At 72.3% G+C, this 56,287-nt stretch carries 52 protein-coding genes and 1 riboswitch (2 of these 53 only partly in view); of the genes, 31 read left to right on the forward strand and 21 right to left on the reverse strand.

The genetic code is table 11. The features are described 5' to 3' along the window. On the reverse strand, positions 1-1,350 hold the 5' portion of the coding sequence (locus AC07F3_RS27310) for an AMP-dependent synthetase/ligase (protein WP_479117079.1). It extends 444 nt beyond the left edge of the window; 1,350 of the gene's 1,794 nt are visible here — the first part of the coding sequence; it begins with the start codon at positions 1,348-1,350; the stop codon falls past the left edge of the window. A 275-nt stretch (positions 1,351-1,625) separates the two neighbouring features. On the opposite strand from AC07F3_RS27310, the gene AC07F3_RS27315 reads away from it, so the two are divergent. The 6 genes from AC07F3_RS27315 (at position 1,626) to AC07F3_RS27340 (ending at position 6,504) form a co-directional block, all read left to right on the forward strand. Continuing rightward, a complete protein-coding gene (locus AC07F3_RS27315; protein WP_479117080.1) occupies positions 1,626-2,387 on the forward strand; it encodes a metallophosphoesterase family protein in 762 nt (253 codons plus the stop codon). A gap of 124 nt (positions 2,388-2,511) precedes the next feature. Beyond that, complete coding sequence (locus AC07F3_RS27320) at positions 2,512-2,964, forward strand: SRPBCC family protein (protein WP_479117081.1); 453 nt, start codon at positions 2,512-2,514, stop codon at positions 2,962-2,964. Further along, positions 2,964-4,094 carry an ArsA family ATPase gene (locus tag AC07F3_RS27325; RefSeq protein WP_479117082.1) on the forward strand — a complete coding sequence of 377 codons (1,131 nt, stop codon included), beginning with the start codon at positions 2,964-2,966 and terminating at the stop codon, positions 4,092-4,094. Before AC07F3_RS27320 ends, AC07F3_RS27325 begins: the two co-directional genes overlap by 1 nt. A 70-nt stretch (positions 4,095-4,164) precedes the next feature. Beyond that, complete coding sequence (locus tag AC07F3_RS27330; RefSeq protein WP_479117083.1) at positions 4,165-4,596, forward strand: DUF5304 domain-containing protein; 432 nt, start codon at positions 4,165-4,167, stop codon at positions 4,594-4,596. 137 nt (positions 4,597-4,733) lie between these two features. Continuing rightward, on the forward strand, positions 4,734-5,687 hold the full coding sequence (locus AC07F3_RS27335; protein WP_469833661.1) for an ROK family glucokinase: 954 nt from the start codon (positions 4,734-4,736) through the stop codon (positions 5,685-5,687). Positions 5,688-5,757: 70 nt separating this feature from the next. Further along, positions 5,758-6,504: an endonuclease/exonuclease/phosphatase family protein gene (locus AC07F3_RS27340; RefSeq protein WP_479117084.1), complete on the forward strand. Its 747-nt coding sequence runs from the start codon at positions 5,758-5,760 to the stop codon at positions 6,502-6,504. Between the two features lie 83 nt (positions 6,505-6,587). Here AC07F3_RS27340 and AC07F3_RS27345 read toward each other — a convergent pair whose 3' ends face one another. Next, positions 6,588-7,166: a hypothetical protein gene (locus AC07F3_RS27345; RefSeq protein ID WP_479117085.1), complete on the reverse strand. Its 579-nt coding sequence runs from the start codon at positions 7,164-7,166 to the stop codon at positions 6,588-6,590. Beyond that, positions 7,159-7,938, reverse strand: coding sequence for an alpha/beta hydrolase (locus AC07F3_RS27350; RefSeq protein ID WP_479117086.1), 780 nt, complete (start codon positions 7,936-7,938; stop codon positions 7,159-7,161). The genes AC07F3_RS27345 and AC07F3_RS27350 overlap by 8 nt, the downstream gene beginning before the upstream one ends. Before the next feature lie 154 nt (positions 7,939-8,092). Here AC07F3_RS27350 and AC07F3_RS27355 point away from each other — a divergent pair, with 154 nt between their 5' ends. The 5 genes from AC07F3_RS27355 (at position 8,093) to AC07F3_RS27375 (ending at position 13,081) form a co-directional block, all read left to right on the forward strand. Then, a complete protein-coding gene (locus tag AC07F3_RS27355; protein ID WP_114035687.1) occupies positions 8,093-8,872 on the forward strand; it encodes a lysophospholipid acyltransferase family protein in 780 nt (259 codons plus the stop codon). Positions 8,873-8,897: 25 nt separating this feature from the next. Next, positions 8,898-10,112: a MacS family sensor histidine kinase gene (gene macS / locus AC07F3_RS27360; RefSeq protein ID WP_479117087.1), complete on the forward strand. Its 1,215-nt coding sequence runs from the start codon at positions 8,898-8,900 to the stop codon at positions 10,110-10,112. Continuing rightward, entirely contained in the window at positions 10,109-10,807 is a 699-nt protein-coding gene (locus AC07F3_RS27365; protein WP_479117088.1) for a response regulator, read from the forward strand. The genes macS and AC07F3_RS27365 overlap by 4 nt, the downstream gene beginning before the upstream one ends. A gap of 144 nt (positions 10,808-10,951) precedes the next feature. Then, positions 10,952-11,980 carry a 6-phosphofructokinase gene (locus AC07F3_RS27370; protein WP_479117089.1) on the forward strand — a complete coding sequence of 343 codons (1,029 nt, stop codon included), beginning with the start codon at positions 10,952-10,954 and terminating at the stop codon, positions 11,978-11,980. A gap of 102 nt (positions 11,981-12,082) precedes the next feature. Then, on the forward strand, positions 12,083-13,081 hold the full coding sequence (locus AC07F3_RS27375; RefSeq protein WP_479117090.1) for a 2-hydroxyacid dehydrogenase: 999 nt from the start codon (positions 12,083-12,085) through the stop codon (positions 13,079-13,081). 7 nt (positions 13,082-13,088) lie between these two features. On the opposite strand, the gene AC07F3_RS27380 is transcribed toward AC07F3_RS27375, so the two are convergent. From AC07F3_RS27380 to AC07F3_RS27390, 3 genes are all read right to left on the reverse strand, one after another. Further along, on the reverse strand, positions 13,089-14,993 hold the full coding sequence (locus AC07F3_RS27380) for an anthranilate synthase family protein (protein WP_479117091.1): 1,905 nt from the start codon (positions 14,991-14,993) through the stop codon (positions 13,089-13,091). A gap of 102 nt (positions 14,994-15,095) precedes the next feature. Further along, positions 15,096-15,152, reverse strand: coding sequence for a trp operon leader peptide (locus tag AC07F3_RS27385; RefSeq protein WP_078516689.1), 57 nt, complete (start codon positions 15,150-15,152; stop codon positions 15,096-15,098). A 59-nt stretch (positions 15,153-15,211) separates the two neighbouring features. Then, a complete protein-coding gene (locus AC07F3_RS27390; RefSeq protein WP_479117092.1) occupies positions 15,212-17,989 on the reverse strand; it encodes an N-acetylmuramoyl-L-alanine amidase in 2,778 nt (925 codons plus the stop codon). Between the two features lie 186 nt (positions 17,990-18,175). Here AC07F3_RS27390 and AC07F3_RS27395 point away from each other — a divergent pair, with 186 nt between their 5' ends. Together AC07F3_RS27395 and AC07F3_RS27400 are read left to right on the forward strand one after the other, a co-directional pair. Continuing rightward, a complete protein-coding gene (locus tag AC07F3_RS27395) occupies positions 18,176-19,516 on the forward strand; it encodes a class II 3-deoxy-7-phosphoheptulonate synthase (protein ID WP_114035694.1) in 1,341 nt (446 codons plus the stop codon). A 173-nt stretch (positions 19,517-19,689) separates the two neighbouring features. Next, a complete protein-coding gene (locus AC07F3_RS27400; RefSeq protein WP_479117093.1) occupies positions 19,690-19,947 on the forward strand; it encodes a (2Fe-2S)-binding protein in 258 nt (85 codons plus the stop codon). Between the two features lie 13 nt (positions 19,948-19,960). On the opposite strand, the gene bfr is transcribed toward AC07F3_RS27400, so the two are convergent. Further along, positions 19,961-20,440 (reverse strand): bacterioferritin, encoded by a 480-nt coding sequence (bfr, locus tag AC07F3_RS27405; RefSeq protein WP_053727747.1) that lies wholly within the window; start codon positions 20,438-20,440, stop codon positions 19,961-19,963. A gap of 153 nt (positions 20,441-20,593) precedes the next feature. On the opposite strand from bfr, the gene AC07F3_RS27410 reads away from it, so the two are divergent. Next, positions 20,594-21,226, forward strand: coding sequence for a sulfite oxidase-like oxidoreductase (locus AC07F3_RS27410; RefSeq protein ID WP_114035696.1), 633 nt, complete (start codon positions 20,594-20,596; stop codon positions 21,224-21,226). 10 nt (positions 21,227-21,236) lie between these two features. Here AC07F3_RS27410 and AC07F3_RS27415 read toward each other — a convergent pair whose 3' ends face one another. The 5 genes from AC07F3_RS27415 to thiO form a co-directional block, all read right to left on the reverse strand. Then, positions 21,237-22,088 (reverse strand): deoxyribonuclease IV, encoded by an 852-nt coding sequence (locus AC07F3_RS27415; protein ID WP_479117094.1) that lies wholly within the window; start codon positions 22,086-22,088, stop codon positions 21,237-21,239. 11 nt (positions 22,089-22,099) lie between these two features. Continuing rightward, positions 22,100-24,070, reverse strand: a complete 1,971-nt coding sequence (gene pknB, locus AC07F3_RS27420) for a Stk1 family PASTA domain-containing Ser/Thr kinase (RefSeq protein ID WP_479117095.1) — start codon at positions 24,068-24,070, stop codon at positions 22,100-22,102. An 88-nt stretch (positions 24,071-24,158) separates the two neighbouring features. Then, positions 24,159-24,953: a thiazole synthase gene (locus AC07F3_RS27425; protein WP_479117096.1), complete on the reverse strand. Its 795-nt coding sequence runs from the start codon at positions 24,951-24,953 to the stop codon at positions 24,159-24,161. Between the two features lie 3 nt (positions 24,954-24,956). Continuing rightward, a complete protein-coding gene (gene thiS, locus AC07F3_RS27430; protein ID WP_479117097.1) occupies positions 24,957-25,157 on the reverse strand; it encodes a sulfur carrier protein ThiS in 201 nt (66 codons plus the stop codon). Next, the gene (gene thiO, locus AC07F3_RS27435; RefSeq protein WP_479117098.1) at positions 25,154-26,335 is read right to left on the reverse strand and encodes a glycine oxidase ThiO; all 1,182 of its coding nucleotides are present in this window, start codon (positions 26,333-26,335) and stop codon (positions 25,154-25,156) included. The genes thiS and thiO overlap by 4 nt, the downstream gene beginning before the upstream one ends. Continuing rightward, a riboswitch (TPP riboswitch) is annotated at positions 26,333-26,444 on the reverse strand. Its footprint overlaps the gene before it by 3 nt. A 176-nt stretch (positions 26,445-26,620) precedes the next feature. Between thiO and AC07F3_RS27440 the strand changes: the two genes are divergently transcribed. The 5 genes from AC07F3_RS27440 (at position 26,621) to AC07F3_RS27460 (ending at position 31,116) form a co-directional block, all read left to right on the forward strand. Further along, a complete protein-coding gene (locus AC07F3_RS27440) occupies positions 26,621-27,787 on the forward strand; it encodes an NAD(P)/FAD-dependent oxidoreductase (protein WP_479117372.1) in 1,167 nt (388 codons plus the stop codon). A 250-nt stretch (positions 27,788-28,037) separates the two neighbouring features. Further along, the gene (locus AC07F3_RS27445) at positions 28,038-28,403 is read left to right on the forward strand and encodes an Rv2175c family DNA-binding protein (RefSeq protein ID WP_479117099.1); all 366 of its coding nucleotides are present in this window, start codon (positions 28,038-28,040) and stop codon (positions 28,401-28,403) included. A 110-nt stretch (positions 28,404-28,513) separates the two neighbouring features. Continuing rightward, on the forward strand, positions 28,514-29,176 hold the full coding sequence (gene thiE / locus AC07F3_RS27450; RefSeq protein WP_479117100.1) for a thiamine phosphate synthase: 663 nt from the start codon (positions 28,514-28,516) through the stop codon (positions 29,174-29,176). Between the two features lie 115 nt (positions 29,177-29,291). Beyond that, complete coding sequence (gene metF / locus AC07F3_RS27455; protein WP_479117101.1) at positions 29,292-30,209, forward strand: methylenetetrahydrofolate reductase [NAD(P)H]; 918 nt, start codon at positions 29,292-29,294, stop codon at positions 30,207-30,209. Between the two features lie 61 nt (positions 30,210-30,270). Continuing rightward, entirely contained in the window at positions 30,271-31,116 is an 846-nt protein-coding gene (locus AC07F3_RS27460; RefSeq protein ID WP_479117102.1) for a hypothetical protein, read from the forward strand. Between the two features lie 19 nt (positions 31,117-31,135). Here the strand turns inward: AC07F3_RS27460 and AC07F3_RS27465 are convergent, their stop codons facing one another. The 5 genes from AC07F3_RS27465 to AC07F3_RS27485 all read right to left on the reverse strand — a co-directional run bounded on the left by AC07F3_RS27465 (position 31,136) and on the right by AC07F3_RS27485 (position 37,039). Beyond that, on the reverse strand, positions 31,136-32,647 hold the full coding sequence (locus AC07F3_RS27465; RefSeq protein ID WP_479117103.1) for a phytoene desaturase family protein: 1,512 nt from the start codon (positions 32,645-32,647) through the stop codon (positions 31,136-31,138). Positions 32,648-32,678: 31 nt separating this feature from the next. Then, the gene (locus AC07F3_RS27470) at positions 32,679-33,296 is read right to left on the reverse strand and encodes a DUF4126 domain-containing protein (protein ID WP_479117104.1); all 618 of its coding nucleotides are present in this window, start codon (positions 33,294-33,296) and stop codon (positions 32,679-32,681) included. A 287-nt stretch (positions 33,297-33,583) separates the two neighbouring features. After that, entirely contained in the window at positions 33,584-34,192 is a 609-nt protein-coding gene (locus tag AC07F3_RS27475) for a TetR/AcrR family transcriptional regulator (protein ID WP_479117105.1), read from the reverse strand. Positions 34,193-34,203: 11 nt separating this feature from the next. After that, positions 34,204-36,288, reverse strand: coding sequence for a YhgE/Pip family protein (locus AC07F3_RS27480; protein WP_479117106.1), 2,085 nt, complete (start codon positions 36,286-36,288; stop codon positions 34,204-34,206). Further along, positions 36,260-37,039 (reverse strand): ATP-binding cassette domain-containing protein, encoded by a 780-nt coding sequence (locus AC07F3_RS27485; protein ID WP_479117107.1) that lies wholly within the window; start codon positions 37,037-37,039, stop codon positions 36,260-36,262. The genes AC07F3_RS27480 and AC07F3_RS27485 overlap by 29 nt, the downstream gene beginning before the upstream one ends. 200 nt (positions 37,040-37,239) lie before the next feature. On the opposite strand from AC07F3_RS27485, the gene AC07F3_RS27490 reads away from it, so the two are divergent. The 3 genes from AC07F3_RS27490 to AC07F3_RS27500 all read left to right on the forward strand — a co-directional run bounded on the left by AC07F3_RS27490 (position 37,240) and on the right by AC07F3_RS27500 (position 39,332). Next, positions 37,240-37,779 (forward strand): SAV_6107 family HEPN domain-containing protein, encoded by a 540-nt coding sequence (locus tag AC07F3_RS27490; RefSeq protein WP_479117108.1) that lies wholly within the window; start codon positions 37,240-37,242, stop codon positions 37,777-37,779. Between the two features lie 131 nt (positions 37,780-37,910). Next, a complete protein-coding gene (locus AC07F3_RS27495; protein WP_479117109.1) occupies positions 37,911-38,669 on the forward strand; it encodes a class I SAM-dependent methyltransferase in 759 nt (252 codons plus the stop codon). Between the two features lie 276 nt (positions 38,670-38,945). Then, on the forward strand, positions 38,946-39,332 hold the full coding sequence (locus AC07F3_RS27500) for a DUF3040 domain-containing protein (protein ID WP_479117110.1): 387 nt from the start codon (positions 38,946-38,948) through the stop codon (positions 39,330-39,332). 293 nt (positions 39,333-39,625) lie between these two features. Here the strand turns inward: AC07F3_RS27500 and AC07F3_RS27505 are convergent, their stop codons facing one another. The 4 genes from AC07F3_RS27505 to AC07F3_RS27520 form a co-directional block, all read right to left on the reverse strand. Further along, entirely contained in the window at positions 39,626-42,061 is a 2,436-nt protein-coding gene (locus AC07F3_RS27505) for a transglutaminase TgpA family protein (RefSeq protein WP_479117111.1), read from the reverse strand. Then, positions 42,058-43,416, reverse strand: coding sequence for a DUF58 domain-containing protein (locus AC07F3_RS27510; protein WP_479117112.1), 1,359 nt, complete (start codon positions 43,414-43,416; stop codon positions 42,058-42,060). Before AC07F3_RS27510 ends, AC07F3_RS27505 begins: the two co-directional genes overlap by 4 nt. Further along, positions 43,416-44,462: an AAA family ATPase gene (locus AC07F3_RS27515; protein ID WP_479117113.1), complete on the reverse strand. Its 1,047-nt coding sequence runs from the start codon at positions 44,460-44,462 to the stop codon at positions 43,416-43,418. Before AC07F3_RS27515 ends, AC07F3_RS27510 begins: the two co-directional genes overlap by 1 nt. Before the next feature lie 200 nt (positions 44,463-44,662). Beyond that, complete coding sequence (locus AC07F3_RS27520) at positions 44,663-45,229, reverse strand: beta-class carbonic anhydrase (protein ID WP_479117114.1); 567 nt, start codon at positions 45,227-45,229, stop codon at positions 44,663-44,665. 423 nt (positions 45,230-45,652) lie between these two features. Between AC07F3_RS27520 and rsmH the strand changes: the two genes are divergently transcribed. The 9 genes in view from rsmH to murG are tightly spaced (at most 58 nt apart) and all read left to right on the forward strand, a layout consistent with a single transcriptional unit that may run on beyond the window. Next, entirely contained in the window at positions 45,653-46,603 is a 951-nt protein-coding gene (gene rsmH, locus AC07F3_RS27525; RefSeq protein WP_479117115.1) for a 16S rRNA (cytosine(1402)-N(4))-methyltransferase RsmH, read from the forward strand. Next, positions 46,600-47,106, forward strand: a complete 507-nt coding sequence (gene ftsL, locus AC07F3_RS27530) for a cell division protein FtsL (protein WP_479117116.1) — start codon at positions 46,600-46,602, stop codon at positions 47,104-47,106. The genes rsmH and ftsL overlap by 4 nt, the downstream gene beginning before the upstream one ends. A 4-nt stretch (positions 47,107-47,110) precedes the next feature. Further along, positions 47,111-49,030 carry a peptidoglycan D,D-transpeptidase FtsI family protein gene (locus AC07F3_RS27535; RefSeq protein ID WP_479117117.1) on the forward strand — a complete coding sequence of 640 codons (1,920 nt, stop codon included), beginning with the start codon at positions 47,111-47,113 and terminating at the stop codon, positions 49,028-49,030. A 14-nt stretch (positions 49,031-49,044) separates the two neighbouring features. After that, positions 49,045-50,712 carry a UDP-N-acetylmuramoyl-L-alanyl-D-glutamate--2,6-diaminopimelate ligase gene (locus AC07F3_RS27540; protein WP_479117118.1) on the forward strand — a complete coding sequence of 556 codons (1,668 nt, stop codon included), beginning with the start codon at positions 49,045-49,047 and terminating at the stop codon, positions 50,710-50,712. A gap of 4 nt (positions 50,713-50,716) precedes the next feature. Beyond that, positions 50,717-52,138: a UDP-N-acetylmuramoyl-tripeptide--D-alanyl-D-alanine ligase gene (locus tag AC07F3_RS27545; RefSeq protein WP_479117119.1), complete on the forward strand. Its 1,422-nt coding sequence runs from the start codon at positions 50,717-50,719 to the stop codon at positions 52,136-52,138. Then, positions 52,135-53,205 (forward strand): phospho-N-acetylmuramoyl-pentapeptide-transferase, encoded by a 1,071-nt coding sequence (gene mraY, locus AC07F3_RS27550; RefSeq protein ID WP_114035719.1) that lies wholly within the window; start codon positions 52,135-52,137, stop codon positions 53,203-53,205. Before AC07F3_RS27545 ends, mraY begins: the two co-directional genes overlap by 4 nt. After that, positions 53,187-54,626 carry a UDP-N-acetylmuramoyl-L-alanine--D-glutamate ligase gene (gene murD / locus AC07F3_RS27555; protein ID WP_479117120.1) on the forward strand — a complete coding sequence of 480 codons (1,440 nt, stop codon included), beginning with the start codon at positions 53,187-53,189 and terminating at the stop codon, positions 54,624-54,626. The genes mraY and murD overlap by 19 nt, the downstream gene beginning before the upstream one ends. Before the next feature lie 58 nt (positions 54,627-54,684). Next, positions 54,685-56,064, forward strand: a complete 1,380-nt coding sequence (gene ftsW / locus AC07F3_RS27560) for a putative lipid II flippase FtsW (RefSeq protein WP_479117121.1) — start codon at positions 54,685-54,687, stop codon at positions 56,062-56,064. 6 nt (positions 56,065-56,070) lie between these two features. Further along, a protein-coding gene (gene murG, locus AC07F3_RS27565) for an undecaprenyldiphospho-muramoylpentapeptide beta-N-acetylglucosaminyltransferase (RefSeq protein WP_469833600.1) crosses the window boundary here: on the forward strand, positions 56,071-56,287 show its 5' portion. 869 nt of this gene lie beyond the right edge of the window; 217 of the gene's 1,086 nt are visible here — the first part of the coding sequence; the start codon lies at positions 56,071-56,073; its stop codon lies off the right edge, out of view.

Raw genomic sequence — 56,287 nt, forward strand, 5'->3', positions numbered from 1 at the left:
CTCGTCGAGGGTGCCGATGTCACCGGTGTGGAACCAGCCGTCGGCCAGCGCCTCGGCGGTCGCGCTCTCGTTGTTCCAGTAACCCTGGAACAGGTGCTCGCCGTGCAGCAGCACCTCGCCGTCGTCCGCGATCCGTACGACCGAGCCCGGCAGCGGCTGCCCGACCGTGCCGATCTTCGGGCGGTCCCACGGGTTGAACGCGGTCGCGGCACACGACTCGGTCAGGCCGTAGCCCTCCAGGACCGTGAAGCCGATGCCGCGGAAGAAGTGGCCGAGCCGCTCGCCCAGCGGCGCGCCGCCGGAGATCGCGTACTCGCCGCGCCCGCCGAGCACGGCGCGCAGCTTGCTGAAGACGAGCTTGTCGAAGACCTTGTGCTTGATCCGCAGGCCGACCGAGGGCCCCGCGTCCGAGCTGAGCGCCGTGCTGTAGGCGATCGCGGTGTGCGCGGCCTTGTCGAAGATCTTGCCCTTGCCGTCGGCCTGCGCCTTGGCGCGCGCCGAGTTGTAGACCTTCTCGAAGACCCGCGGCACCCCGAGGATCAACGTCGGCCGGAACGAGGCGAGTTCCTCGGTCAGGTTCTTGATGTCGGGGACGCAGCCGAGCTTGATCGGAGCCATCACCGAGGCCACCTCGACCAGCCGCCCGAAGACGTGGGCCGCGGGCAGGAAGAGCAGGACCGAGCACTCGCCGGTGCGGAAGAGGGGCTTGAGCCGCTCCACCACGTTGCCGCACTCCGCGAAGAAGGCGCGGTGGGTCAGCACACAGCCCTTGGGGCGGCCGGTGGTTCCGGAGGTGTAGACGATCGTCGCCGGGTCGTCGGCGTGCGCGGAGGACATCCGCGCGTCGAGGAGTTCGTCGGAGACGTCCGCGCCGGTCGCGGTGAGCCGGGCGACGGCGTCCGCCTCGACCTCCCAGATGCCCTTGAGGGCGGGCAGAGCGCTCTGGACCGACTCGACGGAGGCCCGGTGCGCCGCGGACTCGACGATGGCGAGCGTCGCGCCGGAGTCGCCGAGGATCCACTGGATCTGCTCGGGCGAGCTGGTCTCGTACACCGGGACGGTGACGGCGCCCGCGCTCCAGATCGCGAAGTCCAGCAGCACCCACTCGTAGCGCGTCCGCGAGAGCAGGGCCACCCGGTCGCCGGCCTCGACGCCGGAGGCGATCAGGCCTTTGGCGACGGCGCGCACCTCGGCGAGGAACTGACGGGCGGTGACGTCGGCCCAGGCGCCCGCGACCTTGCGGCCCATGACCGCGACATCGGGGTGCTGAGCGGCATTGCGGCGGATCAGATCCGTCAGGTTGCCGTCCGAAGGGACCTCGTACAGGGCCGGAAGGCTGAACTCGCGCAAGACTGCTGCTCCTCATCGGGCGCCGGTGCCACGGCTCTGTGTGACGCACCGGCTGCGGTCCAAGATCGGGCAGGTGCCCGGGGGAATCCGTGGGGGGCGGAACTCCGAGCACGACTGGACTGCCCGGACGTTACCCATCGGTAGTGGGTTCCCGATAGGGGGTTCTGGCCAGATGTTCGGTGCGTCACACATGTTTGACACTGCTTCGCGCACAGTAGTCCACACCTTTGAGCACTCGGAAGTAACCGCAGGTCCGACGGCCTAAGGTGGCTCTCATGCGAGTTCATGTGGTCAGTGACGTACACGGGAACGCCGAGGGCCTGGCCAAGGCGGGCAACGGCGCGGACGCCCTCGTCTGCCTCGGTGACCTGGTCCTCTTCCTGGACTACGCCGACCACTCGCGCGGCATCTTCCCCGACCTCTTCGGCGTCGAGAACGCCGACCGCATCGTCGCCCTGCGCACCGCCCGGCGCTTCGAGGAGGCCCGTGAGCTGGGGCGTTCCCTGTGGGCCGGGCTCGACCGGGAGGCCGCCATCGAGGCGGCGGTCAGGCGCCAGTACGCCGAGATGTTCGCCGCCTTCCCCACCCCGACGTACGCCACGTACGGCAACGTCGACATGCCGGACCTCTGGCCGCAGTACGCGGGGCCGGGCACCACCGTCCTGGACGGCCAGCGGGTCGAGATAGCCGGGCGCGTCTTCGGCTTCGTCGGCGGCGGGCTGCGGACCGCGATGCGAACGCCCTATGAAATCTCCGACGAGGAGTACGCCGCCAAGGTCGAGGCGCTCGGCGAGGTCGACGTGCTCTGCTCGCACATCCCGCCCGAGGTCCCCGAGCTCGTGTACGACACCGTCGCCCGCCGCTTCGAGCGCGGCTCGCGCGCCCTGCTGGAGGCGATCCGCAGGACCCGCCCGCGCTACTCCCTGTTCGGCCACGTGCACCAGCCGCTGGCCCGGCGGATGCGGATCGGCCGCACCGAGTGCGTGAACGTCGGCCACTTCGCGGCCACCTCCCGGCCCTTCGCCCTGGAGTGGTGATCCGGCCACTGGAGTGGCGACCGGCCCGTACGCGATAGCCTGCACACACACTTCCCCACCGCTGTCGGCGCCGTCCGCGCGGGGGAGAACCAGACCCGGACCGCGCACTGGAGGAGCCACGACGATGGCGGAACACACCAGCTCGTCTATCACCATCGAGGCGGCCCCGGCCGACGTCATGGGCGTGATCGCGGACTTCGCCCGCTATCCGGAGTGGACCGGCGAGGTGAAGGAGGCCGAGGTGCTCGCCACCGACGCCGCGGGCCACGCCGAGAAGGTGCGGCTGCTGCTCGACGCGGGCGCCATCAAGGACGACCACACCCTCGCCTACACCTGGCAGGGCAACCAGGTCAGCTGGACGCTGGTCAAGTCCCAGATGCTGCGCACCCTGGACGGCTCGTACACCCTGGCCGACGCCCCCGGCGGGCACACCGAGGTCACCTACCAGCTGACCGTCGACGTCAAGATCCCGATGCTCGGCATGATCAAGCGCAAGGCGGAGAAGGTCATCATCGACCGCGCCCTGGCCGGTCTGAAGAAGCGCGTCGAGAGCGGCTCCGCGGGCTCAGCGGCCTGATGCGTACGGTCCTCGTCACCGGTCCCGGCGGCGCGGGCCGCACCACCGTCGCGGCGGCGACCGCACTCGCCGCCGCCCGCCGGGGCACCCGGGTCACCCTGCTGACCTCGGACCGGCTCCCCGGCGAACTCGCCGGAGTCTCCGTCCGGCACATCGATTCGGCCGCCCACTTCCGCACCGAGTTCCTCGCCTTCCAGGACCGTGCGGGCGCCGCCCTCGACCTGCTCGGCGCCTCGCGCCTGGACGCCGAGGAGCTCACCGAACTCCCCGGCGCCGAACAGCTCGCCCTGCTCAGCGCCTTGCGCGAGGCCGCGGCCGACGGCCCCGGCCTGCTCGTCGTCGACCTCCCCCCGGCCGACCGGGCTCTCGCCACCCTGGCCCTGCCCGAGCGACTGCGCCGCTATCTGCGCCGCCTCCTGCCGCCCGAGCGCCAGGCCGCCCGCTCGCTGCGCCCGGTCCTCGCCCAGCTCGCCGGGGTGCCCATGCCCGCGCAGTGGCTGTACGAGACCGCCGCCCGCTGGGACACCGAACTGGCCGCCGTCCAGGCCGTGATCGAGGACCCGGGCACGACCGTACGGCTGGTCGCGGAACCCGGCCCGGCCGCCGCCGACGCGCTGCGCACCGCCCGGCTCGGCCTCGCCGTGCAGCGGCTCGCCCTCGACGCGGTGGTCGCCAACCGGCTGCTGCCCGCCGAGACCCCCGACCCGTGGCTCGCCGGCCTCGTCGCCCAGCAGCGCAAGCACCTGACGGAGCTGGCCGAGGAGTTCCCCGCCGTACGCGAAGTGGCGCACCTCGGCCGCGATCCGCGCGGCGACGACGACCTGGAGCGCCTCGCCGTCGCCCCCGGGCCGGACGGTCCGGGGGCCTGCGCGCCCGAGTGGACCGTCGAGGACCGGCTCGCCGAGGACGACGTCCTGGTGTGGAGCCTGCCGCTGCCCGGCGCCGTCAAGGACGGGCTCGCGCTGGTGCGGCGCGGCGACGAACTCCTGCTCACCGTCGGCCCGTTCCGCCGCATCGTGGCGCTGCCGTCCGCGCTGCGCCGCTGCACCGTCACCGGGGCCGGGCTGCGCGACGGCGTCCTGGACGTCCGCTTCGCGCCCGATCCCGAGCTGTGGCCGCGGGGCCGCTGAACGGGATACCCCCGTTCGGGTAACGTCGAAGGAAACAGACCCGTAGGAACACCAGCCGCTGGAGTCCGCCATGAGCGAAGCCACCGAGCGCCCCGCCCCCGACGCGGATGCCTGGGCCGAGGCCTGCGCCGAGGACCTGGCAGCCGAGAAGGCGCGCCGCCGCGCCCAGTACGGGACCGAGCCGGGGTCGGCCGCCGAGGAGCTGCGCAAGCTGCTCGGAGCGGTCACCGACAAGGTCAGCGGTCTCTTCGAGGGCCCCTCCGGGCTGTCGGGGTTCGCCGCCCAGGGCGCCGTGCAGCAGCTGATCAGCCAGGCGAAGTCCGCCGTCGAGCCGGTCATCGAGCGCAACCCCGAGGTCTTCGACCACCTCGCCGCGGCCGGCAACGAACTGCTCGCCGCCTACCGCTCCGCCGTCGAGGGCCACGAGCGCCGCTGGACCGCCACCGACGACAAGAAGCGCGACGAGGGCACCGGCCCCACCGAGCACATCGACCTCGACTGAGACCCGGCGCCGGGCGGGCGCCGCCGAAGGCCCGGCCCGTCCCTCACACCCGGCGCGAACACGGGATCGGCACGCTGGGTGGCGCCCCGGCTCGGGTACGGTTGGCCGTAGCGGGGCTCGACCGAACTGAGGGATTCATGGGACTCACCATCGGTGTCGATATCGGCGGCACGAAGATCGCGGCGGGCGTGGTCGACGAGGACGGCAACATCCTCTCGACCCACAAGGTGCCGACCCCCGGCACGCCCGATGCCATCGTGGACGCGATCGCCTCGGCCGTCGACGGCGCGCGCGCCGGACACGAGATCGTGGGCGTGGGCATCGGGGCCGCCGGTTACGTCAACCGCCAGCGGTCCACCGTCTACTTCGCGCCCAACATCGACTGGCGCCAGGAACCGCTGAAGGCGAAGGTCGAGCAGCGCACCGGCCTCCCGGTCGTCGTCGAGAACGACGCCAACGCGGCCGCCTGGGGCGAGTACCGCTTCGGAGCGGGCAAGGGCCACCGGAACGTCATCTGCATCACGCTCGGCACCGGCCTCGGCGGCGGCATCATCATCGGCAACGAGCTGCGCCGCGGCCACTTCGGCGTGGCCGCCGAGTTCGGCCACATCCGCATGGTGCCGGACGGCCTGCTGTGCGGCTGCGGCAGCCAGGGCTGCTGGGAGCAGTACGCCTCCGGCCGCGCCCTGGTCCGCTACGCCAAGCAGCGCGCCAACGCCACCCCGGAGAACGCCGAGTTCCTGCTCTCGCTCGGCGACGGCACCCCCGAGGGCATCGAGGGCAAGCACATCTCGATGGCCGCCCGCCAGGGCGACGCGGTCGCGGTCGACTCGTACCGCGAGCTGGCCCGCTGGGCGGGCGCGGGCCTGGCCGACCTGGCCTCGCTCTTCGACCCGTCGGCGTTCATCGTCGGCGGCGGGCTCTCGGACGAGGGCGAGCTGGTGCTCGACCCCATCCGCAAGTCCTACAAGCGCTGGCTGGTCGGCGGGAACTGGCGCCCGGTCGCCGAGGTCATCGCGGCCCAGCTCGGCAACAAGGCCGGTCTGGTCGGCGCGGCCGACCTGGCGAGGCAGCCCGACCCCATCATGTAGCGCCCTGCGGCACCGACGGCGCCCGCCGAGTCCACCCCGGACCGGCGGGCGCTGTCGTACGTTGTGGACCATGACGAGCCCCGCCGACGGCCTGCCCGCGTCCGCGACGCGGGACGGCTCCGCCGTGATCCGTGTCCTCAGCTACAACATCCGCTCGATGCGCGACGACAACGCGGCGCTCACCCGGGTGATCCGTGCCTGTGCGCCCGACCTCGTCCTCGTCCAGGAGGCCCCCCGCTTCTTCCGGTGGCGCAAGGCCGCGGCCCGCCTCGCGGCGGCGACCGACCTGGTGGTCCTGAGCGGCGGCGCCACGGCCGCGGGCCCGATGCTGCTCTGCTCCCTGCGGGCCGCCGTGGAACGCACCGAGGACGTGCTGCTCCCGCTCACCCCCGGCCTGCACCGGCGCGGCTTCGCGACCGCGGTGGTACGGATCGGCGGGGCCAGGGTCGGCGTCCTGAGCGCCCACCTCAGCCTCCAGGAGGCCGAGCGGTACGAACAGGCCGGGGCGCTGCTCGACCGCCTCGCCGGGATGGGAGTGGACCACGCGATCGCGGGCGGCGACCTCAACGAGCGGCCGGACGGGCGGAGCTTCGGCCGGCTGGCCGCCGAGCTCCAGGACTGCCGTCAAGTGGCGCCGTGGGGCGGGGAGTTCACCTCCACGCCCCGGGACCCGCATCAACGGATCGACGCCATCTTCGCGACGCGGGGCGTCCAGGTGCTGGGCTGCGGTGTGCCGTTGGGGCTGGACGCGGCCGATCTCATGGCGGCCACGGACCATCTGCCGGTGCTCGCGGCCCTCCGGGTGCCCACGGGGTGAGCGGCGGCCCCGTGCGGGGCCGCGCCCTCAGGAGTGGGGGCAACCGTCGACCCGCACGGGAAAGTCGCGCGGAACGAACCCGCTCAGACGACCGCGCCGCGCCCCGGATCGTCGTCGTCCTCGTCGTGCTGCATGCGGGCGAACAGGGTGGCGATGCCGCCCAGGAAGCCGCCCACGCCCAGGGTGGTGAGCCACCAGGTCATGTCCCAGCCGAAGATCGCGGCGAGGATCAGCAGCAGCGGCCCGCCCGCCACGCCCAGCCAGGCGAACTTCGCCGTGACGTCGGCCTCCGGCAGGGGCGGCGGCTCCGGCGGCACGAAGTGGCCCTCGTCCGAGTCGTCCAGGTCGTCGTCGGAGGACTCGGCGGGCTGGAAGTCGCGCGGCCCGCCCACGCCCGGCGCGAACACGACCGAGCTGCCGAGCGCGGGCTTGTCGAAGCCCTTGTCGGCGTTCTTGTCCGCGCCCTTGGCGGGCTCGGGCGTCTCGTCGAGCTCGTCGCCCTGGTCGGGTTCGTCCTCGATCAGGGCGAGGTCCTCCACCGATCTGAAGGGTCTGGTGCCCGGCGGGTCGGCCGGCTCCTCGCCGTACCCCGCCACGATCGCCGCCCAGGCAGCCTCTTCGTCGATCGGCTGCGGCTCGCGGTCCGCGTCGTGCTCAGCCACCGGTCGTGCTCCCCTTCGTCCCGACGCCAGGAGCGAGGCGGCCGATGAACGAGTAGCTCTCCTCGAAGATCCGCTCCGCGTCATGGTCCAACGTCGCCACGTGGTAGCTCTGTTCCAGCAGGACCTCGCGGACGTCCGTGGAGGACACCCGGCTGAGGATGCGCGCCGAGTCGGCCGGCGGCACCACGTGGTCCTGCGGGCTGTGCAGGACCAGCAACGGCTGGGTCACCTGCGGCAGTTCACCGTCCACGAGCTTGAAGAAGTTGCGCAGCGAGTGCGCCGCGTGCAGCGGCACCCGGTCGTAGCCGACCTCCTCGGAGCCCTCCTTGGCGATGTCGCTGGCGATGCCCTTCGTGGACCGTACGAAGTGGCGGACCACCGGCAGCGCCCGGGCGGCCGCGCCGTGCACCTTGTTGCCCGGGTTGACGAGCACCAGGCCGCTGATCTCGTCGCCGTGCTTCGCTGCGAGCCGCAGCGCCAGCGCGCCGCCCATCGAGAGCCCGAAGACGAAGACCCGGGTGCAGCGCTCCTGGAGCTCGCGCAGGGCGCGGTCCACCTCCGCGTACCAGTCCTGCCAGCCCGTGAGCTGCATGTCCTGCCAGCGGGTGCCGTGGCCGGGGAGGAGCGGCAGCGAGACCGTGAGGCCGCGCTCGGCGAGGTGGTCGGCCCAGGGGCGCAGCGACTGCGGGGAACCGGTGAAACCGTGACAGAGGAGGACGCCGACCTCTCCGCCCTCGTGGCGGAACGGCTCGGCTCCAGGGAGGACCGGCACCAGGGGTCTCCTGTTCATGAGCAGGGGCGGGGTTGTGCGGGGGAGTCGTACTTCACGGTACGCGACCGGACTGACACCGACCAGAGCCGTCGCGCGGGAGGGCGGTCCCGGTACGGGTTAAGGTCTGTTCGACAAGCACAGGAAGGCATCCGAGTTGATCTACGGCGCAATGAAGTTCTCCATCGGCGGGTCGCTGAAGCTCGCCTTCAGGCCGTGGGTGGAGGGCCTGGAGAACATCCCCGCCGAGGGCCCGGCGATCCTCGCGAGCAACCACCTCTCGTTCTCGGACTCCTTCTTCCTGCCGGCCGTCCTGGACCGCAAGGTCACCTTCATCGCGAAGGCCGAGTACTTCACCTCCCCCGGGGTCAAGGGCAAGCTGACGGCGGCGTTCTTCAAGGGCGTCGGCCAGCTCCCGGTGGACCGCTCGGGCGCCCGCGGGGCGGGCGAGGCCGCGATCAACGCGGGCATCGACGTCATCAAGAGCGGCGGCCTCTTCGGCATCTACCCGGAGGGCACCCGCTCGCCCGACGGCCGCCTCTACCGCGGCAAGCCGGGTGGTCTCGCCCGGGTCGCGCTCGCCACCGGCGCGCCCGTCATCCCGGTCGCGATGATCGACACCGAGAAGATCCAGCCGCCGGGGAAGGTCGTCCCCAAGCTGATGCGCCCCGGCATCCGGATCGGCAAGCCGCTCGACTTCAGCCGCTACCAGGGCATGGAGGGCGACCGCTTCATCCTGCGTTCGGTGACCGACGAGGTCATGTACGAGATCATGAAGCTCTCCGGCCAGGAGTACGTCGACATCTACGCGACGGCCGCCAAGCGCCAGATCGCCGACGAGGCCAAGCGGATCGCCGACGAGCAGAAGGCCGCCGAGAAGGCCGAGCGGGCCCGCGAGCTGGAGCAGGCCAAGCGGGCGGAACGGCCCGGCGACTAGCCGCGTCCGTCCAGGGGTGGGGAAGATGGCGAAACGCGAACGGGTCGTACGGATGTCGGTGGAACTGCCCCTGTGGCGGGCCCTGACCGGCTACCGGGTGCTCACGACGCTCTACGCGGTGGCGATCTTCGTCGGCGGCTACCACAAGTTCGAGCGGCCCTGGGTGGGCATCGGCTACCTGGCGGTGCTCACCGTGTGGAACTTCGCGACGCTGCCCCGGGTGGCGAACGCGGCCGCCTGCACCAAGCGCTTCCTCGCCGTCGACCTCACCGTGGTGCTCACCGGCATCCTGCTCACGCCGCTCGCGGACGTGGACGCGCAGCACGTCGACGGTCCGACGCTGCCCACCATCGCGACGGCCGGAGCGGTCCTCGCCTGCGCCATCAAGGGCGGCTGGCGCTGGGCCGGTTTCGCCTCCTCGCTGGTGGCCGTCGCCAACATCGTGGAGCGCGGCCACCCCACCCGGGACACCTTCCACAACGTGATCCTGGTGTGGATCGCCTCCATCGCGATCGGCTACATCGTCGAGGTGGCCCGGGCCAGTGAGGCGACGCTCGCCCGCGCCCTGGAGATCGAGGCGGCCACCCGCGAACGCGAGCGGCTGGCCCGTGACATCCACGACAGCGTGCTCCAGGTGCTCGCCATGGTGCAGCGCCGCGGCAGCGCGCTGGGCGGCGAGGCCGCCGAGCTCGGCCGGATGGCGGGCGAGCAGGAGGTCGCGCTGCGCACCCTGGTCTCCAGCGGTCTGGTGCCGCCCACCCGCGCCTCCGAGGACGCCGCCAACGGCGCCGTCGTGCGGGCGGTGGAGGTCGACGACGAGGGGGACGGCACGGCCGCCGTGGACCTGCGCTCGCTGCTCGCCCGGCACGCCGGGTCGAAGGTCTCCTTCGCCGAGCCGGGCGCTCCGGTGCCGCTCGCGCCCGCCGCCGCGAGCGAGCTCGCGGCCGCTGTCAGTGCCGCCCTGGACAATGTGCGGATGCACGCGGGGGAGTCCGCCCAGGCCTGGATCCTGGTCGAGGACTGGGGGGACGAAGTGATCGTGACGGTACGGGACGACGGTCCCGGCATCCCGGCGGGCCGGCTGGAGCGGGCCGAGGGGGAGGGGCGCATGGGCGTCGCCCTCTCGATCCGCGGCCGGCTGCGGGACCTGGGCGGCACGGCGGAGCTGATCTCCGTGCCGGGCCAGGGTACGGAAGTTGAACTGAGGGTCCCACGGGGGAAGGCAGGACGGCACGGATGACGGAGCAGCGGACGGTGCGGGCGGACACGGCGGTGAAGGTGATGGTGGTCGACGACCACCCGATGTGGCGCGACGCGGTCGCCCGCGACCTGGCCGCCGCGGGCTTCGACGTGGTCGCCACCGCGGGGGACGGACCGCAGGCGGTGCGCCGGGCGCAGGCCGCGGCGCCCGACGTCCTGGTCCTCGACCTGAACCTGCCGGGCATGCCCGGCGCCCAGGTCTGCAAGGAACTGGTCGCCGCCAACCCGGCGTTGAGGGTGCTGGTCCTGTCCGCGTCCGGCGAGCACGCCGACGTGCTGGAGGCGGTGAAGTCCGGCGCGCTCGGCTACCTCCTCAAGTCGGCCAGCACCGAGGAGCTGACCGACGCGGTGCGCCGCACGGCCGTCGGCGACCCGGTGTTCACGCCGGGCCTGGCCGGCCTCGTCCTGGGCGAGTACCGCAGGCTCGCGACGGACCCGGCGCCCGCCGCCGCGGACGAGCCGAAGGCGCCGCGGCTCACCGAGCGCGAGACCGAGGTGCTGCGCCTGGTCGCCAAGGGCCTGAGCTACAAGCAGATAGCCGAGCGCCTGGTCATCTCGCACCGCACGGTGCAGAACCACGTCCAGAACACCCTGGGCAAGCTCCAGTTGCACAACCGGGTGGAGCTCGTGCGGTACGCGATCGAGCGCGGCCTCGACAGCGTGGACGACGCCTGAGCGGGCCATCCCCCGTACGGGTGAACGGGGGTTCCTCAACTCCCGTACGGATCAAGTGAATTGACCTCCCGCCCCATCCCGGAGTGACCTACGTCACCACTAGCGTGGACCGCGTACGTCACTCCCAGGTGAAGGGACCATTCCATGCGGGTCGGAGTACTGACCGGAGGCGGTGACTGCCCCGGACTCAACGCCGTCATCCGGGGCATCGTCCGCAAGGGTGTGCAGGAGTACGGATACGAGTTCACCGGGTTCAAGGACGGCTGGCGCGGCCCCCTGGAGGGCGACACCGTGCGGCTGGACATCCCGGCGGTGCGCGGCATCCTGCCGCGCGGCGGCACCATCCTCGGCTCCTCGCGCACCAACCCCCTCAAGGCGGAGAACGGCGTCCGCCGCATCAAGGAGAACCTCACCAAGTACGAGATCGACGCGGTGATCGCGATCGGCGGCGAGGACACGCTGGGTGTCGCGGCCCGGCTCAGCGACGAGTACGGCGTGCCGTGCGTCGGCGTGCCCAAGACGATCGACAACGACCTGTCCGCCACCGACTACACCTTCGGGTTCAACACCGCCGTCGGCATCGCGACCGAGGCCATCGACCGGCTGCACACCACCGCCGAGTCCCACATGCGGGTCCTGGTGGTCGAGGTCATGGGGCGGCACGCGGGCTGGATCGCCCTGCACTCGGGCCTCGCGGGCGGCGCCAACGTCATCCTCATCCCCGAGCAGCGCTTCGACGTCGAGCAGGTCTGCGGCTGGATCACCTCGCGCTTCAAGGCCTCGTACGCCCCGATCGTCGTGATCGCCGAGGGGGCCATGCCGAAGGACGGCGAGATGGTGCTCAAGGACGGCACGCTCGACTCGTTCGGGCACGTGCGGCTCTCCGGCGTCGGCGAGTGGCTGGCCAAGGAGATCGAGAAGCGCACCGGCAAGGAGGCCAGGACCACCGTCCTCGGCCACGTCCAGCGCGGCGGCACCCCGAGCGCGTTCGACCGCTGGCTGGCGACCCGCTTCGGGCTGCACGCCATCGAGGCGGTGCGCGACGGCGACTTCGGCAAGATGGTCGCGCTGCGCGGCACCGACATCGTGCGGGTGCCGATCTCGGAGGCCACCTCCAAGCTGAAGACGGTGGACCCCGCGCTCTACGCCGAGGTCGGCGTCTTCTTCGGCTGACCCGGCCGGGCGCATCCGGGCTGTGGGCCGTATATTCGCGATATCCGGCCCATAGCCCTCCTATCTGGCTTCACGGTCAGAAGCGCCCATAAGGGGAGAGTCGTGAAGATCCTGGCATTCGGCGTGCAGGCCGACGAGAAGCCGTTGATCGAGAAGGCCTTCGCGGGACTGCACGACGTGCGCTGTCTGGACGTCTTCCTCACCGAGGACACCGCGCCGATCGCCGCCGGGTACGAGGCGATCTCCACCAGCGTCAACGCGAACCTCAACGCCCAGGTGCTCCAGAGCCTCGCCGCCGGCGGCACGCGGATGATCGCCCAGCGCTCCACCGGCTTCAACAACATCGACCTGGACGTGGCAGCCCGCCTCGGCCTCACCATCGCCCGGGTCTCGTACTACTCGCCGTACTCCGTGGCCGAATTCGCCTGGACGCTGGCGATGGCGGTCAACCGCCGGATCGTGCGGGCCTCCAACCGCACCCGCGACTTCGACTTCCGCCTGGACGGCCTGCTCGGCCGCGATCTGCGGGGCCGCACGGCCGGCGTCCTGGGCACCGGCAAGATCGGCGAGGCGTTCACCCGCATCGCGCACGGCTTCGGCATGAACCTGCTCGGCTGGGACGTGGCCCAGAACCAGGCCTGCGTCGAGCTCGGCATGAAGTACGTCGACAAGGACGAGCTCCTCGCGAGCGCCGACGTGATCAGCCTGCACGTGCCGCTGCTGCCCTCGACCCAGCACATCATCGGGCGCGTCGAACTCGCCGCGATGAAGGACGACGCGATCCTGGTCAACTCCAGCCGGGGCGGTCTCATCGACACGGACGCGCTGGTCGGCGAATTGCGCAAGGGCAGGTTCGCCGGGGTCGGCCTGGACGTGTACGAGGCGGAGGCGGGCCTGTTCTTCCTCGACAAGTCGCTCGAAGCCGTCGAGGACGACACCCTGGCCCGCCTCGTGACCTTCCCCAACGTGGTGGTCACCTCGCACCAGGCGTACTACACGCAGGACGCGGTGGGCCAGATCGTCGCGGCGACGGTGGACAACGTGGCGGCCTACCTGGCAGGCCGCCACACCGAGAACGTCCTCGTCCCGGCCGCGCCGTAGCCGGGCCTCAGCGCACCGCCGCCACCCCCGCGAGCAGGTCCCGCACCACCTCGGGGCCGCGCAGCGTGAGCACCGACTCCGGGTGGAACTGGATGCCCGCGTAGCCCGGGCCGCGCAGCGCGTGCACCTCGTGCGTCACCGGGTCGCGCGCCACCTCCACGCCGGGCAGCCCGCCCTCGCAGCGCGCCGCGAAGCTGTTGTAGAAGCCCACCGTCTCCTCACGGCCGAACAGGTCGATCCGCACCTGCGCGCCCTGGTGCGGCTCCCGCTTGCGCACGATCTCCAGGCCGAGCTCCGCCGCGATCAGCTCGTGGCCCAGGCACACCCCGAGCAGCCCGTACCGGTGCGAGCGCAGGAGTTCCGCGGCCAGCGGGCGGAGCAGCGCCATCTTCGGGTCCGCCGCGTCCGAGGGGTCGCCCGGCCCGGGGCCCAGGATCACCGGGCCTTCGTGGCCGAGCACCCGCGCGCGCAGGTCGGGCACGTCGTAGCGGAGCACCGAGACCGCGAGGCCCGCCGAGCGCAGCACGTGCGCGAGCATCGCCGTGAACGTGTCCTCCCCGTCCACCACCAGCGCCGACCCGCTCGGCTCGGCGGGCCGGTCCTGCATCCGCAGCCAGAACGGCGCGAGGTCGGCCCGCCGGGCGTCCAGCGCGGCCCGCACCCGGGGATCGTCGGCGAGCCGGGGGCGGACGGACTCGGCGCGCGGGCGGCCGGGGCGCACCCCGAGCGCCGTCAGGACCCCGGCCGCCTTGGCGTGCGTCTCGGCGACCTCGCTCGCCGGATCCGAGTGCCGTACGAGGGTGGCGCCGACCGGCACCCGCAGACGGCCCTCGGGGGAGATGTCCGCCGTGCGGATCAGGATGGGGGAGTCGAGGGTCTGGGAGCCGCCCGCGTCCCGGCCGAGCAGCGCGAGGGCGCCCGCGTAGTAGCCGCGCCCGCCGTCCTCGTACCGCTCGATGACCCGGCACGCGTTCTGCACCGGGGAGCCGGTGACCGTCGCCGCGAACATCGTCTCCCTGAGCACCTCGCGGACGTCCAGCGAGGAGCGGCCCCTCAACTCGTACTCGGTGTGCGCGAGATGGGCCATCTCCTTGAGGCGTGGGCCGATCACCACGCCGCCCATGTCGCCGACCGTGCACATCATCTTGAGCTCCTCGTCGACGACCATCGACAGCTCGTCGGTCTCCTTGCGGTCGGCGAGGAAGGCCAGCAGGTCCTCGGGGGTCGGCCCGCCCGCCGGGTAGCGGTAGGTCCCGCTGATCGGGTTCATGACGACCGTGCCGCCGGACATCCGCACGTGCACCTCGGGGCTCGCGCCGACCAGGGTGCGCCCGCCCGTCGCCCGCCGCCGCCCTTCCAAGGAAGGCCCCGCGGGCCCGTTCTCACTTCCGGTGTGCACCACGTACGTCCAGTACGCGCCCTGCTCACCCACCAGCAGGCGGCGGAACAGGGCCAGCGCGTCGGCCCGTCCGAAGCCGGGGATCTCGCCGGTGAAGGTGCGCCGGATCACGAAGTTGGCGCCCTCGCCGCGGCCGATCTCGTCGTCGATGACCCGTCGCACGATGTCCGCGTACTCCTCGTCGCCGACGTCGAAGCCGCCGCCCTCGACGCGCACCTCGTGCGCGGGGAGTTCGGCCAGCACGTCCGCGAGCGGAAGTTCGTGGGTCTCGTCCGCGACGAGCACCGAGAGCGGCGTCCCGTCGTCGCGGACGTCGAAGCCGCGCTCCCTGATCTGCCGGAACGGCACCAGGGCGAGCGCGGGGCGGTCCCCGACGGGCAGGTCGGCGAGGCGCTCGGCCTCGTGGACCTCGCCGATCAACAGCTCGACGGTGTCGTGGTCGCGGCCCGGGGTGCGCCTGCGCAGCAGCGCGAAGGGCGGGCAGTTCTCGTCCAACAGCCTCTGGATGAGCATGGGTTGCGTGGTTCCTTCCGGTGGTGAGCGGGAGGAACAGCCCCGGAAACACTGAAGGCCGCCCCTCGGGGCGGCCTTCGCGAGTCTGTGTACGCGCAGAGATCAGCGGGCCGCCGGATGAGCGGTCCACCACCAGTTCTGGGTCGAGTGCGCGAACATGCCGGGCACTCTACCCGACGGCACCGCGGTCGTGCGGTGCCATCGGGACAATCGGGGGATCAGAGCAGTGCGTCGTAGATGTTCCAGCCCGTGCCGATCTGGCGGCGGTCGCCGAACGGCTGGACCGAGCCGCCGTTGCCCGGGTAGAACCACAGCTTGCCGTCGGCGTCGCGGCCGGTCAGGTCCGGCTTGCCGTCCCCGTTCAGGTCGCCCGAGCTGACGACGGCGTTGTAGATGTTCCAGCCGGTGCCGACCTGGTGGCGGTCGCCGAAGGGCTGCACCGCGCTGCCCGTGCCCGGGTAGAACCACAGCTTCCCGGACGGCTCGCGGGCCACGAAGTCGCCCTTGCCGTCGCCGTCGAGGTCACCGGTGCTCAGGATCTGGTCGTAGATCTGCCAGCTGGTGCCGATCTGCGTGCGGTTGCCGAAGGCGGGGCCGCCCGTGCCCGGGTACAGCCAGAGCCTGCCATCGCCGTCGCGGGCGATCAGGTCGGCCTGGCCGTCACCGGTCAGGTCGCCCGCGCCCACCAGGGAGGTGAAGGCACCCCAGCCCGCGCCGAGCCCGACCCGGTCGCCGAACGGGGCCGCCGGGTTGCCGCTGCCCTTGTAGTACCAGGCCACGCCGGAGGTGTCCCGGGCGATGAGGTCGCCCCGGCCGTCGGCACGGAAGTCCGACAGGTCGGTCATGGCGTTGTAGATGCCCCAGCCGCTGCCGATCTTGAACCGGGTCAGGAACGGCTGCGTGATGTCGCCCGAGCCCTGGTACTGCCACAGGCCGCCGTTCGCGTCCCGCGCGAGCAGGTTGTAGCGGTTGTCGGCGCGCACCGGGCCGGCCGGGGTGACCTGCTGGACGTCGGCCGTCCGCACCCAGGCGATCCGGTGGTTGTACCGGATCGGGTAGAAGGTCTGCGTGCCCTTGACCAGGGTGCCCGGCGTGGTGCCGCCGAGGTAGTAGTCACCCGCGACCGGGGCGCCCGCGGCGACGTAGGCCTGGTCGGCCGGGATGGTGTACTTCGTCAGCGCGGCCGAGTTGTTGTTCTGCACCGGCACCCCGGTGCCCGCGTACGCCGCGTCCTCGGGGTAGGCGCGCCCGTAGACCGCGACCGGCGCGGTGCCCTTGGCCTTCAGGACGACCGGGGCGTCGGGGGCCACCACGGAGGTGTACTGGCCGCCGGGGTTGTAGAACCAGGCCTTGCGGCCGCCGTACCAGACGGCCGTCCAGTCGCCCTGCCAGTCCGCGACGACGTACTGCCCGCCCGCGACGACCTTGTCGCCCCAGTTGGGCCCGTCGCTCCACAGCACGTTGGGCATGTACGGGTCCGCGATGGGCGTCGCCGTCGAGGCCGAGGCGTACAGGTAGCCGAAGTTCGCCGGCCGCGGGGTGACCGTCGTGCCGTTGTACGTCAGCGTGGGCTGGTTCGCCGAGGTGAAGGGCGGCACGACCTTGACGACCTGGCCCGCCCGCAGCGGCTGGCCCGCGCCCCCGGCGCCGGTCGGGGCGCCGAGCAGGGACATGTAGTGGTTCCAGTCCCAGAACGGGCCCGGGTCCCAGTGCATCCCGGCCACATAGCCGTCCAGCACACCGGGCACCTCGTCGTGGCCGATGATGTGCTCGCGGTCCACCGGGATGTTGAACCGGTCCGCCAGGTACTTGACCAGCGTCGCCGACGCCTCGTACAGCGGCTCGCCGTACCAGCTGCCTTCCTTGATGGCGTAGCCCACGTGCTCGATGCCGAGCGCGTGCATGTTCACGGTCTTGTTGCCCGCGTGGTACGACTCGTCCTTCGTCGCCACCATCTGCGTGACGAGGCTGCCGTCGTCCTTGATCAGGTAGTGCGTGCTGGCCGACGTCGTCGGGTCCTGGAAGACCTTGACCGAGCCGTCGTAGCTGCCCTCGGTGTCGTGGATGACGATCTGCCGGATGTCGAACCCGTTGTCCGGCCGGGTCGCCACGTTGTAGTTGTTCACGTCGGCCGGCTTGAAGTCGCACGGCAGGCCCGCGGGGCACTCGGGGGTGCCCGCGGTCGCCGCGGCCGCGCCGGGTGCCGCGGCGGCCAGCGGCATCTTCGCCGGCTTGACGGGCTTCACCGCGGGGTCGGCGGGCAGCGCCAGGCGCTGGCCGTCCGTGGTGAGGCGGCTCTCGCCGGAGCGGACCGAGTCGAAGACGCGCTGCGCGAAGGCGTCGGCGCCCTTGGCGTCGGGGGCCTGGCTGTAGCGGGCCACCGCCGCGTACCAGCCGCCCGGGTCGGCCGGCAGCGAGCCGGTGGCGGCGCGCTGGTAGCGGGCGAGCAGCGCCGCTCCCGCCCGGATGCTCTGCCCGGTGTCGGTGCGCACCGTGTCCACCGGCTTGCCGATGAGCTTCGCGGCCTCGTCCAGGGTGTGCAGCCGCGGGTCGTTGGTGTCGACGGCGGGCGCCGACGACAGCGCCTTCTTGGCGTCCTTGGCGTCGAACTTCTTCATGACCGCCGGGTCGCCGCTCAGATTGAGGTGCGCGAGGCGGTCCTGGTCGCTGGGCTGCTCCACGTCGGCGGGCGTGACCCGGGTCAGGCCCATGACGTTGTACGCGCCCGACGTGCTGGGCTTCCCGTCGTGGTCCTCCCAGAGCGTCTGGCGGTAGGAGACCGCCATCAGCACGCTCTGCGGAACCTTGAACTCCTTGGCCGCCTCGGCGAACTGGGCCTGCAGGGCCGAGCCCGGCCGGGCCCCGCCCCCCTGCGCGGCCCCCGCCCCGCGCGGCGCCGCGACCGCCGCCGTGCCGAGCGCGGTGACGGCTACGGCCCCGGCCACCCCGCAGGCAAGGATCTTCCTCGTCGCATGTCTCTGCTGCCTTCTGCTCACGCTTCGGCTCACACCCACCCCTGGTCACTTGCCCTGTATTCAGTAAGTGGCGTGAGATTAACAGGGGGTGAGACGGACGGGAGAGATGGGGAGGTGCCACGCACTTCCGCCACTTCGGGACATGTCACAGTGGCTGGTGTCTCATTTGGTGGTCGTGGGGGTGGACGCCAGGGCGGACCCCGTAATGTGGGGCAGGTGACCGTGAACGTAAACACCTGGCGTGACCTTCCCGCGGCGCAGCAGCCCGAGTACCCGGATGCCGAGGCCCTGCGCGATGTGATCGCGGACCTCGAGTCGTATCCGCCGCTCGTCTTCGCGGGCGAGTGCGACCAGCTGCGTGCCCGGCTGGGAGCCGTCGCCCAGGGCGAGGCGTTCCTGCTCCAGGGCGGCGACTGCGCGGAGGCCTTCGACGGCGTCTCGGCCGAGCACATCCGGGCCAAGCTCAAGACCCTCCTCCAGATGAGCGCCGTCCTCACCTACGCGGCCTCCGTGCCGGTGGTGAAGGTCGGCCGCATCGCCGGCCAGTACTCCAAGCCCCGCTCCAAGGGCACCGAGACCCGCGACGGCGTGACCCTGCCGACCTACCGGGGCGACTCGGTGAACGGCTTCGCCTTCACGGAGAAGGACCGCGTCCCGGACCCCGAGCGCCTGAAGCGGATGTACAACGCGTCCGCCTCGACGCTCAACCTGGTCCGCGCCTTCACCACCGGTGGCTACGCCGACCTGCGCCAGGTGCACGCCTGGAACCAGGACTTCGTGAAGTCGTCCCCGTCGGGCCAGCGCTACGAGCAGCTCGCCCGCGAGATCGACAACGCGCTGAACTTCATGAAGGCCTGCGGCACCGACCCGGCCGAGTTCAAGGCCGTCGAGTTCTACGCCTCGCACGAGGCCCTGCTGCTTGACTACGAGTCGGCGCTGACCCGCACCGACTCGCGCACCGGCCACCTGTACGACACCTCCGGCCACATGGTCTGGATCGGTGAGCGCACCCGGCAGCTGGACGGGGCGCACATCGAGTTCGCCTCCCGCATCCGCAACCCGATCGGCATCAAGCTCGGCCCGACGACCACCGTCGACGAGGCACTCACCTACGTGGACCGGCTCGACCCGGACCGCGAGCCGGGCCGTCTCACCTTCGTCGTCCGCATGGGCGCCGACAAGGTCAGGGACAAGCTCCCCGAGCTGGTCGAGAAGGTCACCGCCTCCGGCGCGGTCGTCGCCTGGGTCACCGACCCGATGCACGGCAACACCTTCGAGGCGGCCTCCGGGCACAAGACGCGCCGCTTCGACGACGTCCTGGACGAGGTCAAGGGCTTCTTCGAGGTCCACAAGGGCCTCGGCACCCACCCGGGCGGCATCCACGTCGAGCTCACCGGTGACGACGTCACCGAGTGCGTGGGCGGCGGCGACGAGATCTTCGTCGACGACCTGCACCAGCGCTACGAGACGGCCTGCGACCCGCGCCTGAACCGCAGCCAGTCCCTGGACCTGGCGTTCCTGGTCGCCGAGATGTACCGCGACCAGTAGTCCCGTACGCATCAGTGGGGCGCGGATCCATGTGATCCGCGCCCCACTGGCGTATCCGGGGCTTTTGCGTACCCGGGGTGCCGGGTAAGGTTAGGTTAGCCTCACCGACAGTCGGGAACCGATCGATCGGAACGGGCCTTTACCCATCGATCCCGCGTCGATCGCTCCGGGAGGTGAACCGCGTGTACGTATGCAACTGCTTCGGTGTCACCGAGGAGCAGGTCAAGAAGCACGCGGACGGCGGTGCCTGCACCCCGCGCCAGATAGCTTCCGCCTGCAAGGCCGGCACCGACTGCGGTTCGTGCGTGCGCCGCATCCAGGCGCTGCTCGGACGCGGCGCCTGCCCCCGCCGGGAGCTGGTGGACCAGGGCAAGCCCGCGCTCACCGCGGTCGCCCCCGACCGGGCCCCGGCCCTGGACGAGGCCGCCTGACCCTCCGCCCGGCTCAGCTCTCGGGCTGCTCGATCAGCTGGGCGATGTAGAGCGCCTCGCCGAGCTTGTCGACGAGCTCCAGCTGGGTGTCGAGGTAGTCGATGTGGTGCTCCTCGTCGGCCAGGATCGACTCGAAGATGTTCGCGGACGTGATGTCGCCCTTCGCGCGCATCACCTCGATACCGCGCTTGAGGCGGTCGATCGCCTCGACCTCGATCTGCCGGTCCGCCTGGAACATCTCGGTGACCGTCTGCCCGATGCGCACATGGAAGAGGCGCTGGAAGTTCGGCAGTCCGTCCAGGAAGAGGATCCGGTCGGTCAGCACCTCCGCGTGCTTCATCTCGTCGATCGACTCGTGACGCGTGTACTTGGCCAGCTTCGTCCAGCCGAAGTTGGCCTGCATCGCGCTGTGCAGCCAGTACTGGTTGATCGCCGTCAGCTCGGCACTCAGCTGCTCATTCAGGAATTCGATGACCTCGGGGTCGCCCTGCATCGCAGAGGCTCCTTCCAAGCGGTAACTGGGCAGGTTCCGCGCATCCTCGCACCGTGATCAGAACGCGTCCAGTAAGTGCATGCTTAGTAGGAGTTGCCCGAATCGGGACGTCCCTGGTCATCACCACCCCCCGGGGTCTGTCACCATGGAGTCATGGGTCAGCCGGAGAGCCGGGAGCGGCAGGGAGCAGCGCAGACGGAGCTTCCGCCGGGGCAGCGGCTCCAGCGCGGCTGGCCGGTCACCCACTACGGACCGGTGCCCAAGTTCAAGCCGGAGCGCTGGGAGTTCCGGGTCTTCGGGGCCACCGCCGACGGCGACAAGCACTGCTGGAACCACGAGGAGTTCTCGGCGCTGCCGTTCGAGACCGTGGTCGCCGACCTGCACTGCGTCACCAAGTTCTCGATGGTCGGGGCCGAATGGGGCGGGGTGAGCACCCGCACGATCGCCGAACTGGCGCCGCCCGCACCCGATGTCACCCACGTGATGGTGTGGGCCGAGTACGGCTTCAGCTCCAACCTGCGCCTGGCCGACTTCCTCGGCGACCGCACCCTCTTCGCCACCCACAACGGCGGTGAACTGCTCACCGCCGAACACGGCTTCCCGCTGCGCCTGGTGGTGCCGCACCTCTACGCCTGGAAGGGCCCCAAGTGGGTGCGCGGCGTCGAGTACATGACCGCGGACCGCCGGGGCTTCTGGGAGGAGCGGGGTTACCACAACATCGGCGACCCCTGGCGCGAGCAGCGCTACTCCTACCAGGAGGAGCCCGGGGACGGCCCCGAGCTCTAGCTCCCGCCGCTCACGCCCGCAGCGACTTCAGCCGGGCCACGTCCGCCGCGTGCCCCTCCTTGCCGCCCGGGGTCTCGATGACCAGCGGTACGCCCTCGGTGACCGGGTGGGCGAGCAGCTCACGGAACGGCTCCTGGCCGATGTGACCCGAGCCGATGTTCTCGTGCCGGTCCTTGTGCGCGCCCGCCACGTCCTTGGAGTCGTTGGCGTGGATCAGCTTCAGCCGTCCCTCGCCGACGGTCTCCACCAGCAGGTCCAGGGTCTGCTTCATCGCGCCCGGACCGACGAGATCGTGCCCGGCCGCGTAGATGTGGCAGGTGTCCAGGCAGACGCCCAGCCTGGGGTGCGAGTCCAGCGCCTCGAAGTACGGGCCGAAGTCCCAGGTGCGCGAGCACAGGGAGGAGCCCTGGCCCGCGGTCGACTCCAGGAGCAGGAACGGGTCGTCGTCGTGGGTCAGCTCGTCGAGCAGCGGCAGCAGACGCGTACGGACCTGCGCCAGGGCCTCCGCGCGCGGCCGCCCGCCGGTCGCCGAGCCGGTGTGCACGACCACGCCGAGCGCGCCGATCTCACGGCCGCGGCGCAGCGAGTGCCGCAGCGACTCCACCGACCGCTCCGCCGTCGCCTCGGTGTGCGAGCCGAAGTTGATCAGGTACGGGGCGTGCACGTACGCCGGGATCGAGGCCTCGGCGCACTCGGCCCGGAACCGCTCGTCCTGGGCCGGGTTCCCGGTGGGGGTGGCCCAGCCGCGCGGGTTGGCGACGAAGACCTGCACGGTCTCCGCGCCGATCTCGCGCGCGTAGGCGAGGCCGGTCGTGGCGAGGCCGCCGGCCACGGGGACGTGGCCGCCGATGGGGTTGCGCATGGGGTGACTACCTACAGTCCCTTGGTGGTGATGGTGATGGTGGAGCCCTCCGGGGCCTGCGCCCCGGCGGCCACGGACTGGCCCGACACCTCGTCGCTGAGGAACGGGAAGCCGCGGTCGACCTTCACCTTGAAGCCCGCCTTCTCCAGGTCCTTCTGGGCGTCGGCGGCCTTCTCGCCGGTCACCTTCGGCACCGTGATCATCCGGGGGCCCTTGGACACGGTCAGGGTGACGCCGTCGCCCTTGGCGAGCCGGGCGTGCTCGGCGGCGGACTGCGCCGCGACCTTGCCCGCGTCCTGCGCCGAGTTGACCTGGTCCGGGGCGACGGTGACCTTGAGCCCGGCGTCCTGGAGGGCGGTCGTGGCCTCGTCCACCGAGTCGCCGACGACGTTGGGCACGTCCACGGGGGCGCCCTTGCTGACGACCATCGAGACGGCCGTGTCCGTGTGGCGCTTGACGCCTGAGGCCGGGTCGGTGCGGATCACCGAGCCCTGCGGGACGCTGTCGTTGAACTCGCTTGAGGTGTCGCCCGGCGCGAAGCCTGCCTTCTCAAGCTCGCTCTTCGCCTGGTCGAGCGGCATGCCGTCCAGCTTGGGCACCTGCGCCGTCTCCGGACCGCGCGAGACGACCAGCGTCACCGAGCCGTTCCCGCGGATACGGGCGCCGGTGGCCGGGTCGGTCGAGACGACCTGGCCCCGCTCGACGGTGTCGCTGAACTGCCGGTCGACCTTCTTGACGCCCAGCCCGGCGTTCGACAGCTTCTTCTTCGCCGCGTCCTCGCTCTGCCCGATGAGGGCCGGAACGTGGGTGAACTGGCCGGAGTTGATGTACCAGACCCCCGCGCCGACGCCGAAGACCAGGAGCACCGCCGCGACCAGGGCGAGCAGGCCGCGCCGGTTGTTCAGGCGCCCGCGCGGCCCGCGGGGCGCGGGCTCCGGCTCGTCCTCGATGCGCTGCGGCATGATCAGCCGGGTGGTGCGGTTGACGGGCTCGGGGCGGGCCGACTCCGCGGGCAGCGGCCCGGCCGCCGGGGTGACCGGCGTGGCCACCGCCCGCGGGATCACGCTCGTACGGTCCTCGGAGCCGGTCTCCCCGGCCGCCGGGCGGGCGCCCGGCGGGACCGCGTCCAGCTGCTCGTCGCCGAGAGCCGCGCGGGCGGTACGGGTCTGGGCGAGCAGGGCGACCGCGTCGTGCGGGCGGACGTCGGGGTTGCGGGCGGTCGCGGAGGCGACCAGTTCGTCCAGCTCCAGGGCGAGGCCCGGCACGGCCGCGGAGGGCGCGGGCATCCCCTCGTGGAGGTGGGCGTAGAGGATCTGGGCGGGGGTGTCCCCGCTGTGCGGCTTGGCGCCGGTGAGCATCTCGTACAGGACGACACCGCACGCGTACACGTCGGCGCGGGTGTCGGCGGTGCCGTGCTCGATCTGCTCGGGGGCGAGGTAGGAGACGGTGCCGAGGACCGAGCCGGTGGTGCTGGTCACCGAGTCCACGGCCCTGACCAGGCCGAAGTCGGCGACCTTGACCCGGCCGTCGTCGCCGATCAGCACGTTCTCGGGCTTCATGTCCCGGTGGACGAACCCGGCGCGGTGGGCGGCGCCGAGGGCCGCGAGCACCGGCTCCAGGATGTCGAGGGCCGCGCGCGGCTGGAGCGCGCCGCGCTCGCGCAGCACGTCGCGCAGGGTGCAGCCCGCGACGTACTCCATGGCGAGGTAGACGTACTGGCCCTGCGCGCCCTGGTCGAAGACGCCGACCACGTTGGGATGCGCGAGCCGGGCGACCGACTTGGCCTCGCGGATGAAGCGCTCCACGAAGGAGGCGTCGGCGGCGAGGGCGGGGTGCATCACCTTGAGGGCGAGGACCCGGTCGAGGCGGGTGTCGACGGCCCGGTAGACCGTGGCCATACCGCCGACGGCGATACGCGCGTCGACGCGGTAGCGGCCGTCGAGCACCTGCCCGACGAGGGGGTCATGAAGGGTCGTATCCACGGGGGAGAGTTTACGAGCGCCGTCCGGCCCCCTTCACGCCGCGTGCGTTCGGGGGGCCGGACTGAAGCCGAGCTGTGACGCGGACCCGTTAGAAGGCGGGCCGCTCGGGGTCGAACGCGGCCCGTCCCGCCATCGGCGAGGACGCCTCGGCGAAGTGGCGGCGCGGGATGCGGCCCGCGCGGTGGGCGAGGCGGCCCGCCTCCACCGCGTGCCGCATCGCCTCCGCCATCAGGACCGGCTCCTGGGCCCGGGTCACCGCCGAGGCCAGCATCACCGCGGAGCAGCCGAGCTCCATCGCGAGCGAGACGTCGGAGGCGGTGCCCGCGCCCGCGTCGAGGACGACCGGGACGCCTGCCCGGTCCACGATCAGCTCGAAGTTGTGCGGGTTGCGGATGCCGAGACCGGAGCCGATGGGGGAGCCGAGCGGCATGATCGCCGCGCAGCCCACGTCCTCCAGCTTGCGCGCGAGGACCGGGTCGTCGTTGGTGTACGGCAGCACGGTGAACCCGTCGTCCACCAACACCTCGGCGGCGTCGAGCAGTTCGACCGGGTCGGGCAGCAGGGTGCGCTCGTCGGCGACGACCTCCAGCTTCACCCAGTGCGTGCCGAGCGCCTCCCGGGCCAGGCGCGCGGTGAGGACGGCCTCGCCCGCCGTGAAGCAGCCCGCCGTGTTGGGCAGGACGCGGATGCCGAGCCGGTCGAGCACGGACAGGACCGAGCCCTGCACGGTGGGGTCGAGGCGGCGCATCGCGACCGTGGTGAGCTCGGTGCCGGAGGCGGCGAGCGCGCGTTCCAGCGTGTCGAGGCTGGGCGCCCCGCCGGTGCCCATGATCAGGCGCGAGGAGAAGGTGGTGTCGGCGATGGTCAGCGAGTCGTCGGCCATGGGTCAGCCCCCCTGCACGGCGGTGAGGACCTCGACGCGGTCGCCGTCGCCGAGCGTGGTCGTGGGCCAGGCGCCGCGCGGCACGACCGCCTCGTTGACGGCGGCGGCGACCCCGGAGCGGGCGGGGGTGAGGGCGGCGACGAGGGCGTCGAGGGTGGTCCCGGGGGCGAGCGGACGCGGCTCGCCGTTGACGGAGATGGTCATGCGGTCGTCAGCTCCCACGGTGCGGAGGTGAAACGTCGGGGGGTGAACGGGCGTGCCTCGTCGGGCAGTTCACCGGTGGTCAGGGCGTGCGCCATGACGTCGCCGGTCACCGCGGTGAGCAGCACGCCGTTGCGGTAGTGACCGGTGGCGAGCAGCAGCCCGGGCAGCGCGGTCGGGCCGAGCAGGGGCGCGTTGTCGGGGGAGGCGGGGCGCAGCCCGGCCCGGGTCTCGGTGAGCGGAAGCTCGGTGATGCCCGGCACCAACTCGTGCGCGTCGCGCAGCAGTTGGTAGACACCGCCCGCGGTGACCGTGGTGTCCCAGCCGAGCTCCTCGCTGGTGGCGCCGACCACGAGCTCGCCGTTCTCGCGCGGCACGAGATAGACGTCGCTGCCCCGCACCACCGCCCGTACGGTCCTCGACAGGAAGGGCGCGTACGCGGGCGGCACCGTCAGCCGCAGGACCTGGCCCTTCACGGGACGCACCGGTGGGAAGAGGTCCTCCGGCACGCCCTTCAGCCGGCTGCTGAGGCTGCCCGCGGCGAGCACCACCTGGTCGGCCGCGATCTCCGTGCCGTCCGCCAGGACGGCGCCGACGGCCCGGTCCCCGGCGACCGAGAGCCGCTCGGCCCAGCCGTGCGCGAACCGCACCCCCGCCGCCGTGCATGCGGCGACCAGCGCCTTCGCCAGGCGGCGCGGGTCGATCTGATGGTCGCCGCCGACCCGCAGCCCGCCGCGCACACCGGGCGCCAGCATCGGTTCGAGACGGCGGCAGTCGCGCCCGGACAGCCACTCGGACTCCAGGCCGCAGCGGACCTGGAGCGCGTGCAGCTCGCGCAGGTGGGCCCGGTCGTCGGAGTCGAGCGCCACGGCCAGGGTGCCGCAGGCGCGGTAGCCGGTGTCGAGCCCGGTGATCTCCTCCAGCTCGGCCGCGAAGGCCGGGTAGCGGCGGGCGGACTCGACGTTGAGGGCGAGCAGGGTCTGCTCGCCGTAGTGGAGTTCGGTGACGGCGGCGAGCATTCCGGCCGCCACCTGAGCGGCCCCGCCGCCCGGCTCGGGATCGGCGAGCGTGACCCCGAGGCCGCGCTGCGCGGCCCGCCAGGCGGTGGCGAGCCCGATGATCCCGCCCCCGACCACGAGGACGTCGGACCCGCTCCCGGGCCCGTTTCGAGAAGAACGCATGGGCGTCCAGCCCCTCCCTTCGCCGGCATGACCCGGATCAGGTTCGTACGGTCGGAGGCCGCCAGCCTCCCTCTCAGCCCGGTGCGTCCGGGCTCCCGCGAGTGCTTTACGCCTGCCACCATAGCCCGAGCGCTCGGCCCGCAGTAAGGGAGCGTCCGGGCGACAGCGCCGCCTCCGCGTTGACCGGGCCCCTTACCTGACGAATAGTCAGCTGCTTATGGTGATCGGGTGAGCGAACAGCAGACGCATTCCGAAGCGCGGCACGTGGTGGTCGTCGGCGCGGGCATGGCCGGCGTGCAGACCGCGGTGGCCCTGCGCGAACAGGGCTTCGCCGGAGCCATCACCCTCATCGGCGCCGAGCCCCACCAGCCCTACGACCGGCCCCCGCTCTCCAAGGCGGTCCTGCTCGGCAAGGCCGAGGGCTCGGCCTTCGAGGTCGACTTCGAGGCGCTCGGCGTGGAGCTGCGCCTGGGCCTGGAGGTCACCGGGGTGCGGCCCGCCGAGCACCGCGTGGTGACCGAGGCGGGCGAGGTCGGCTACGACACCCTCGTCATCGCCACCGGCGCCGAACCGCTCACCCTGCCCGGCAGCGGGGGAGTCCCAGGCGTCCACCTGCTGCGCACCCTCGACGACGCGCGGCGGCTGCGCCCTGTCCTGGACCAGCGGCACCGGATCGTGGTCGTGGGCGCCGGGTGGATCGGCGCGGAGTTCGCCACCGCCGCACGCGACGCGGGCTGCGAGGTCACCGTCGTGGAGGCCGCCGACCGCCCGCTGGCCGGAGTGCTCCCCGCCGAGGTCGCCGCCCCGATGGCCCACTGGTACGCCGAATCCGGCGCCGAACTCCTCACCGGCGCCCGGGTCCGGGAGGTCGTGCCCGGCGAGGTGCTGCTCGCCGACGGCCGGCGGCTCCCGGCCGACGCGGTGGTCATCGGCATCGGCGCCCGCCCCGCGACCGGCTGGCTGGCCGGTTCCGACATCGCGCTCGGCCCCGAGGGGGCGATCACGGCGGACGCCCGGCTGCGCACCTCGCTCCCCGACGTGTACGCGGTCGGCGACTGCGCCTCCTTCCCCTCGGCCCGGTTCGGCGAGCGCCTGCTCGTCCACCACTGGGACAACGCGCTGCAGGGCCCGCGCACGGTGGCCGCCGACATCGTGGGCGAGGCGCCCGCCGACTACGACCCGGTGCCGTACTTCTGGTCCGAGCAGTTCGGCCGCTTCGTCCAGTACGCGGGCCACCACACCGACACCGACACCCTGGTCTGGCGCGGCGACCCGTCGTCGGCCCCGTGGTCGGTCTGCTGGCTGAGGGACGAGGCCCTGGTGGCGGTCCTGGCGGTGGGCCGCCCCCGAGACCTGGCCCAGGGCCGCAAACTGATCGAGTCAGCCACCCCACTGAACCCGGAATCCCTGGCAGACCCCTCAACCCCCCTGAAGTCAGCAGCCCGGCCATAAACCACCCGCCCCAGCCAATCCGTCCCGGCGAGGGCAGCGCTGCGAAGGGGCGCGGGGAACTGCGCGACAAGCCACGCACGATCCGCAGCCGAAGCTGAAAGCTGAAATGGGGGCCGGGGGCAGAGCCCCCGGCACACGGTCGGCGACCAGAGGCACCTCAGGGGGCCAGGGGGCCCGGGGGGCGCGGGGCACAGCCCCCGAGGGACCACCCCGGTACCGGCTGTCAGTGCGAGGTGGCAGGCTTGTGACCGTGACCGAGATTGACGCGAAGATTGATGCTCTCGTCCCCGCCTGGCTGTACCTCCCCGACATCGCGGAGATGCTGGACGTGGAGGTGACGCGTGTACGGCAGCTGGTCAAGGAGGGCCAGCTCATCGCCGTACGCCGCGGTGAGAACAAGGCCCTTCAGGTGCCGGCCGCCTTCATCGACACCGACAAGGTGGTGAAGGGCCTGGTCGGGACGCTGACGCTGCTGAGGGACGACGGTTTCTCCGACGAGGAGATGCTGGAGTGGCTCTTCACCCCGGACCCGACCCTGCCCGGCACCCCCGCCGAGGCCCTCAGTGAGAATCGCGGCACGGAGGTGAAGCGCCGCGCCCAGGCGCTCGCCCTCTGAGTCGACCGAGCCCACCCACCAGCGCCGCGAGCCGCGGGTGTACGGTCCGGTCCACCCGGCCAGTACACCGCGCGGCCCGGCCGAAGACGAACGACAACGGGGGACCTTCCATGCCCACGGCCCGTGAGCAGCTCGCCGACGCCCGGCTCTACCTGTGCACTGACGCGCGCAAGCGCCAGGGCGATCTGCCCGCGTTCCTGGACGCCGTGCTGGCGTCCGGCGTGGACATCGTGCAGCTGCGGGACAAGGGCATGGAGGCCGCCGAGGAGCTGGACCACCTGGCGGTCTTCGCCGACGCCTGCCGTCGGCACGGCAAGCTGCTCGCGGTCAACGACCGGGCCGACGTGGCGCACGCGACGGGCGCCGACGTGCTGCACCTGGGCCAGGGCGATCTGCCCGTGCCCGCCGCCCGCGCCGTCCTGGGCGACGAGGTGCTGATCGGCCGCTCGACCCACGCGGACGCGGAGGCCGCCGCGGCCGCCGTCGAGCCGGGCGTGGACTACTTCTGCACGGGCCCCTGCTGGCCCACCCCCACCAAGCCGGGCCGGTTCGCGCCGGGCCTCGACCTGGTGCGGTACACCGCCTCGCTCGGCACCGACCGCCCCTGGTTCGCGATCGGCGGCATCGACGCGGGCAACCTGGACGAGGTCCTGGACGCGGGCGCCGACCGGATCGTCGTCGTACGGGCGATCACCGAGGCCGACGACCCGGCCGCGGCCACGGCCGAGCTGGCCGAGCGGGTCCGGGAGCGGCTCGGCCGAAGCGCGGGCTGATCTCCCCGGGCCGAGGAACCCGGTCGCTGTCCGAGGGGTGGACAGAAGTCCGACAATGTGGACATTTGACCCCGGACTTGTTGGGGGACCGGCGACCCCTGGCTAACCTGCGAGTATGGCCCTTGGCACAGCTTCCACCAGGACTGATCGCGCACGAACCGTGCGTGACATGCTCGCGTCCGGCGAGACCACCTACTCCTTCGAGTTCTACGCGCCCAAAACCGAGAAGGGCGAGCGGAACCTCTGGAACGCGCTGCGCCGGGTCGAAGCGGTCGCCCCCGACTTCGTGTCCGTGACGTACGGAGCCGGCGGCTCCACCCGGACCGGAACCGTCGAGGCCACCCAGCAGATCACCGAGGACACCACCCTCACCCCGGTCGCCCACCTCACCGCCGTCGGACACTCCGTCGCCGAGCTGCGCCACACCGTCGGGCAGTACGCCGACGCCGGGATCCGCAACATCCTCGCGGTGCGCGGCGACCCGAAGGGCGACCCGATGGGCGAATGGGTCAAGCACCCCCAGGGCGTGACGTACGCGGCCGAACTGGTCTCGCTCATCCGGGAGTCGGGCGACTTCTGCGTGGGCGTCGCGGCCTTCCCCGAGATGCACCCGCGCTCCACGGACTGGGATTCCGACATCCGGTACTTCGTGGACAAGTGCCGCGCGGGTGCCGACTACGCCATCACCCAGATGTTCTTCGAGCCCGAGAACTATTCGCGGCTGCGTGACCGGGTCGCGGCGGCCGGCTGCGAAACCCCGATCATCCCCGAAGTCATGCCCGTGACCAGCGTGAAGCAGCTGGAACGACTGCCCCAACTCAGCACCGCGGCCTTCCCGGAGGACCTGCGGGACCGGATGCTTGCCGTCAAGGACGATCCAGCCGCTGTACGCTCCATTGGCATCGAGTTCGCCACGGAGTTCTGCTCGCGGCTGCTCGCCGATGGCGTACCCGGGTTGCACTTCATTACCCTCAACAACTCCACGGCGACGCTCGAAATCTACGAGAATCTCGGCCTGCACCAGCAGGCGTAGCCGGAAACCGGTACCCGGGCAGGGGACAGCTGTACCCGGGACAGGAGAATGAGGGACGTACATGGGCTGGACGGTCCTCTACATCGCGTTCGGAATCGTCGCACTGTGGCTGCTCGGCGAGGTGCTGTTGCAGTACAAGGCGCGCCTGCGCTGGCGGTTGCTCGCCTTCACCGGATTCGTGGGTGTGGTCCTGGGCGTCCTCATCCCGTCCGTCTTCGTGATCATTGTGGGCACGATCGCCTTCGGTGTCGGGCAGGTGCAGGTCACGCTCTCCTTCCGGCGCGGCTTCTCCACCGGCTGGGCGCTCGGTGGCCGGCCGGGCGCGAGCCGTCGGCGCAAGGGGAGCCGCGGCAAGGGCGCCCCGGCCCCGGAGCCGGTCCTCGAAGTCTCCGACCTCCAGTACGAGGAGGCCGCCGAGACCGGAGTCCTGGACCTGAACGGCGAGGCGCCGCACGCCGGTTCGGGCCACGCCGACCCGGTCTACGAGCCGCAGCCGATGCCCGACGAGACCGGCCAGTACGGCATCTACAGCCCCGCGCACACCGAGGCCCAGCCCCAGTACCCCGCCTACGACCCGCAGCAGCCGTACGCCGACCCCTACGCCCCGCAGTACGAGGACGCGGGCGCCGGCCAGCAGCAGTACGCCGCCTACTCGGACCCCTACATCGGCAACGGCGGCCAGACCTACGGCACCTACAGCGACTACGACAGCTTCGGCGGGCAGCAGTCCTACGCCGACCCGCTGGCCGCGCAGTACGCGACGGACACCCCGCCGGGCGGCGTCTGGGTGCCCCAGCAGCGCGACGGGGAGTACGTCCCCTACGAGCAGCAGCAGGCCCAGCAGCCGTACGACCCCCACCACCCGGACCTGCCGCACCACCCCGAGCAGCCGCCCTACCGCTACTGACCGATCCCCGGGGCTCGGCTCACTGCGAGCCCCGGAATCCGTCTCCCTCCACGATCAGCCCGGCCACCAGCGCGCCCGACATCCCGGCGTGCGCGAGCCCGCCGCCCGGGTGGGCCCAGCCGCCGGCCAGGTGCAGCCCCGGCAGAGCGGTGGTGTTGGACGGGTACAGCAGCGCGGCCCCGGCCCCGGCCAGCGAGGGCGCGGGCACCGAACCGCCCCCGGCGCCGGTCGCCCGCGCCACGTCCACCGGGGTGCGGACCTCGTGCCACAGCAGCCGCTCGCGCAGCTCGGGCACGGCCCGCGCGGCGGCCTCGATCAGCTCGTCCGCGTACCGCCGCACCAGCGGCTCGTCCGTCCAGTCGACCGGGCCGTGCGGCGCGACCGTCGCCGTCAGCGTCACCGCCTCGTGGTCGTCGTCGGGCCGCACCGCCGGATCGTCGGGGCGCAGCACCGTGACCGTCGGCCGCCCGGTGTGCGGCCCCGCGAAGGCCTCGCGGGCCTCGGCCGCCGCGTCGGGGGAGTGGACCACCGTGCGGTGCGCCGTGTCCGCGGGGCGGGCGCCGCGCAGCGCGAGCAGCACCGTGAACCGGCTCGGCCGCGCCGAGGCGGCGGGCCGGACGGTGTCGGGCCCCCACAACTCGCGGCCGGGCAGCATCCGTTCGAGGCCGCGCGGGTCCGCTCCGCAGACCACTTCGTCGGCCTCCGCGCGCGTGCCGTCGGCCAGCTCGACGCCCGCGGCCCGGCCGTCCTTCTCGACGACCCGCGCCACCTCGGCGTCGAAGACGAACGCGACCTTGCGGGCCAGGCAGCGCTCGTACACCGCGCGCGCCAGCTCCCGCATGCCACCGCGCACGTACCAACTGCCGAAGGTCTGCTCCATGTACGGCAGCACCGCCGCGGCGGCGGGGGTCGTGCGCGGGTCCAGGCCGTACTCCAGGGCGTAGCTCTCAAGGAGCGCGCCGAGCCGGCCGCCGCCCAGCTCCCACGCGGCGATCTCGCCGAGCGTGGCGGCCTGCCGGGGCGCGCGGAGCAGCCGGCGCTGCCTGGGCGCCGGGTACGGCTCGCGGGCGAGCACCTGCCAGTTGGGCCACAGGGGCTCCTCCAGGAGCGGCCGGCGCGTACGGTCCCAGGCCTCGCGGGCGCGGATCAGGAAGGCGCCCCAGCGCTCGCCGGAGCCCGCGCCCAGCGCGGCGTCCAGCGCCGACATCACGCCCGCGCGCGAGGCGTTGGGCAGCGACACCTCCGTACCGTCGGCGAAGAGGTGGCGCGAGGCCGGGTCGACCGGGGCGAGCTCCAGCACGCTCTCCAGCGGCTCCTTGCCGGTCTTCACGAACAGGTCGCGGTAGACGGCGGGCAGCCGCAGCAGACCGGGGCCGGTGTCGAAGACGAAGCCGTCCCGCTCGTACCGCCCCAGTGCGCCGCCGTAGGTCGACGAGCGCTCGTACACCGTCACCCGGTGGCCTGCCACGGCCAGCCGGGCAGCAGTCGCCATGGCGCCCACACCAGCGCCGATCACCGCAATCCGTGCCATGTCTGCGACTTTAACCGCCGCCACTGACAGCTCAGTCCGGCGGCCGGGAGACCCCCGCCGCGGCCAGCCGCTTCTCCTCCCGGCGCTGCGCCCGGCGCCGCCAGTACCGGCGGACCTTGCGCCACACCACGACCAGGATCACCAGGCCGAGCAGCAGCAGGGTGCCCGCGATCAGGGCGGCCGCGAGCGGGTGGAAGATCGCGAAGCTTATGATCCCGGCGACCCCCAGATCCTCCGCCGTGCTCAGCGCGATGTTGCTGAACGGCTCGGGCGAGGTGTTCACCGCCATCCGCGTCCCGGCCTTCACCAGATGGCTCAGCAGCGCCGTCGAACCGCCCACCGCGCCCGCAGCGAGATCGGGCAGCGAACCGTTCTGCCCGGCGAGCAGCGCCCCGACGACCGCGCCCGCGACGGGCCGGATCACCGTGTGCACGGAGTCCCAGACCGAGTCGACGTACGGGATCTTGTCGGCGACCGCCTCGCAGAGGAAGAGGACGCCTGCCGCGATCAGGACGTCGGGCCGCTGGAGCGCGGCCGGCACGTCGTCGGTGAGGCCGGTGGCGCCGAAGATGCCGAGCAGCAGGACCACCGCGTACGCGTTGACCCCGCTCGCCCAGCCGCTGGTGAACACGAGGGGGAGTACGGACACGGTCGCGATGTTAACCAGATCGGGCCCTTCCCGGCTGAGGTTGAGCGCGCAGGCCTGAGTATCCGTACCTAGAGGGTGAGATGAGTACCCGCACGGATGGGCTCCGACCTGCGCGGACGGGAAGGTGGAGGCCACGGAAGGGGCGCGGCGCCGGCACCGCCGACACGGGGCGGCGGAACCGGCGCGGCTCCCTGGACGTGACGGGGTACGGGGGAAGCGCCGGGCCGGTGCGGTTCAAGGGGGATTGAACCGCACCGGCCCGGCGCATTTCGTCCCGGGCCGCTCGACTAGCGGCCGCTGACCCGGCCGTGCAGCAGCCTGGACAGGGCCGCGTGGACGTCGTCCAGGGAGCGCTCGCTCTGGAAGGCCTGCCAGTCGAGCGCGGCCACCAGGACCATCCCGACCAGCGCCGCGGCGGTGAGCGGAATGTCGATCTCCTCGCTCAGCTCGCCGTCCGCCACCGCGTCCCGCAGCACCGTCTCCACCACGGCCACCGCCTCCCGGCGCACCACCAGGAGAGTGGACTGCCAGGCGCGGTTCGTGCGCCAGAGCTCGGCCACGTAGAGCTGGGTGAAGGCCGGATAGCGGTGGATGAAGTCCAGGCCGGCCCGGATCATCGCGTCGAGCGCCTCGACCTTGGTTCCACCCCGCTCGGCGGTTTCGTCCGCGGCCGCCTGCAAAGACGCGGTCAGCAGCCCCACACCGTGCCGGAGCAGCTCCTCGAAGAGCTCGGTCTTGCTCTTGAAGTTGTAGTAGACCGTGCCCTTGGCGACGCCGGCCCGCTCGGCGATCTCGTCGACCGTGGTGGCCGAGAAGCCCTGTTCGGCGATGAGCGTCACGGCGGCCTCGTACAGCTTCTGCCGGGTCGCCCGCCGTCTGGTGCTGCTGCTCTCCATGGCGTCGATTCTCACAGGCTCAGCTCGGGGTGCAGCCGGTCGAGCGACCACACCTGCTTCTGCCGGGCGGACAGCGCCGTCAGGGCGAGCGCGCCGACGGTGAAGGCCGTCAGGACCGCGCAGCCCTGCCAGACGACCCCCAGGTCGCCGCCGGTGATCAGCCTGCGCAGCCCGTCGACGACGTAACTCATCGGCAGGTAGGGGTGGATGGCGTTGAAGAAGGCCGGGCTCGTCTGCACGGGATAGGTGCCGCCCGCAGAGGTCAGCTGGAGCATCAGGACGGCGAGCACCAGGATGCGTCCGGCCGCGCCGAACTTGGCGTTCAGCCACTGCACGATCGCCGCGAAGCAGAAGGAGGCCAGGGCCAGATAGCCCAGTGTTCCCGCGGTGCGCTCCATTTCGAGACCGAGCCCGTAGTGCAGCACCGACATCAGTGCGGCGACCTGGAGCACCCCGATGGCCGCCACCGGCAGCCAGCCCGCGAACGCGATCCGCCAGGCCGAGGCGCCCGCGGCCAGCGCGCGCCGGTTGAGCGGCTGGATCAGCATGTACGCGACCATCGCGCCCACCCACAGGGAGAGCGGGATGAAGTACGGGGCGAAGCCGGTGCCGTAGTTGGGCGCCTTGTGCATCGCCTGCGCGGCCAGCCTGACCGGGTCGGCCATCACCTCGGTGCGCTGGTCGCGCTGCTGCTTGTCGTAGTCGGGGATCCGGCCCACGCCGTCGTGCAGGCCGTTCGACAGCTGTACGGAGCCGTCGGAGAGCTTCACGATGCCGCCGTCCAGGGCTCCCGCGCCCTTCTTCAGCTTGCCGACGCCCGAGTCGAGGTCGGTGGAGCCGGTCTTGGCGGTGCCGAGCCCGTCGTGGATGGCGGAAGCACCCTTGGCGACGTCGTGCGCGCCCTTGTTGAGCTTGTTGATGTCCGCGATCTTCGTCTCCAGGTCGCTGGAGAGCCGGGGCGCCTTCGCGGCCAGGTCCTGGGCCTTCGTCTGGAGGTCCTCGAGGCTCTTGTCGAGCTTCTTGAAGTCGCCGCCCTGGTCCTTGACGAGGTTGTTGACGTCCGCGGTCAGGGTCGCCCCGGTGGCCATCGCCTTCTGGGCCTCCTTGAGCTTCGGGCAGACCTGTCCGTCCGGAGCCTTGTCCACGCAGACCTGCTGGTAGAGGGCGTCGAGGTCCTGGGAGGCCCGGCGGGTGCCGGCCGCGGCGTCCGGAGCGAGCCTGATGATGTCCTTGAGGTGGTCCCGCACCGGCTGGATCGAGTCGGCCAGGAGCTTGGCCGAGTCGCCGACGGTCTTGCCGTTGTCCTTGAGGTACGGACGCGCCTTGCCGGCCACCCCGTTGGCCTGGTCCGCCATCTGCTGGGTGCCGTCCGCGACCTTCTGGGCGCCGGCGGCCAGGGTGCCCGCCGCCGTGTCGAGCTTCGTGATGCCGCCGGCCAGCTTGTCGCTGCCGTCCTTGGCGGTGTCCAGGCCGTCGGCCAGCTGCTTGGAGCCGTCCTTGGCCTTGCCGAGCCCGTCCTTGAGGTCACCCGCGCCCTTGGCCGCCTTCTCGGTGGCGTCGTGGAGATCGCCGAACGAGATGAAGATCCGGTCGAGGAACGACCGCGACGCCTTGCTGGAGGCGGCGGCGCGCACCTCGGAGAACACCGTCTTGGAGATCGACCCCACGATGTAGTTGTTCGCGTCGTTGGTGCGCACCTGGAGCGCGCCCGTCTCGGGGACGTCCCCGGAGCTGGACGCGATCCGCTGGCTGAAGTCGGCGGGCATCGTCAACGAGAGGTAGTAGGTGCCCTTCTCGAGGCCCTTGCGCGCCTCGGCGTCGCTGACCTCGTGCCACTCGAAGGTCTTGCTGTCGAGCAGCTTCTTGCTGAGGTCGTCGCCCACGTGGAGCTTCTGCCCGGCGGCCTCGGCCCCCTTGTCGTCGTTGACGAGCGCGACCGGAATCCGGTCGAGGCGGCTGTAGGGGTCCCAGAACGAGCACAGGTAGAGCGCGCCGTAGAGCAGCGGCAGCAGGAGCAGCGCGACCAGTGCGGCCCGCGGCAGCTTCCCCCTGCCGAACCGCTTCAGCTCAAGCGCTGCCAGTCGTGGCGAACGCATCCGCCGCCCCCTCCTCGCTCGTGGCGCCCTTGCCGGCGCCGGATTCCGTCGTCCGTACGGTGATGTCGGCCTCGGCCGGTGCCTCGCTGCACACCGCGAGCACGGTGGTGCCCGAGTCGGCGACCGAGCGCAACAGGGCCCAGGCCGCGGCGCGTTCGGTGTCCGACAGCTTCAGGTCGGTGTCGTCGACCGCGAGCAGGGCGGGCCGCTGGATCAGGCCGAGCGCCACCGAGAGCCGCAGCGCCTCCAAGCGCTCCAGATCGCGGATGGAGGTCTGCTCGCGCTTGGGCAGGGAGGCGGGGTCGAGGCCGGCGGCGGCCAGGGCCTCGTCGATCCGGGCGCGGGACTCGGCCCGGCGCCGGGCGGGGGAGCGCAGTAGCGCCCGCACCGAACCGTCGTAGCGGCGCTGGAGCATCACGCGCTCGCGCAGGTGCTCGGCGACGGTGAAGGCCGGGTCGAGTTCGCTGACGCCGGGCACATGGGCGAGCGCGCTGACGCGCCGGACGGCGGCCATCTTGCGGGGCAGCTGCTGCCCGGCCACCCTCGCCCAGCCCTCGGCCGGCTTCATGCGGCCGGTGAGGGCGAGCAGCAGGCAGGTCCGGCCGGAACCGGAAGGTCCCGTGACCGCTATGAGCGAGCCGGGGGCCGCGTCGATGCCGACCCCCCTGAAGGCCCAGCCGCGCGGCCCCTTGAGCCCGAAGCCCTCGGCACGGATCGCCGCGCCGGTCACTTCCGAGTGCGGGCTGTCCACATTCCCCCCTGCTCTCGCGTCCCCCGGGGCCGACGGTCCGGCCCCACTTTTGAACTGACTGGTCAGTACAAAAGATAGCCCGTACCCGTATGCGAGGCAAAGGTGCAGGTCAGGGGCGGATTCGAATCGATTGTCAGTGGGGGGCCTCACGATGGACACATACGGCCACAGTGCCGTCACACGACGACAGGAGGTTCGTCATGGCCAGCTCCCACGCAGCAGCCGCACCCCGGCGCCGCGCCAGCAGCCCTGCCCCCTCACTGAACGGTGCCGCCAGCGACGTCCACCCCGTGCCGCGCCGGGCCGGGGCACCACCCGCCGCCCTCGACCTGCTCGCCCAGGCCCGGGGCGGGCTCGACGAGGCGGCCACCCTCGACGCCCCCAACGAGCGGTACGCGACGGCCCATCTCGCCGCCCTGCGCACCGCGGCCGCCGTCCTCGCCGCCCGCGGCCGGCCCGAGACCAGCCCGCGCCGTCGGCAGCGCATCCGCAGCGCCTGGGAGGTGCTGCCGGAGATAGCGCCCGAACTGACCGAGTGGAGCGCCCTGTTCGCCTCGGGGGCGGACAGGCGGGCCCGCGCCGAGGCCGGCATCCAGGGCGCGGCCACCATCCGGGACGCCGACGACCTGCTCCGCGACGCGGCGATGTTCCTGCGCCTGGTCGAGCGCCTGCTGGTGCTCCAGCCCGTGCTGCCCCAGCCCAGGGTCCGCGAGCCGGAGGCGGAACGGGGGGCCGGCTGACGGCGCCCACCCGGGCTCGGACCGGCGGCCCGCGGATGATCCGTCGCGGTCGGGGGAGGCAATAGGGTGGACGGGTCTTCACCCTTCCCACGCCGCGTCCGCGGCGGCACCGCGCCGAGGAGTCAACTGCCGTGTCGGACCCCATGCGCCCCCGCGCCTCCCTCCGTACCGCCGTGGTCTGGGAGGTCCTCAAGGAAGCGCTCGACCGCCGGGTCAAGGCGACCGGGCGCGAGGCCCTGGACGTGCTGGACACCGGCGGCGGCTCCGGCAACTTCGCGGTGCCGCTGGCCGCGCTCGGACACCGGGTCACCGTGGTCGACCCCAGCCCCAACGCGCTCTTCGCGCTGGAGCGCAGGGCCGCCGAGGCCGGGGTGGCCGAGCGGGTCCAGGGCGTCCAGGGCGACGTCCTCGGCCTCTTCGACGTGGTCGAGCGCGGCGGGTACGACGCGGTGCTGTGCCACGGAGTCCTGGAGTACGTGGAGGACCCGGCGGAGGGCGTGCGCAACGCGGTGGACGCGCTGCGGTCCGAGGGCGCGCTGAGCCTGCTCGCCGCGGGCCTCGGCGGCGCGGTGCTCTCCCGCGCCCTCGCCGGGCACTTCACCGAGGCCCGCCACGCGCTCTCGGACCCGGCAGGCCGCTGGGGCGCGGGCGACCCCGTGCCGCACCGGTTCACCGCCGAGCAGCTCATCGAGCTCGTCGGCGGCGCCGGGGCCACCGCCGGGGCGGTGCACGGCGTGCGGGTCTTCGCCGACCTGGTCCCCGGCGTCCTGGTGGACACCGAGCCGGGCGCCCTGGACGCGCTCCTCAAGCTGGAGGCCGCGGCCGCCGAGCTGCCCGCCTTCCACGCCGTCGCCACCCAGCTGCACGTACTGGGCGAGAAGCGCGGGTGACCTCGCCCCGGCGGCCCCCGGCGGGCTGATCAGCGGCGCTGTGCCGCATGGAGTACGCCACAGGCCCCCCGATCGGCGGCTTCGCCCCGTATGATCGGGGGACACCGTCCGGCATGACGGATCGGCTCTTGGGGAATTGAATCTCCACAGCCGAGCCGCCGTGGCGGCCCGGCTGGTGATTTGGCGTAGAGGGCGGGTTTCACGGGGGCGATTCCCTGCCTATCCTGAAGGGGCCGCATCCGGTCGCCCCCCGCGACCGACGAGTAGGAGGACTCCGTGCCGCTCTCGGAGCACGAGCAGCGCATGCTCGAGCAGATGGAGCGAGCGCTGTACGCCGAAGATCCCAAGTTCGCGACAGCGCTTGAGGGAAGCGGGCTGCGTACGTACACCCGGCGACGGGTCTACCAGGCGGTCGCCGGCTTCCTGGTGGGTATCGCGCTCCTCATGACCGGTGTCATGACCCAGATCTGGATCAGCGTGGTGGGCTTCCTCGTCATGCTCGGCTGTGCGGTGCTCGTGGTCACCGGCTGGCGCAAGGCGCCACGTCCTGGTGAACAGACGCGTGCGGGCGGTTCCGCCGCGCCGCGGCAGGCCCGGCAGCGGCGCTCGATGATGGACCGGATCGAGCAGCGCTGGCAGCGGCGTCGCGACGAGGGGCAGTAAACCCCGCCCCATTCCGACCTGAACCACAGGGGCGGCCACCTTTGAGGTGGCCGCCCCTGTGGCGTTCTCGCCCCCACTGGGGCTCGCCCAACCAACGCCCCGGACCCCGGGAGTTCGTCCGGGGGTCCGGGAGCCCGCCCCGCCCTTCCCGCAACCCTGCCGGGGCTGAGGGGACATCAGGCGTGATCCCGGCTGCGGGCCGTGCGCCGATCGCCCCGTTCCCCGCGCCCCTGGATGCTCGGTGCGGGCCCGCCCACGAGGAGCGAACGGGGCCCGGGGCGGACCCCACGGGGTCACGCACCCGGCGCGGATTCCGGCGGAGCCACCTTGCGGCCGCGGGGACGCAGACGCTCGGTCAGGGATCGCGTGCGCGTCGAAACCTCCGCCGTCGCCCGCTCCCAGCGGAGCGACACCGCCCAGATCACCCTGACGGCTGAGCGGGGGGCGAGAATCGCGCGCAGGGCCGACCAGCGGCCCGCCTCGGCCCGCAGACCCGCCGTCACGCGGGCCACGTCGTCCGTGAGACCCGGGGTCGGGCGAGGCTCGGGGGCGTAGAGGACCTGTTCCACAGCGCCCGCCGCGCGATGGACGGAGTCGGCCGCGGCGCCGTCGAGACGGCCGAGCCGAACGACCCGCGCCGCCGCCTTGCGGGGCGTCTGCGACTCGTCCGGCGCGATGCCGTAGTCCCAGGCCGTGTCGGTGATCTCCTGCCAGGCGGCGAGGGTACGGGCCACCGCGTCGGCCGGGGTGCGGCCGCCGGAGCCGAGCCGCCGCGACCGTACCCGCCTGCGCCACACGAAGGGCAGCAGCGGAAGGGCCAGCAGGACGGCCACCCCCAGGGCCGAGCCGATCAGGGTCGGGGCCGAGGGGCCGCTGTCCGTCGGCCCGGCGACGCCCGCCGCGGCCGAGGGGCCGCAGTCGCCGAGGCGCCGTGCGGTGGGCGGGCAGGAGTCGCTCGCGGACGGCGCCGCCGAGGGCTGCGCCGAGGCGGCCCTGGACGGCTCGGACGGGCGGCTCGGGCTGCCCACGGGGGCCTGCTGACGGGTGTAGTCGGGGGCGCTGCCCCGCGTCGGCGTCGGCTCGAAGCGGGTCCAGCCCACGCCCTCGAAGTACAGCTCGGGCCAGGCGTGCGCGTCGCGCAGCCCCACCGACATGGTGCCGTCCGGGCGCGTCACGCCCGGGGTGAAGCCCACCGCGACCCGGGCGGGGATGCCCAGGGTGCGGGCCATCGCGGCCATCGAGAAGGAGAAGTGGACGCAGAAGCCCTCCTTCTCCTTGAGGAAGTTGGCGATCGCCTCGGTGCCGGTGCCGGACTCGACACGGGTGTTGTAGGTGAAGCCGCCGCTGGTGGAGAACCAGTCCTGGAGCTTGACGGCCCTCTCGTAGTTGTTGGCGGCGCCGCCGGTGACCTGCCGTGCGGTGGCGGCGACCACGGAGGGCAGCGCGTCCGGCACCCGGGTGTACTCCTTCAGGAGCTCCGCGGGCGGGGCCGGGGCGTTCGCCAACTGGTCCGCCGTGGGGCGCACCAGAAGGCTGGAGACCGTGTACTGCGCGCCCCGCGTCGTCTGCTTGCGGTCGCCGACCAGGGTCCGCCCGACCGGCTCGAACCGCCAGTCGCCCTTGACCTTCACCTGGGTCGCGGGGAACGGCATCGGCAGCCAGCTCTGGGCGTACCAGCCGGCCGCCGAGATGCTGGTCTCGACCTCGGTGGTGCTGACGGCGGGGCTCAGCCCGTCCGGCCGGGGCAGCGGATCGGGCACGTCCTTGATGTGGCGCTCCGAGGACTTCCAGGTCGCCCCGTCGAACTCGTCGAGCGCGACGATCCGCAGGTACATCTCCTTGGTGTCCTGGGCGTTGGTGTTGTACCGCATCACCTCGCGGTCCTCGGGCTGGTTCAGGCTGTTCTGCAGCGAGACCAGCGGGTTGACCGCGGAGATGGTCCCTCCGCCTCCCTCCCCGGTCCCGCCGCTGCCCGCACCGCCGAGCAGCCCGCTGTCCAGCGCGGGCAGCATCGCCGGGATCACCAGCGCGATGCCGAGGGCGAGCGCGCCGATGCGCCGTCCGGTACGGACCGGGGCCAGCGGCGCCGCGTTCTCGAACACGCTCTGCTGGGCGCGGCCCGGCGCGCGCGCGGCGCCGCCGAAGACCCGCCCCCACTGCGAGAGCCGGTCGCGGCCCTCGGCGAGCAGGAGCAGCAGGTAACCGGCCGCAGCGAGCACGAACCAGAGCCAGCTCGCGCCGCCCGCGGAGAGCCCGGCGGCCACCGAGTACAGCGCGAGCAGCGGCAGGCCCGCCGGGGCCGCGCTGCGGAACGTCACCGCGAGCGCGTCCACCGCGAGGCCGATGATCAGCACCCCGCCGACCATCATCAGCCGGATGCCCGGGGTGGCGGGCGCCGGTATCGCGTACTGCCCGACGTCCGAAGCGCCTTGCTGGAGAAGGGAGCTGAGCTGCTCGAAGGCCTCGGGGCCGGGCAGCAGCCCGCCGATCGCCTGCTCGCGCGCGAACACCAGCGTCAGCGTCAAAAGCGCCACCACGGCCTGGGCGAGCACGGTCAGTGGCCGGGCCAGCGGCACCCGCCGGGCCAGCGCCCCCACCCCGCTCAGGATCGCGAGCAGGAAGGCCGCCTGGAGGATCCAGGAGGCCGGGGCGACCAGCGGCAGCATCGAGCACGCCGCAAGCACCGTGGCCGCGTAGGCGCACAGCGCCAACCGTCCGCGCCCGCTCATGACCATCCCCCTGCCGCGCCGCCGGGCGCCGCCTTCGCGTTCGTACGTTCCTGGCCCGCCAGGCGCCACAGCTCGGGCAGCGCCGCACCCGGGCGCACGGCGAGCGCCGTCCAGCCCGCCTCGCGCAGCAGCCGCATCCGGTCCTCGACCGGACCGCGCCCCTCGGAGCCGTGCGTCCACTGACCGCTGTCCAGCACGAAGGCGACCGCGGCACCGCTGCGCCGCCGCATCTTCGCCGCGACCGCGGCCTGTTCCTCGTCGAGATCGCCGAAGAAGCCGAGGAGCAGTCCCTCGTTGCCCCCGCGCAGCACGTCGTAGGCGCGCGAGAGGCCGCCGCCGTCGGAGTGGTCGACGACCGCGAGGGTGTCCATCATCAGCCCGGCCGAGTCCGAGGAGTCCTGGGTGGAGCCGGCGAAGCCGCCCGCGCCGTCGCCCGGAACCGAACTGCCCGTGTCGGTCAACAGCCGTACGGAGAAGCCCCGTTCCAGCATGTGCACCACGGCGGAGGCGGCGCCCGAGACCGCCCACTCGAAGGCCGAGTCGGGGCCCGCGCCCGCGTACGCGATGTCCCGGGTGTCGAGCAGCACCGTGCAGCGCGCCCGCTGCGGCTGCTCCTCGCGCCGCACCATCAGCTCGCCGTAGCGCGCGGTGGAGCGCCAGTGCACCCGGCGCAGGTCGTCGCCGTGCCGGTAGCCGCGCGGGATGACGTCGTCCTCACCGGCCAGGGCGAGCGAGCGGTGCCGTCCGTCGCCGTACCCGGCGGCCTCGCCGGACAGCCGCACCGGGGGCAGCGGTTCGGTCCTGGGTATGACGGTCAGCGTGTCGTGGGCGCTGAAGGCGCGGGTCAGCTCGCACATCCCGAACGGGTCGGTGAGCCGCAGCTGCAAGGGTCCCAGCGGATAGCGCCCGCGCAGGTCGGAGCGGACCCGGTAGGACACCTCGCGCTTGCCGCCCGCCTCGACCCGGTCGAGCACGAAGCGGGGGCGCGGGCCGAGCACGTACGGCACCCGGTCCTGGAGCATGAGCAGGCCGGTGGGCAGCCGCGAGACGTTGTCGATCCGCAGCTGGACCCGGGCCTCGGAGCCCGCCGGGACCCGGCCGGGGGCGAGGCGGCGGCTGCCCGCGACGCGGTAGCGCGTCCGGTAGAGGACCACCGTGCAGACCAGGGGGAGCACGGCGAGCAGCAGCCCGACCCGCAGCAGGTCCTCCTGGCCGAGGACGAAGGCGCAGGCGGCGGCGGCGACGCCGGCCGCGAGGAAGGAGCGGCCGCGGGTGGTCAGGCCGGACAGGGCCGCCCACAGCCCGCCCCGCGCCTGTTCCTCGGCGGGCTCGGCGGGGAGCCCCCCGGCCGCCATCACAGCCGCCGGGCGCCGGGCGGCTGCTGGCCGTACAGCGGATTCCCGGCCTGCGGAACGGGCGTGTGCTGGAGGATCTCCAGGACGACCTGCTCGGCGGTGCGCCGGTTGAGCTGGGCCTGCGCGGTGGGCAGCAGCCGGTGTGCGAGGACGGCGACGGCCAGTGCCTGGACGTCGTCGGGGAGCGCGTACTCCCGGCCGCTCAGGGCGGCGGACGCCTTCGCGGCGCGCAGCAGATGGAGCGTGGCGCGCGGCGAGGCGCCGAGTCTGAGATCCGGGTGGTTGCGGGTCGCGCCGACCAGCTGCACCGCGTACCGCCGGACCGCCTCGGCCACGTGCACGCCGCGGACCGCGTCGATCAGCTTCACCATGTCGTGGGCGTGGGCCACCGGCTGGAGGTCGTCGAGCGGGGAGACCGCGCCGTGCACGTCGAGCATCTGGAGCTCGGCCTCCGGCGTCGGGTAGCCCATCGAGACGCGGGCCATGAACCGGTCGCGCTGCGCCTCGGGCAGCGGGTAGGTGCCCTCCATCTCCACCGGGTTCTGGGTGGCCACGACCATGAAGGGGCTGGGCAGTTCGTAGGTCTGCCCGTCGATGGTGACCTGCCGCTCCTCCATGGACTCCAGGAGCGCGGACTGGGTCTTCGGCGAGGCGCGGTTGATCTCGTCGCCGATCACGATCTGCGCGAAGATCGCGCCGGGCTTGAACTCGAAGTCCCGGCGCTGCTGGTCGTAGATCGACACGCCGGTGATGTCCGAGGGCAGCAGGTCCGGGGTGAACTGGATGCGCCGGACCGAGCAGTCGATGGATTTGGCCAGCGCCTTGGCCAGCATGGTCTTCCCCACGCCGGGCACGTCCTCGATCAGGAGGTGCCCCTCCGCGAGCAGTACGGTCAGCGAAAGCCGCACGACCTCGGGCTTGCCCTCGATCACACTCTCCACCGACCTGCGGACTCGCTCCGCCGTGGCGGTCAGATCTTCCCCCACTCGCGCGTACGCCTGAGCGGGGGCACCCCCATGGCTCGCTCGATCGTCATAGGTCGTCACCCGGCCCTCCTCGGCCCTTTCATACGGGCCGACGCACCGCGAACGGCCCGGCCCACCTCGAAATACGGACAGCGCGCCCGAACGGTTCGGACCGGTGTCACATCCGCATTCTTGTTGCCGTTGCCGCGTCGTGTCACTCGCCTGTGGACAACTGAGGGGGATTCATTGGGAGTTGTCCCCCTATTTCCGTTCCTGCGTTCTCAGGCCGCCGGGTCGATCTCCCGCAGCAGCCCGGTCGTCACGTCGAAGACGAACCCGCGGACGTCCTCGGTGTGCAGCAGGAACGGCGAGGTCCGCACGCGCTGCATCGACTGGCGTACGTCCTGGTCGGCGTCGCGGAAGGCCTCCACGGCCCAGGCCGGACGCTGTCCCACCTCGTCCTCCAGCGTGTGCCGGAAGTCCTCGGTGAGCGTCTCCATGCCGCAGCCGGTGTGGTGCACCAGCATGACGCTGGTGGTGCCGAGCGCGCGCTGGCTGATGGTGAGGGAGCGGATCACGTCGTCGGTGACCACGCCGCCCGCGTTGCGGATGGTGTGGCAGTCGCCGAGCTCCAGACCGAGGGCCGCGTGCAGGTCGAGGCGGGCGTCCATGCAGGCCACGACGGCGACGCGCAGGACGGGACGGGCGTCCATGCCGGGGTCCTCGAAGGCCGACGCGTAGCGACGGTTCGCCTCGACCAGCCGGTCGGTCACCGTCCCGCCGGCCTGGACGGTCAGGTGCGGACGGGGGGCGGAAGGCTCTGCCGGTATGTGCGCAGGAGTCGACATGTATACGACGGTAGCCGCCGCTGATCGTCCAGTCTCCTCATGAGGCCGGAAAAAGACCGTCAACTCGGGCGCCTGTGAGGTAACCCACAGGCCTCACGGCTACTCACCCGAACGAGTGAAAAAAGTGCTCGGCGGCGCGCTGGAGGGTTGATTGACCCAAAGGACGAGTGGACTAAAGTGGCGCGAAGTGGGAGGCGTGACACCTGGTCTCCCCGCTTACGGAACCCCCAGCTTCCGGGAGATCGCAACCTCCCGGACCTACGTTCACCCGCGTGCGCGGCGCACGTACGGCTCGGCCCCCTCCCGCCCACCGGTCGGCTGACGCCCCTTCCCCGGCGCCAGCCGTTCGTCCCCCTCCACCGGGGGGAGCGGGGACCCGGCACGTACGCGCGACGCCGCACCGGATCCTTTGAGAGGGCGGCTTTGAGCCAGCGACACGTCCCGGTGATGCTCCAGCGATGCTTGGACATGTTGGCCCCGGCCCTGACCCAGCCGGGTGCGGTCGTCGTCGACTGCACCCTCGGCCTCGGCGGCCACAGCGAGGCACTTCTGACCCGGTTCCCCGAGGCGCGCCTGATCGGCCTCGACCGCGACAAGGAGGCGCTGCGCCTGTCCGGCGAGCGCCTCGCCCCCTTCGGGGAGCGCGCCACCCTGGTGCACGCCGTCTACGACGAGCTGCCCGAGGTGCTGGAACGTCTCGGCACGCCCCGCGTCCAGGGCGTCCTGTTCGACCTCGGCGTCTCCTCCATGCAACTCGACGAGGCCGACCGCGGCTTCGCCTACGCCCAGGACGCGCCCCTGGACATGCGCATGGACCAGTCGACCGGCATGAGCGCCGCCGAGGTCCTCAACACCTACCCGGCCGGTGAACTCGTGCGGATCCTGCGGGCGTACGGCGAGGAGAAGCAGGCCAAGCGGATCGTCTCGGCGATCGTGCGCGAGCGCGAGAAGGAGCCGTTCAGCAACAGCGCCCGCCTCGTCGAGCTGATCCGCGACGCGCTGCCGCAGGCCGCCAAGCGCACCGGCGGCAACCCCTCCAAGCGCACCTTCCAGGCCCTGCGCATCGAGGTCAACGGCGAACTCGCCAGCGTGGAGCGGGCGATCCCCGCCGCCGTCGAGGCCATCGCGGTGGGCGGCCGGGTCGCGGTGCTCTCCTACCAGTCCCTGGAGGACCGCATCGTCAAGCAGGTGTTCGCGGCAGGCGCCGCCAACACCGCCCCGCCCGGGCTTCCGGTGGTGCCCGAGCGCTACCAGCCGCGGCTCAAGCTCCTGACCCGCGGTGCCGAACTCCCCACGGAGGAGGAGGTCGCCGAGAACCGGCGCGCGGCCCCCGCCCGGCTCCGGGGGGTCCAGCGGATCAGGGAGGACGTGTGAGCAAACCGGCCAGGCAGCTGCGCGGCACGGCCGCGCGGCTCGGCAGGCTGATGCCCTCGCAGGGACCGAACAGCGCCGCCCGCACGCCGTTCGTGCTCCTTGTCGTCACCCTCCTCGGGGGCGGTCTCATCGCCCTCCTGGTGCTGAACTCGGCGCTGAACGCGGGCTCGTTCAAGCTCAGCGAGTACCGCAAACAGACCACCGAACGCACCGACGAACAGCAGGCGCTGCAACGGGACGTCGACGACCTGTCCGCCCCCGACGCGCTGTCCCGCCGGGCCGGCGACCTCGGTATGGTCCCGGGCGGCAACCCCGTCTTCCTCAACCTCGACGGCACCGTCAAGGGCGTCCCCGCGACCGCGGGCGACCCCTCCCCGGCCGAGGCCGCCGAGCCCGCGCCGCTGCCCGCGGCCCAGGGCCAGGCCGCCCAGCGCCCCAAGCACCGCACCCCGGCCGCCAGGCCCCGGCAGCCCGCGAAGACCTCCCCGACCCCCGGCAGGTGACGCAGTGAGCCCCAAGGAACCCCCGCGCCGCCGGGTGCCCCCGCCCGCGCGCTCCCGGCCGCCGGCCCGCCGCCCCGCGGCCGCCAAGAAGCTCAGGCTCGGCAGCCACCGGCCCCGGCTGCGCCTGGTCAGCCTCGGGCTCACCCTGGTCATGCTGGCCTTCGTCGTACGGCTGCTCCAGGTGCAGGCCGTCGACGCCAGCGCGTACGCCGCCAAGGCCGACAAGAACCGGTACGCCAGCTACGCGCTGCCCGCCGAGCGCGGCCGGATCACCGACCGGGCCGGCGTCGCGCTCGCCACCAGCGTCGACGCGTACGACATCACCGCCGACCCCACGCTGTTCACGCCCGAGGCCACGAAGATCCCGGACGCCGCCGAGCAGGCGGCCGCGCTGCTCGCGCCGCTGATGGGCAAGGACCAGGCGGAGCTCACCAAGAAGCTCAAGACCCCCAAGACCCGCTATGTGGTGCTCGCCCGCCGGCAGACCCCGCAGGTCTGGAACCAGATCAAGGACCTCAAGAAGGTCCTGGGCGAGAAGGCCGCCGCCGACCGGGCCAAGGGCGGGCCCGGAGCCAACGTGCTGGCCGGCGTCCTCAACGAGTCCAGCACCAAGCGCGTGTACCCGAACGGCGACCTGGCCGCCGGGATACTGGGATACGTCAACGCCGAGGGCAAGGGCGGCGGCGGCCTGGAGTCGTCCCTGAACAAGGAGCTGGCCGGCACCGACGGCAAGATCACCTATGCCCAGTCCGGGGGCCGCCGGGTGCCCACCGCCGGCACCCACGAGACCCCGGCCGTGCCCGGCTCCGACGTCGAGCTGACCATCGACCGGGACATCCAGTGGATGGCGCAGAAGGCGATCTCCGACCAGGTCGCCGAGTCCCACGCCGACCGGGGCTACGTCATAGTGCAGCGGTCCGACACCGGCGAGGTCCTGGCCATGGCGAACGCGCCCGGCTTCGACCCCAACAACATCGCCCAGGCCAACTCGGCCGCCATGGGCAACGCCGCGCTCCAGGACGCCTTCGAGCCGGGATCCACCGCCAAGGTCATGTCCATGGCCGCGGTCCTGGAGCAGGGCGTCGCCACGCCCGACACCCATGTGGTGGTCCCCAACCGCCTCCAGCGCGGCGACCGGCTCTTCAAGGACGACATCGACCACCCCACCTGGAACCTGACGCTCAACGGCGTGCTCGCCAAGTCCAGCAACATCGGCACCATCCTCGCCGTGGAGCAGCTGGGCAAGACCGACGCCCAGGCCGACAACGTCCTGTACTCCTACCTGCGCAAGTTCGGCATCGGCTCGCCCAGCGGCCTCGGCTTCCCCGGTGAGACGCCGGGCATCCTGGCCCCGGCGGGCAAGTGGTCCACCTCGCAGCAGTACACGGTCCGTTTCGGCCAGGGCTTCTCGCTCAACGCCATGCAGGCCGCCTCGGTCTACTCGACGATCGCCAACGGCGGTGTACGCGTCGAGCCGACCCTGGTGCGCGGCACCAAGGGCCCGGACGGGCGTTTCACACCGGCGCCCGCGCCCCAGCAGACCCGCGTGGTCAGCGAGAAGACCGCCAGGACGCTGGCCCAGATGCTCGAATCCGTCGTCGGCGACGCCGAGGGCACCGGAACCAAGGCCGCGATCCCCGGCTACCGCGTCGCGGGCAAGACCGGCACCGCCAACCGCATCGACCCCAAGACCGGCACCTACCGCGGCTACACCGCGTCCTTCGCGGGCTTCGCCCCCGCCGACAACCCCAGGATCACCGTCTACTGCGCCATCCAGAACCCCACCAAGGGCAGCTATTTCGGCGGACAGATCTGCGGTCCCATCTACAAGCAGGTCATGGAGTTCGCCCTCAAGACCCTGCAGATCCCGCCCACCGGAGCCCAGCCCCCCAACCTGCCCGTCACCTTCGGCGGCAACGACTGAATCCGGAAGCCTCAGTGACAACCATCACCCAGGGCCCTGGGAACCAGGACGGGAACCAGCACGCCGTGCCCCCCTCTTTTGGCGACCCGGCGGGTGCGCCCGGTACGCTCACCGCCGTGCCACACGCTGATCAGTACCGAACCGCCCAGCAGGACGCCCCCGCGAAACAGCCGGGAGCGCCCCGACCGGAACAGGCCCGTCCGACCTCGCTCGGCGAGCTGGCCGAGCGACTGGGGACGAACAGCCCCGGATCGGGAGAGGTCACCGGCATCACGCACGACTCCCGGGCGGTACGCCCCGGAGACCTGTACGCCGCGCTGCCGGGCGCCAACACGCACGGCGCCGACTTCGCCGCCCAGGCAGCGAGTCTGGGAGCCGTCGCGATCCTCACCGACCCGGGGGGCCGCGACCGCGCCGCCGCGACCGGCCTTCCGGTCCTGGTCGCGGGCGACCCGCGCGGCCGGATGGGCGAGCTCGCCGCCGAGATCTACGGACACCCCGGGCGCGATCTCCTCCAGCTCGGCATCACCGGAACCTCCGGCAAGACCACCACCGCCTACCTCGTCGAGGGCGGTCTGCGCGGCGCCGGACACGCGACCGGCCTGATCGGCACGGTCGAGATGCGGATCGGCGACGAGCGCATCAAGTCGGAGCGCACCACCCCCGAAGCCACCGACCTCCAGGCCCTGTTCGCGGTCATGCGCGAACGCGGCGTCGACTCGGTCGCCATGGAGGTCTCCAGCCACGCCCTCGTGCTCGGCCGGGTCGACGGATGCGTCTTCGACGTCGCCGTCTTCAACAACCTCAGCCCGGAACACATGGAGTTCCACTCCGACATGGAGGACTACTTCCGGGCCAAGGCGCAGCTGTTCACCCCCCAGCGGGCCAAGCGGGGCGTCGTCAACTTCGACGACGAGTACGGCCGCAGGCTCGTGAAGGAGGCGGGGATCGACATCACCACGTTCTCCGCCGAGGGCCACCCCGACGCCGACTGGCGGGCCGAGGACGTACGGGTGCGCCAGGACAGCAGCACCTTCACCGTCGTGGGACCCGGCGGCGAGCGCGTCTCGGCCACCGCCCCGCTGCCGGGCCCGTTCAACGTGGCGAACACCCTCGCCGCCATCGTCGCGCTGGCCGTCGCCGGCCTCGACCCGCAGACCGCCGCCGACGGAGTGGCCGCCGTACCCGGCGTGCCCGGCCGCCTGGAGCGCGTGGACGCGGGCCAGCCCTACCTCGCCGTCGTCGACTACGCCCACAAGACGGACGCCGTCGAGTCGGTGCTGCGCTCGCTGCGCAAGGTCACCGAGGGCAAGCTGCACATCGTGCTCGGCTGCGGCGGCGACCGCGACCGGACCAAGCGGGGCCCGATGGGCGCCGCCGCGGCCCGGCTCGCCGACACCGCCGTGCTGACCTCCGACAACCCCCGCTCCGAGGACCCCCTCGCGATCCTCGCCGCGATGCTGGCGGGCGCCGCCGAGGTGCCCGCGCACGAGCGGGGCGAGGTCCAGGTCTTCGAGGACCGGGCCGCCGCCATCGCGTCGGCCGTCGCCCGCGCCGAACCCGGCGACACCGTGCTCGTCGCGGGCAAGGGCCATGAACAGGGCCAGGACATCCACGGAGTGGTCCGCCCCTTCGACGACCGTCTGGTGCTCCTCGCCGCCATCCAGAAAAGTCAGGGATGAAGTAGTGATCGCCCTCTCCCTAGCCGAGATCGCCGAAATCGTCGGCGGGCAGCCGCACGACATACCGGATCCGTCCGTCACGGTCACCGGCCCCGTCGTCATCGACTCCCGCCAGGTGGCGCCCGGTTCGCTGTTCGTGGCCTTCGCAGGCGAACGCGTCGACGGCCACGACTACGCGCGACGCGCCTTCGAGGCGGGCGCCGCGGCCGTTCTGGCGGCCCGCCCGGTCGGCGTGCCCGCGATTGTCGTCGACGACGTGCAGGCCGCCCTCGGCGCCCTCGCGCGCGACGTCGTGCGCCGTCTGGGCACCGAAGTCGTCGCGCTCACCGGCTCGTCGGGCAAGACGTCCACCAAGGACCTGATCGCGCAGGTGCTCCAGCGCCACGCGCCGACGGTGTTCACGCCGGGCTCGCTCAACAACGAGATCGGCCTGCCCCTGACCGCGCTCACCGCCACCGCGGACACCAGGCACCTGGTCCTGGAGATGGGCGCGCGCGGCATCGGCCACATCCGCTACCTCACGGGGCTGACCCCGCCGAGGATCGGTCTCGTCCTCAACGTCGGGTCCGCCCACATCGGCGAGTTCGGCGGCCGCGACCAGATCGCCCTGGCCAAGGGCGAGTTGGTGGAGGGCCTGCCCGACAACGGCTGCGCCGTCCTGAACGCGGACGACCCGCTGGTGCGGGCCATGGCGTCCCGCACCAAGGCGCGCGTGCTGCTCTTCGGAGAAGCCGCGGACGCGGACGTACGGGCCGAGAACGTCCGGCTCACAGCCGCCGGACAGCCCTCCTTCAGCCTTCACACACCCTCCGGGTGCGGTGACGTGACGTTGCGCCTGTACGGTGAGCACCACGTGTCGAACGCGCTCGCCGCGGCCGCCGTCGCCCATGAGCTGGGCATGTCCGCAGACGAGATCGCCCGCGCGCTCTCCGAGGCGGGCTCCCTCTCCCGCTGGCGTATGGAGGTCACCGAGCGTCCGGACGGTGTGACGGTCGTCAACGACGCCTACAACGCGAACCCCGAATCCATGCGAGCCGCTCTCCGCGCGCTCGTGGCCATGGGCAAGGCCTCACGGGCACAAGGGGGACGTACGTGGGCGGTGCTCGGTCCGATGGCCGAGCTCGGCGACGAGTCGCTCGCCGAGCACGACGCGGTCGGACGGCTCGCCGTCCGACTCAACGTCAGCAAGCTCGTGGCAGTCGGGGGCCGGGAAGCGTCCTGGCTGCAACTGGGCGCATATAACGAGGGTTCGTGGGGTGAGGAGTCGGTGCACGTGTCCGACGCACAGGCGGCCGTCGACCTGCTGCGCAGTGAACTGCGGCCGGGAGACGTCGTGCTGGTGAAGGCGTCCAGGTCGATCGGCCTGGAGCGGGTGGCACTGGCGCTGCTCGATGGCGCTGCCGAGGGTGAGGTCGCCGCCCGATGAGGCAGATCCTCTTCGCGGGAGCCATCGGTCTGTTCCTGACCCTGGTCGGCACCCCGCTGCTCATCAAGCTGCTCGCCCGCAAGGGCTACGGCCAGTTCATCCGGGACGACGGCCCGCGCGGCCACGCCGGGAAGAAGGGCACGCCCACCATGGGTGGCATCGCCTTCATCCTGGCCACGCTGATCGCGTACGCGCTGACCAAGGTGATCACGAGTGAGGACCCGACGTTCTCGGGCCTGCTCGTGCTCTTCCTGACCGCCGGCATGGGCATGGTCGGCTTCCTCGACGACTACATCAAGATCGTCAAGCAGCGTTCGCTGGGCCTGCGGGCCAAGGCGAAGATGGCCGGACAGCTGATCGTCGGCATCGCCTTCGCGGTGCTCGCGCTCCAGTTCGCGGATGCCCGGGGCAACACCCCGGCCTCCACCAAGCTGTCCTTCATCAACGACTTCGGCTGGTCGATCGGGCCCGTCATCTTCGTGGTGTGGGCGCTGTTCATGATCCTGGCGATGTCGAACGGCGTGAACCTGACGGACGGTCTGGACGGCCTGGCCACCGGTGCGTCCGTGATGGTCTTCGGCGCGTACACCTTCATCGGGCTCTGGCAGTTCCAGGAGTCCTGCGCCAACGCGCAGACCCTGACCAACCCCAACGCCTGCTTCGAGGTGCGCGATCCGCTCGACCTCGCGGTCGTCGCCTCCGCCCTGATGGGCTCCTGCTTCGGCTTCCTGTGGTGGAACACCTCGCCCGCCAAGATCTTCATGGGCGACACCGGATCGCTCGCCCTCGGCGGCGCGCTCGCGGGCCTGGCGATCTGCTCCCGCACGGAGTTCCTGATCGCCCTGCTCGGCGGCCTCTTCGTGCTGATCACGATGTCCGTGGTCATCCAGGTCGGCTCGTTCAAGATGACCGGCAAGCGGGTCTTCCGGATGGCGCCGCTCCAGCACCACTTCGAACTCAAGGGGTGGTCCGAAGTCCTTGTCGTGGTCCGGTTCTGGATCATCCAGGGCATGTGCGTGATCGTGGGTCTCGGACTCTTCTACGCGGGATGGGCAGCCGACAAGTGAGCACCACCTGGCAGGGCAAGCGCGTGACGGTGGCCGGTCTCGGCGTCTCCGGGATGCCGGCGGCCCGGGTCCTGAACGGGCTCGGCGCCGCCGTCACGGTCGTCAACGAGGGCGCCGACGAGCGCTCCCGCACGCAGGCCGCGGAGTTGGAGGCGCAGGGCATCACCGTGCGCCTCGGTGACGGGGCCACCCTGCCGGAGGGCACCGAACTCATCGTCACGACGCCCGGCTGGCGGCCCGACAGGCCGCTGTTCGCGGCCGCCGCCGAGGCGGGCGTGCCGGTCTGGGGCGATGTGGAACTGGCCTGGCGGCTGCGGGACCTGGACGGCCGCGTGCCGGCCCCCTGGCTCGCGATCACCGGCACCAACGGCAAGACCACCACCACCCGGATGCTGGCCTCGATCCTGAGCGCGGCGGGCCTGCGTACCGCCGCCGTCGGCAACATCGGCGTCTCGCTGCTCGACGTCGTCCTCGGTGAGGAGCAGTACGACGTCCTCGCCGTGGAGCTCTCCAGCTACCAGCTGCACTGGGCGCCCTCGCTGCGCGCCCACTCGGCGGCCGTGCTCAACCTGGCGCCGGACCACCTCGACTGGCACGGCTCCATGGAGGCGTACGCCGCCGACAAGGGCCGCGTCTACGAGGGCAACACCGTCGCCTGCGTCTACAACGCGCAGGACAAGGCGACCGAGGACCTGGTGCGCGAGGCCGACGTGGAGGAGGGCTGCCGGGCGATCGGCTTCACCCTGGGCACCCCCGGCCCCTCCCAGCTCGGCGTGGTCGACGGCATCCTCGTCGACCGGGCCTTCGTGCAGAACCGGCAGAAGAACGCGCAGGAGCTCGCCGAGGTCTCCGACGTCGTCCCGCCGGCCCCGCACAACATCGCGAACGCGCTCGCGGCGGCCGCCCTGGCCCGCGCCTTCGGCGTCGAGCCCAAGGCCGTACGCGACGGGCTCAAGGCGTTCCGGCCCGACGCCCACCGCATCGAGCACATCGCGGACGTCGCCTCGGTCGCCTACGTGGACGATTCCAAGGCCACCAACACGCACGCCGCCGAGGCCTCCCTCGCGGCGTACGACCCGATCGTCTGGATCGCCGGCGGACTGGCCAAGGGTGCCTCCTTCGACGAGCTGGTGCAGCGCTCGGCGAAGCGGCTGCGCGGGGTCGTCCTGATCGGCGCCGAGCGGCACCTGATCGCCGAAGCCCTGGCGCGACACGCGCCCGAGGTCCCGGTGGTGGACCTCGACCGGACCGACACTGGGGCGATGTCGGCGGCGGTCCGCGAGGCGGCGGGGCTCGCCCGGCCGGGGGACACCGTCCTGTTGGCCCCGGCCTGCGCCTCGATGGACATGTTCGCGAACTACAACAAGCGCGGCGAGGCCTTCGCGGAAGCGGTCCGCGAGCTCGCCGCAGGGCGCGCCTAGCCGGACCACCCGTTCCACGGACCGGCGGCGCCGGGCACGACTGGAGGGGACACCACACATGGCGGCCGATGCACTTGGCGGCTCCGGGAGCGGCGCGCGCGGGCTGCCCGCACGCGCCGGTCTCCTCCTGCGCAGCCGTACCGCCGGGCCCGTGCGGCGCCCGGCCGTCCGCGGCGGCACCGGCACACCGCGGCGGCCCGGACCGCGCGGCCCCAGACGCCTGGTCGAACAGGCCAGGAAGGCCTGGGACCGGCCGCTCACGGCGTACTACCTGATCCTCGGCAGCGCCCTGCTCATCACCGTGCTCGGCCTGGTGATGGTCTACTCCGCCTCGATGATCAAGGCCCTCGAACTGTCGCTGCCGGGCTCGTACTTCTTCCGCAAGCAGTTCCTCGCGGCCCTCATCGGGGGCGGCCTGATGATCGCCGCGGCCCGGATGCCCGCCAAACTCCACCGGGCGCTCGCCTACCCGATACTGGCCGGCACGGTCTTCCTGCTGATCCTGGTGCAGGTCCCCGGGATAGGGAAATCGGTCAACGGCAACCAGAACTGGATCTACCTGGGCGGCCCCTTCCAGCTCCAGCCCAGCGAGTTCGCCAAGCTGGCGCTGCTCCTGTGGGGCGCCGACCTGCTGTCGCGCAAGCAGGACAAGCGGCTCCTGACCGAGTGGAAGCACATGCTCGTGCCGCTGGTCCCGGTGGCCTTCCTGCTGCTCGGGCTCATCATGCTCGGCGGCGACATGGGCACGACGATCATCCTGACCGCGATCCTGTTCGGGCTGCTCTGGCTGGCCGGGGCCCCCACCCGGCTCTTCGCGGGCGTCCTGGCGATCGCGGGCACGCTCGCCGCCCTCTTCATCAAGATCAGCCCGCACCGGATGGGCCGGCTGAACTGCATCGGCGCCACCGACCCGGGGCCGCAGGACCAGTGCTGGCAGGCGGTGCACGGAATCTACGCGCTGGCCTCGGGCGGATGGTTCGGATCCGGCCTGGGTGCGAGTGTGGAGAAATGGGGTCAACTCCCCGAGCCCCACACCGACTTCATCTTCGCCGTCACCGGCGAGGAACTGGGTCTGGCGGGGACGCTGTCGGTCGTCGCCCTCTTCGCGGCTCTAGGCTATGCGGGTATCCGCGTGGCCGGACGCACGGAGGACCCCTTCGTGAGGTACGCCGCGGGAGGTGTGACCACCTGGATCGTGGCCCAGGCCGTGATCAACATCGGTGCGGTGCTCGGCCTGCTGCCGATCGCCGGTGTCCCGCTCCCGCTGTTCTCCTACGGAGGGTCCGCCCTGCTGCCGACCATGTTCGCCGTGGGGCTGCTGATCGCGTTCGCGCGGGACGACCCCGCGGCGCGGGCGGCGCTTGCCATGCGGCAGCCTCGGGTGAGTTGGAAGTCGATGAGACGGCGCGTCAAGAAGCGTCCGTCCGGAGAGCGGTGAATTTCGGTGCATGTCGTACTCGCCGGTGGGGGGACCGCCGGCCACATCGAGCCCGCGCTCGCCCTCGCGGACGCCCTGCGCAGGCAGGACCCCACCGTGGGGATCACGGCACTCGGCACGGAGAAGGGCCTGGAGACCCGGCTCGTGCCCGAGCGCGGTTACGAGCTGGCGCTCATCCCGGCCGTCCCACTGCCGCGCAGGCCCACGCCCGAGCTGATCACCG

Source organism: Streptomyces sp. NPDC045846, from assembly GCF_056431605.1.

What these genes read in the sequence shown, in the direction of transcription:
- AC07F3_RS27380 (WP_479117091.1), bottom strand. Translation starts at nt 14,993, where the DNA reads ATGCTCATCCAGAGGCTGTTGGACGAGAACTGCCCGCCCTTCGCGCTG.
- AC07F3_RS27460 (WP_479117102.1), top strand. Translation starts at nt 30,271, where the DNA reads ATGGGCTGGACGGTCCTCTACATCGCGTTCGGAATCGTCGCACTGTGG.
- AC07F3_RS27325 (WP_479117082.1), top strand. Translation starts at nt 2,964, where the DNA reads ATGCGTACGGTCCTCGTCACCGGTCCCGGCGGCGCGGGCCGCACCACC.
- mraY (WP_114035719.1), top strand. Translation starts at nt 52,135, where the DNA reads ATGAGGCAGATCCTCTTCGCGGGAGCCATCGGTCTGTTCCTGACCCTG.
- macS (WP_479117087.1), top strand. Translation starts at nt 8,898, where the DNA reads ATGGCGAAACGCGAACGGGTCGTACGGATGTCGGTGGAACTGCCCCTG.
- AC07F3_RS27365 (WP_479117088.1), top strand. Translation starts at nt 10,109, where the DNA reads ATGACGGAGCAGCGGACGGTGCGGGCGGACACGGCGGTGAAGGTGATG.
- AC07F3_RS27475 (WP_479117105.1), bottom strand. Translation starts at nt 34,192, where the DNA reads ATGGAGAGCAGCAGCACCAGACGGCGGGCGACCCGGCAGAAGCTGTAC.
- thiS (WP_479117097.1), bottom strand. Translation starts at nt 25,157, where the DNA reads ATGACCATCTCCGTCAACGGCGAGCCGCGTCCGCTCGCCCCCGGGACC.
- AC07F3_RS27440 (WP_479117372.1), top strand. Translation starts at nt 26,621, where the DNA reads ATGGCCGGCGTGCAGACCGCGGTGGCCCTGCGCGAACAGGGCTTCGCC.
- thiE (WP_479117100.1), top strand. Translation starts at nt 28,514, where the DNA reads ATGCCCACGGCCCGTGAGCAGCTCGCCGACGCCCGGCTCTACCTGTGC.
- AC07F3_RS27415 (WP_479117094.1), bottom strand. Translation starts at nt 22,088, where the DNA reads ATGCGCAACCCCATCGGCGGCCACGTCCCCGTGGCCGGCGGCCTCGCC.
- AC07F3_RS27410 (WP_114035696.1), top strand. Translation starts at nt 20,594, where the DNA reads ATGGGTCAGCCGGAGAGCCGGGAGCGGCAGGGAGCAGCGCAGACGGAG.
- AC07F3_RS27330 (WP_479117083.1), top strand. Translation starts at nt 4,165, where the DNA reads ATGAGCGAAGCCACCGAGCGCCCCGCCCCCGACGCGGATGCCTGGGCC.
- AC07F3_RS27315 (WP_479117080.1), top strand. Translation starts at nt 1,626, where the DNA reads ATGCGAGTTCATGTGGTCAGTGACGTACACGGGAACGCCGAGGGCCTG.
- AC07F3_RS27335 (WP_469833661.1), top strand. Translation starts at nt 4,734, where the DNA reads ATGGGACTCACCATCGGTGTCGATATCGGCGGCACGAAGATCGCGGCG.
- AC07F3_RS27510 (WP_479117112.1), bottom strand. Translation starts at nt 43,416, where the DNA reads ATGGCGGCCGGGGGGCTCCCCGCCGAGCCCGCCGAGGAACAGGCGCGG.
- murD (WP_479117120.1), top strand. Translation starts at nt 53,187, where the DNA reads ATGGGCAGCCGACAAGTGAGCACCACCTGGCAGGGCAAGCGCGTGACG.
- AC07F3_RS27505 (WP_479117111.1), bottom strand. Translation starts at nt 42,061, where the DNA reads ATGAGCGGGCGCGGACGGTTGGCGCTGTGCGCCTACGCGGCCACGGTG.
- bfr (WP_053727747.1), bottom strand. Translation starts at nt 20,440, where the DNA reads ATGCAGGGCGACCCCGAGGTCATCGAATTCCTGAATGAGCAGCTGAGT.
- AC07F3_RS27480 (WP_479117106.1), bottom strand. Translation starts at nt 36,288, where the DNA reads ATGCGTTCGCCACGACTGGCAGCGCTTGAGCTGAAGCGGTTCGGCAGG.
- AC07F3_RS27320 (WP_479117081.1), top strand. Translation starts at nt 2,512, where the DNA reads ATGGCGGAACACACCAGCTCGTCTATCACCATCGAGGCGGCCCCGGCC.
- thiO (WP_479117098.1), bottom strand. Translation starts at nt 26,335, where the DNA reads ATGCGTTCTTCTCGAAACGGGCCCGGGAGCGGGTCCGACGTCCTCGTG.
- AC07F3_RS27490 (WP_479117108.1), top strand. Translation starts at nt 37,240, where the DNA reads ATGGCCAGCTCCCACGCAGCAGCCGCACCCCGGCGCCGCGCCAGCAGC.
- AC07F3_RS27520 (WP_479117114.1), bottom strand. Translation starts at nt 45,229, where the DNA reads ATGTCGACTCCTGCGCACATACCGGCAGAGCCTTCCGCCCCCCGTCCG.
- AC07F3_RS27425 (WP_479117096.1), bottom strand. Translation starts at nt 24,953, where the DNA reads ATGGCCGACGACTCGCTGACCATCGCCGACACCACCTTCTCCTCGCGC.
- metF (WP_479117101.1), top strand. Translation starts at nt 29,292, where the DNA reads ATGGCCCTTGGCACAGCTTCCACCAGGACTGATCGCGCACGAACCGTG.
- ftsW (WP_479117121.1), top strand. Translation starts at nt 54,685, where the DNA reads ATGGCGGCCGATGCACTTGGCGGCTCCGGGAGCGGCGCGCGCGGGCTG.
- AC07F3_RS27370 (WP_479117089.1), top strand. Translation starts at nt 10,952, where the DNA reads ATGCGGGTCGGAGTACTGACCGGAGGCGGTGACTGCCCCGGACTCAAC.
- AC07F3_RS27465 (WP_479117103.1), bottom strand. Translation starts at nt 32,647, where the DNA reads ATGGCACGGATTGCGGTGATCGGCGCTGGTGTGGGCGCCATGGCGACT.
- AC07F3_RS27340 (WP_479117084.1), top strand. Translation starts at nt 5,758, where the DNA reads ATGACGAGCCCCGCCGACGGCCTGCCCGCGTCCGCGACGCGGGACGGC.